The 56438-nt window shown below is 73.4% G+C and carries 54 protein-coding genes, 1 tRNA gene and 1 pseudogene (2 of these 56 running past the window's edge); 17 read left to right on the top strand and 39 right to left on the bottom strand.

Going from position 1 to position 56438, the window contains the following annotated elements; translation table 11 throughout:
- Positions 1-59, top strand: partial view of an ABC transporter ATP-binding protein gene (locus I4I81_RS01415; protein ID WP_218603937.1) — the final stretch only. 706 nt of this gene lie to the left of the window's left edge; only the last 59 of its 765 coding nucleotides appear in the window; its start codon lies beyond the left edge, outside the window; the stop codon is at positions 57-59.
- Here I4I81_RS01415 and I4I81_RS01410 read toward each other — a convergent pair.
- The 3 genes from I4I81_RS01410 to I4I81_RS01400 form a co-directional block, all read right to left on the bottom strand.
- Positions 56-388: a putative quinol monooxygenase gene (locus tag I4I81_RS01410; protein WP_218603936.1), complete on the bottom strand. Its 333-nt coding sequence runs from the start codon at positions 386-388 to the stop codon at positions 56-58. The two genes, I4I81_RS01415 and I4I81_RS01410, sit on opposite strands and share 4 nt — an antisense overlap.
- 80 nt (positions 389-468) lie before the next feature.
- On the bottom strand, positions 469-2004 hold the full coding sequence (locus I4I81_RS01405) for an alpha/beta hydrolase (protein WP_218603935.1): 1536 nt from the start codon (positions 2002-2004) through the stop codon (positions 469-471).
- Positions 2005-2050: 46 nt separating this feature from the next.
- Complete coding sequence (locus I4I81_RS01400) at positions 2051-2782, bottom strand: MerR family transcriptional regulator (RefSeq protein ID WP_218603934.1); 732 nt, start codon at positions 2780-2782, stop codon at positions 2051-2053.
- 42 nt (positions 2783-2824) lie between these two features.
- Between I4I81_RS01400 and I4I81_RS01395 the strand changes: the two genes are divergently transcribed.
- Positions 2825-4000, top strand: a complete 1176-nt coding sequence (locus tag I4I81_RS01395; RefSeq protein WP_226363678.1) for an erythromycin esterase family protein — start codon at positions 2825-2827, stop codon at positions 3998-4000.
- Here I4I81_RS01395 and I4I81_RS01390 read toward each other — a convergent pair.
- The 13 genes from I4I81_RS01390 to I4I81_RS01330 all read right to left on the bottom strand — a co-directional run bounded on the left by I4I81_RS01390 (position 3994) and on the right by I4I81_RS01330 (position 17187).
- Positions 3994-4797, bottom strand: coding sequence for a HalD/BesD family halogenase (locus I4I81_RS01390; RefSeq protein ID WP_218603933.1), 804 nt, complete (start codon positions 4795-4797; stop codon positions 3994-3996). The genes I4I81_RS01395 and I4I81_RS01390 overlap by 7 nt on opposite strands.
- Before the next feature lie 102 nt (positions 4798-4899).
- On the bottom strand, positions 4900-6228 hold the full coding sequence (locus I4I81_RS01385) for an ABC transporter substrate-binding protein (RefSeq protein ID WP_218603932.1): 1329 nt from the start codon (positions 6226-6228) through the stop codon (positions 4900-4902).
- 11 nt (positions 6229-6239) lie between these two features.
- Positions 6240-7070: a carbohydrate ABC transporter permease gene (locus I4I81_RS01380; RefSeq protein ID WP_218603931.1), complete on the bottom strand. Its 831-nt coding sequence runs from the start codon at positions 7068-7070 to the stop codon at positions 6240-6242.
- The gene (locus tag I4I81_RS01375; protein WP_225924454.1) at positions 7067-7942 is read right to left on the bottom strand and encodes a carbohydrate ABC transporter permease; all 876 of its coding nucleotides are present in this window, start codon (positions 7940-7942) and stop codon (positions 7067-7069) included. Before I4I81_RS01375 ends, I4I81_RS01380 begins: the two co-directional genes overlap by 4 nt.
- Before the next feature lie 98 nt (positions 7943-8040).
- Positions 8041-9711, bottom strand: a complete 1671-nt coding sequence (locus I4I81_RS01370) for a sigma-54-dependent Fis family transcriptional regulator (RefSeq protein ID WP_218615738.1) — start codon at positions 9709-9711, stop codon at positions 8041-8043.
- A gap of 68 nt (positions 9712-9779) precedes the next feature.
- Positions 9780-10943: an LLM class flavin-dependent oxidoreductase gene (locus I4I81_RS01365; RefSeq protein ID WP_218604173.1), complete on the bottom strand. Its 1164-nt coding sequence runs from the start codon at positions 10941-10943 to the stop codon at positions 9780-9782.
- Positions 10944-11060: 117 nt separating this feature from the next.
- Positions 11061-12026, bottom strand: a complete 966-nt coding sequence (locus I4I81_RS01360) for an aldo/keto reductase (RefSeq protein ID WP_226363677.1) — start codon at positions 12024-12026, stop codon at positions 11061-11063.
- 48 nt (positions 12027-12074) lie between these two features.
- Positions 12075-13580, bottom strand: coding sequence for a C1 family peptidase (locus I4I81_RS01355; RefSeq protein ID WP_218604171.1), 1506 nt, complete (start codon positions 13578-13580; stop codon positions 12075-12077).
- 124 nt (positions 13581-13704) lie between these two features.
- Positions 13705-14415, bottom strand: a complete 711-nt coding sequence (locus I4I81_RS01350) for an SDR family oxidoreductase (protein ID WP_218604170.1) — start codon at positions 14413-14415, stop codon at positions 13705-13707.
- Positions 14416-15036: 621 nt separating this feature from the next.
- Complete coding sequence (locus I4I81_RS01345) at positions 15037-15459, bottom strand: type II toxin-antitoxin system VapC family toxin (RefSeq protein WP_218604169.1); 423 nt, start codon at positions 15457-15459, stop codon at positions 15037-15039.
- Positions 15456-15668 carry a hypothetical protein gene (locus I4I81_RS01340; protein ID WP_218604168.1) on the bottom strand — a complete coding sequence of 71 codons (213 nt, stop codon included), beginning with the start codon at positions 15666-15668 and terminating at the stop codon, positions 15456-15458. The genes I4I81_RS01345 and I4I81_RS01340 overlap by 4 nt, the downstream gene beginning before the upstream one ends.
- 176 nt (positions 15669-15844) lie before the next feature.
- Positions 15845-15919: transfer RNA gene (locus tag I4I81_RS01335), tRNA-Ile, on the bottom strand.
- A 158-nt stretch (positions 15920-16077) separates the two neighbouring features.
- Positions 16078-17187: a patatin-like phospholipase family protein gene (locus I4I81_RS01330; protein ID WP_218604167.1), complete on the bottom strand. Its 1110-nt coding sequence runs from the start codon at positions 17185-17187 to the stop codon at positions 16078-16080.
- 132 nt (positions 17188-17319) lie between these two features.
- On the opposite strand from I4I81_RS01330, the gene I4I81_RS01325 reads away from it, so the two are divergent.
- Both I4I81_RS01325 and I4I81_RS01320 read left to right on the top strand, forming a co-directional pair.
- Complete coding sequence (locus tag I4I81_RS01325; protein ID WP_218604166.1) at positions 17320-17496, top strand: hypothetical protein; 177 nt, start codon at positions 17320-17322, stop codon at positions 17494-17496.
- Between the two features lie 22 nt (positions 17497-17518).
- On the top strand, positions 17519-19453 hold the full coding sequence (locus tag I4I81_RS01320; protein ID WP_218604165.1) for a M13 family metallopeptidase: 1935 nt from the start codon (positions 17519-17521) through the stop codon (positions 19451-19453).
- 4 nt (positions 19454-19457) lie between these two features.
- Here I4I81_RS01320 and I4I81_RS01315 read toward each other — a convergent pair whose 3' ends face one another.
- The 4 genes from I4I81_RS01315 to I4I81_RS01300 form a co-directional block, all read right to left on the bottom strand.
- Positions 19458-20831 (bottom strand): hypothetical protein, encoded by a 1374-nt coding sequence (locus tag I4I81_RS01315; RefSeq protein ID WP_218615737.1) that lies wholly within the window; start codon positions 20829-20831, stop codon positions 19458-19460.
- 9 nt (positions 20832-20840) lie between these two features.
- Positions 20841-21434: a DUF3558 domain-containing protein gene (locus tag I4I81_RS01310; protein WP_218615736.1), complete on the bottom strand. Its 594-nt coding sequence runs from the start codon at positions 21432-21434 to the stop codon at positions 20841-20843.
- The gene (locus I4I81_RS01305; RefSeq protein WP_218615735.1) at positions 21431-21829 is read right to left on the bottom strand and encodes a PE domain-containing protein; all 399 of its coding nucleotides are present in this window, start codon (positions 21827-21829) and stop codon (positions 21431-21433) included. Before I4I81_RS01305 ends, I4I81_RS01310 begins: the two co-directional genes overlap by 4 nt.
- 92 nt (positions 21830-21921) lie before the next feature.
- Entirely contained in the window at positions 21922-22935 is a 1014-nt protein-coding gene (locus I4I81_RS01300) for a DoxX family protein (protein ID WP_225924453.1), read from the bottom strand.
- Positions 22936-23019: 84 nt separating this feature from the next.
- Here I4I81_RS01300 and I4I81_RS01295 point away from each other — a divergent pair, with 84 nt between their 5' ends.
- Genes I4I81_RS01295 through I4I81_RS01285 form a run of 3 tightly spaced genes read left to right on the top strand, consistent with a single transcriptional unit; the run spans position 23020 to position 26127 of the window.
- On the top strand, positions 23020-23982 hold the full coding sequence (locus I4I81_RS01295) for an ROK family protein (RefSeq protein ID WP_218601879.1): 963 nt from the start codon (positions 23020-23022) through the stop codon (positions 23980-23982).
- 4 nt (positions 23983-23986) lie between these two features.
- The gene (locus I4I81_RS01290; RefSeq protein ID WP_218601880.1) at positions 23987-25621 is read left to right on the top strand and encodes an alkaline phosphatase D family protein; all 1635 of its coding nucleotides are present in this window, start codon (positions 23987-23989) and stop codon (positions 25619-25621) included.
- Positions 25622-25638: 17 nt separating this feature from the next.
- Positions 25639-26127, top strand: a complete 489-nt coding sequence (locus tag I4I81_RS01285; RefSeq protein ID WP_372453537.1) for a GNAT family N-acetyltransferase — start codon at positions 25639-25641, stop codon at positions 26125-26127.
- A gap of 11 nt (positions 26128-26138) precedes the next feature.
- Here I4I81_RS01285 and I4I81_RS01280 read toward each other — a convergent pair whose 3' ends face one another.
- Positions 26139-26873 carry a maleylpyruvate isomerase family mycothiol-dependent enzyme gene (locus I4I81_RS01280; protein WP_218601881.1) on the bottom strand — a complete coding sequence of 245 codons (735 nt, stop codon included), beginning with the start codon at positions 26871-26873 and terminating at the stop codon, positions 26139-26141.
- 68 nt (positions 26874-26941) lie between these two features.
- Between I4I81_RS01280 and I4I81_RS01275 the strand changes: the two genes are divergently transcribed.
- Both I4I81_RS01275 and icmF read left to right on the top strand, forming a co-directional pair.
- Positions 26942-27202: a hypothetical protein gene (locus I4I81_RS01275; protein WP_218601882.1), complete on the top strand. Its 261-nt coding sequence runs from the start codon at positions 26942-26944 to the stop codon at positions 27200-27202.
- Positions 27203-27323: 121 nt separating this feature from the next.
- The gene (icmF, locus tag I4I81_RS01270) at positions 27324-30527 is read left to right on the top strand and encodes a fused isobutyryl-CoA mutase/GTPase IcmF (RefSeq protein WP_218601883.1); all 3204 of its coding nucleotides are present in this window, start codon (positions 27324-27326) and stop codon (positions 30525-30527) included.
- 13 nt (positions 30528-30540) lie between these two features.
- On the opposite strand, the gene I4I81_RS01265 is transcribed toward icmF, so the two are convergent.
- From I4I81_RS01265 to I4I81_RS01255, 3 genes are read right to left on the bottom strand one after another with little or no spacing between them, the layout of a single operon-like run.
- Positions 30541-31758, bottom strand: a complete 1218-nt coding sequence (locus I4I81_RS01265) for an MFS transporter (RefSeq protein ID WP_218601884.1) — start codon at positions 31756-31758, stop codon at positions 30541-30543.
- 30 nt (positions 31759-31788) lie between these two features.
- Entirely contained in the window at positions 31789-32460 is a 672-nt protein-coding gene (locus I4I81_RS01260) for a GNAT family N-acetyltransferase (protein WP_218601885.1), read from the bottom strand.
- 21 nt (positions 32461-32481) lie between these two features.
- Complete coding sequence (locus I4I81_RS01255) at positions 32482-33114, bottom strand: FMN-dependent NADH-azoreductase (protein ID WP_218601886.1); 633 nt, start codon at positions 33112-33114, stop codon at positions 32482-32484.
- 99 nt (positions 33115-33213) lie between these two features.
- Between I4I81_RS01255 and I4I81_RS01250 the strand changes: the two genes are divergently transcribed.
- On the top strand, positions 33214-33786 hold the full coding sequence (locus I4I81_RS01250) for a MarR family winged helix-turn-helix transcriptional regulator (RefSeq protein WP_226363675.1): 573 nt from the start codon (positions 33214-33216) through the stop codon (positions 33784-33786).
- Here the strand turns inward: I4I81_RS01250 and I4I81_RS01245 are convergent.
- From I4I81_RS01245 to I4I81_RS01225, 5 genes are all read right to left on the bottom strand, one after another.
- Positions 33689-35512 carry a putative nucleotidyltransferase substrate binding domain-containing protein gene (locus tag I4I81_RS01245; RefSeq protein WP_218601887.1) on the bottom strand — a complete coding sequence of 608 codons (1824 nt, stop codon included), beginning with the start codon at positions 35510-35512 and terminating at the stop codon, positions 33689-33691. The two genes, I4I81_RS01250 and I4I81_RS01245, sit on opposite strands and share 98 nt — an antisense overlap.
- A gap of 31 nt (positions 35513-35543) precedes the next feature.
- Positions 35544-35981, bottom strand: a complete 438-nt coding sequence (locus I4I81_RS01240) for a DUF6992 family protein (protein WP_218601888.1) — start codon at positions 35979-35981, stop codon at positions 35544-35546.
- Positions 35974-37521, bottom strand: a complete 1548-nt coding sequence (locus I4I81_RS01235) for a GMC family oxidoreductase (RefSeq protein ID WP_218601889.1) — start codon at positions 37519-37521, stop codon at positions 35974-35976. The genes I4I81_RS01240 and I4I81_RS01235 overlap by 8 nt, the downstream gene beginning before the upstream one ends.
- A 61-nt stretch (positions 37522-37582) precedes the next feature.
- On the bottom strand, positions 37583-39094 hold the full coding sequence (locus tag I4I81_RS01230) for an APC family permease (protein ID WP_218601890.1): 1512 nt from the start codon (positions 39092-39094) through the stop codon (positions 37583-37585).
- Positions 39091-40572, bottom strand: a complete 1482-nt coding sequence (locus tag I4I81_RS01225; RefSeq protein ID WP_218601891.1) for an aldehyde dehydrogenase family protein — start codon at positions 40570-40572, stop codon at positions 39091-39093. Before I4I81_RS01225 ends, I4I81_RS01230 begins: the two co-directional genes overlap by 4 nt.
- A gap of 68 nt (positions 40573-40640) precedes the next feature.
- Between I4I81_RS01225 and I4I81_RS01220 the strand changes: the two genes are divergently transcribed.
- Positions 40641-41417: an IclR family transcriptional regulator gene (locus tag I4I81_RS01220; protein ID WP_218601892.1), complete on the top strand. Its 777-nt coding sequence runs from the start codon at positions 40641-40643 to the stop codon at positions 41415-41417.
- Between the two features lie 50 nt (positions 41418-41467).
- On the opposite strand, the gene I4I81_RS01215 is transcribed toward I4I81_RS01220, so the two are convergent.
- From I4I81_RS01215 to I4I81_RS01195, 5 genes are all read right to left on the bottom strand, one after another.
- On the bottom strand, positions 41468-42172 hold the full coding sequence (locus I4I81_RS01215; protein ID WP_218601893.1) for a type IV toxin-antitoxin system AbiEi family antitoxin: 705 nt from the start codon (positions 42170-42172) through the stop codon (positions 41468-41470).
- Positions 42173-42444: 272 nt separating this feature from the next.
- Complete coding sequence (locus I4I81_RS01210) at positions 42445-43545, bottom strand: aromatic ring-hydroxylating oxygenase subunit alpha (RefSeq protein WP_218601894.1); 1101 nt, start codon at positions 43543-43545, stop codon at positions 42445-42447.
- A complete protein-coding gene (solA, locus tag I4I81_RS01205) occupies positions 43542-44663 on the bottom strand; it encodes an N-methyl-L-tryptophan oxidase (RefSeq protein WP_218601895.1) in 1122 nt (373 codons plus the stop codon). Before solA ends, I4I81_RS01210 begins: the two co-directional genes overlap by 4 nt.
- Positions 44664-44700: 37 nt before the next feature.
- Positions 44701-47088, bottom strand: a complete 2388-nt coding sequence (locus I4I81_RS01200) for a GcvT family protein (RefSeq protein ID WP_218615734.1) — start codon at positions 47086-47088, stop codon at positions 44701-44703.
- Positions 47085-47414, bottom strand: a complete 330-nt coding sequence (locus tag I4I81_RS01195) for a bifunctional 3-phenylpropionate/cinnamic acid dioxygenase ferredoxin subunit (protein WP_218606388.1) — start codon at positions 47412-47414, stop codon at positions 47085-47087. The genes I4I81_RS01200 and I4I81_RS01195 overlap by 4 nt, the downstream gene beginning before the upstream one ends.
- A 191-nt stretch (positions 47415-47605) precedes the next feature.
- Between I4I81_RS01195 and I4I81_RS01190 the strand changes: the two genes are divergently transcribed.
- Both I4I81_RS01190 and I4I81_RS01185 read left to right on the top strand, forming a co-directional pair.
- Positions 47606-48301, top strand: a complete 696-nt coding sequence (locus tag I4I81_RS01190; RefSeq protein ID WP_372478335.1) for a helical backbone metal receptor — start codon at positions 47606-47608, stop codon at positions 48299-48301.
- 64 nt (positions 48302-48365) lie between these two features.
- Entirely contained in the window at positions 48366-48959 is a 594-nt protein-coding gene (locus tag I4I81_RS01185; protein ID WP_218615732.1) for a trimeric intracellular cation channel family protein, read from the top strand.
- 65 nt (positions 48960-49024) lie between these two features.
- Here I4I81_RS01185 and I4I81_RS01180 read toward each other — a convergent pair whose 3' ends face one another.
- Positions 49025-49639 carry a GOLPH3/VPS74 family protein gene (locus I4I81_RS01180; RefSeq protein ID WP_218615731.1) on the bottom strand — a complete coding sequence of 205 codons (615 nt, stop codon included), beginning with the start codon at positions 49637-49639 and terminating at the stop codon, positions 49025-49027.
- Between the two features lie 58 nt (positions 49640-49697).
- On the opposite strand from I4I81_RS01180, the gene I4I81_RS01175 reads away from it, so the two are divergent.
- Positions 49698-51143 carry a hypothetical protein gene (locus tag I4I81_RS01175; protein ID WP_218615730.1) on the top strand — a complete coding sequence of 482 codons (1446 nt, stop codon included), beginning with the start codon at positions 49698-49700 and terminating at the stop codon, positions 51141-51143.
- On the opposite strand, the gene I4I81_RS01170 is transcribed toward I4I81_RS01175, so the two are convergent.
- Entirely contained in the window at positions 51082-52290 is a 1209-nt protein-coding gene (locus I4I81_RS01170) for an MFS transporter (RefSeq protein ID WP_226363674.1), read from the bottom strand. The two genes, I4I81_RS01175 and I4I81_RS01170, sit on opposite strands and share 62 nt — an antisense overlap.
- A 62-nt stretch (positions 52291-52352) precedes the next feature.
- Here I4I81_RS01170 and I4I81_RS01165 point away from each other — a divergent pair, with 62 nt between their 5' ends.
- Together I4I81_RS01165 and I4I81_RS01160 are read left to right on the top strand one after the other, a co-directional pair.
- The gene (locus I4I81_RS01165; RefSeq protein WP_218606007.1) at positions 52353-52769 is read left to right on the top strand and encodes a hypothetical protein; all 417 of its coding nucleotides are present in this window, start codon (positions 52353-52355) and stop codon (positions 52767-52769) included.
- The gene (locus tag I4I81_RS01160) at positions 52766-53818 is read left to right on the top strand and encodes a LacI family DNA-binding transcriptional regulator (RefSeq protein ID WP_226363673.1); all 1053 of its coding nucleotides are present in this window, start codon (positions 52766-52768) and stop codon (positions 53816-53818) included. Before I4I81_RS01165 ends, I4I81_RS01160 begins: the two co-directional genes overlap by 4 nt.
- Before the next feature lie 111 nt (positions 53819-53929).
- On the opposite strand, the gene I4I81_RS01155 is transcribed toward I4I81_RS01160, so the two are convergent.
- Entirely contained in the window at positions 53930-54808 is an 879-nt protein-coding gene (locus I4I81_RS01155; protein ID WP_218604037.1) for an oxygenase MpaB family protein, read from the bottom strand.
- A gap of 68 nt (positions 54809-54876) precedes the next feature.
- On the opposite strand from I4I81_RS01155, the gene I4I81_RS01150 reads away from it, so the two are divergent.
- Positions 54877-55215 (top strand): UBP-type zinc finger domain-containing protein, encoded by a 339-nt coding sequence (locus I4I81_RS01150; protein WP_218604036.1) that lies wholly within the window; start codon positions 54877-54879, stop codon positions 55213-55215.
- Between the two features lie 53 nt (positions 55216-55268).
- Here I4I81_RS01150 and I4I81_RS01145 read toward each other — a convergent pair.
- Positions 55269-56075: pseudogene (locus I4I81_RS01145) on the bottom strand (LysR family transcriptional regulator); the annotation flags it as partial.
- Between the two features lie 10 nt (positions 56076-56085).
- Positions 56086-56438, bottom strand: the end of a protein-coding gene (locus I4I81_RS01140) for an ABC transporter ATP-binding protein (RefSeq protein WP_218604035.1). Its footprint extends 685 nt past the window's final position; only the last 353 of its 1038 coding nucleotides appear in the window; its start codon lies beyond the right edge, outside the window — the gene reads right to left on this strand; its stop codon occupies positions 56086-56088.

Below are 56438 nucleotides of genomic sequence, written 5' to 3'. Positions count from 1 at the left end.
CGTTCGACAGCGACGAGCTGCGCTTCGACCCGGGCGCCGGGACGTTCGTGATGCGCTAGCGGCCCTCCAGCACGACCTCGCCCATCTCCGACCAGCCCACCCCGTCCGGCAGCTCCTGGTAGACGATCTTCGGCACCGAGGCGACGACCGAGGGCAGCCAGCCGAAGAACCACTGCGCGTGCTCGGAGGACACGTGCGCCTCCCCCGCCGCCTGGTCGACGTAGTTGGCGATCACCGCGTACTCCTCCGGGCGCTCGACGCTCGCGAAGCAGGAGAAGACCAGGTTGCCGGGCTCCTCCCGGACCTGCGCGGAGTACCTCGTGATGCCCGCGAGGAAGTCCTCCTTCTTCTCCGGGCGGATGTCGATCCTGATCACGATGAAGATCATGACGCCTCCTTGCGTCCGGCGGAACACACTGCGGCCCCAGGCATACCGCACCCGGGGCCGCAGTGGTGTCTCATCCTTCGCTATCCGGCCATGGGCAGGGTGCTGGGCGCCGGCTCCTGGGCGCAGACCGTGCCGTCGGCGGGCGCGGTGCCGTCGACGAGGTAGCGGTCGACGGCCGTGTCGACGCACGGGCCGCTCGCCCGGTAGGACCCGTGGCCGTAGCCCTCGCGGGTGAGCAGGACGCCGGACTCCAGCCCGTCGGCCATCGCGACGGACCACGGGTACGGCGTCTGGGCGTCCTCGCGACCCCCGACGACCAGGATCGGCGGGGCCCCCGCACCCGTCAGCGGGCCGGTGAAGCGGTCGGGGTTCGGGACGGGCCATGCGGCGCAGGTCAGCATGAGGTAGCTGGTCAGCCCGCCGAAGCGGGGTGCGGCCGCGACGATCTCCGCGGCGTTCGCGTCGTGCACGGCCGGGTCGGTGGGCACGGCGCGGTCGAGACAGTTGACGGCCGTGTTGGCCTCGAGCAGGCCCCCCGGGGAGCCGTCGGGCTCGCGGGACAGGGCCGTCGACAGGCCCAGCAGGATCGATCCGTCCCCGCCCTCCGCCGCGAGCAGTCCGGTGGTCAGCACCGGCCACAGGCTGGGAGCGAACATCGCGATGCGGGCACCGAGCAGCACCGCGGCCCCGTCGAGGCGACCGGCCGGGAGACCGTTCGCGGCCGGGACCTCCAGCGGCTGCGCCTCCAGGCGGGTGACCAGCGCGTCGAGCGCGGCACCCGGGTCACCCGCGCCGAACGGGCAACCCTGCTCGACGCAAGCCGCGAGGTAGGCGTCGAGCATCCGCTCGCCGCCGAGCGCCTGCGCGGTCGTCGCGTCGATCGGGTCGTTCTGCCAGAGGGTGGGGTCGACGGCCGCGTCGAGCACCATGTGCCGGACGCGGTCCGGGAACAGGGTCGCGTAGGTCGCACCGAGCAGGGTGCCGTAGGACGCGCCGAGGTAGCTGATCCGGTCCTCGCCGAGCGCGGCCCGGACGAGGTCGATGTCTCGGGCGACGTCGTCGGTGGCCATGTTCGCCAGCAGCGCGGGGTCGACGCCCTGCTCGCAGCCCGCGATCAGCTCCCGCGCCTCGGCGTCGAGGTCGGCACGGGGCATGCCGCCGGGCAGCGTCGGGTCGAGGTCGAGGGCGAGGTTCTCCTCGCGGGTGGGGTCGTCGAGACAGCGGATGCCCTCGCTCTCCCCCACCCCGCGCGGGTCCATCCCCACGATGTCGAAGCGCGCAAGCAGCTCCGGTGACCACGGGCCGGTGCCCGCGGCCGCGTCGATCGTCCGGACGGCCTCGTTCGCCGAACCGCCCGGCCCGCCCGGGTTGTAGAGCAGGCTGCCGATCCGCTGCGCCGGGTCCGTCGCGCGGTGCCGGACCAGGGCCAGCCCGACGGTGTCGCCGTCCGGATCGGCGTGGTCGACGGGGACGTCGAGCGTGGCGCAGTCGAGGCTCGGGCCGCACTCCTGCCAGGCCACGGCGGGCGCGGCCGACCCCCCGGCCGCCACCCCCGTCGAACACCCGGCGGCGAGCACGCCCGCGGTGAGCAGCACGGTCAGTGTTCGTGATCGCATGGCTTGATGGTGGCCGGGTGGGCCCCGCGACCGGCAGTCCCGCCCGTCACCGGTCGGTGTGACGCTCGGGCTCCCCGTCGATGACAGGTGTCACCAGGTAGGTGTGCAGCGCCGCCGCCGCGCCGAGCATCGCCAGGCCGCGGCGGCGGAGCCGGGCGTGCCAGTCGTCGAGCGTCGCCTCGAGCGCGGCGACCCCGCCGGCGTCGCGGACCCGCGCGACGACGACGGCGATGCGCTCCAGCGGGTAGCCGCCGCGGCGCAGCTGGTGGGCGAGGTGGGCGTCGCGGACGTCGACGGCGGAGTAGACGCGGTAGCCGGTGCGGGGGTCGCGGCGCGGGGTGACGATCCCGGCCCGCTCCCAGGCCCGCACCGTCGCGGGGTGGACGCCGAGGCGCCGGGCCAGCGGTCCGATCGCCGACGCCGCGGCGGGCGCCGGGTCGTGCACGCCGGGATCCCGGACGGCCGCGTCCACGGCCGCCAGCGTCGCGCGGTCCGCGCTCAGCTCGGCGTGGCTCGCGTCGAGCAGCGCGAGCGCGGCGTCGACGTCGTCGCGGTGCACCGCCCGCAGCACGGCGGCGGCGGTCGCGTGCCCGTGGGCGGGGATCAGCGCGACGAACGCCCGCAGCGCCAGCGCGTGCCGCGGACCGTAGACGCGGTAGCCGTGCGCGGTGCGGTCGGCCGGAGGGAGGATGGAGGCTTCCTCGTAGTTGCGCACCGCCTGGGTCGACAGTCCGTGCTCGCGGGCCAGGTCGACGGGCCGCAGGCGGGGAGGGCTCATCGCCCCAGTCTCAACCGAGTGTTCAACGATACGGTGGAGGGGGTGACCACTCCCGCACCCCTGCCCTTCCACCCCGACGACGACGAGGGGATCGGCGCGCCGCTCGCGCGCTTCCTGGCCGCCCGCCCGACCCCGCCGCGGGTGCTCGCGCTCGGCGAGCCGACGCACGGCGTCGAGGCGTTCCCGCGGATGCGCAACGCGGCCCTGCGGTACCTGGTGGAGCACGCCGGGTTCCGGTCGGTCGCGCTCGAGAGCGACGCGCAGGCCGGGCTGGCCGTCGACGCGTGGGTCCGCGGTGGCCCCGGCGACCTCGACGACCTGCTGACCACCGGGTTCTCCCACGGCTTCGGTGCCTACGCGGCCAACCGGGAGCTGCTGGTCTGGCTGCGCGGGCACAACCGCGACCGCGCCGAGCCGGTGCGCTTCCACGGGTTCGACGCCCCGCTGGAGATGACCGAGGCCCAGAGCCCCCGCACCGCGCTGCTCGCCCTGCACGCCCACCTGTCGGCGGTGATCGAGCCGCCGTGCACCGCAGCGGGGATCGAGGAGCTGACCGGTCCCGACGCCCGGTGGACCGAGCCCGCGGCGGCGATGGACCCGTCCCGGTCGGTCGGGTCCGCCGCCGAGGTGGTCGCCCTGCGCCTGCTCGCCGACGACCTCCGCGCCCTGCTGTACGCCCACGCCCCCGCGCTGCTGGCCGCCACCTCGCCGGACGCCTGGTGGACCGCCCGCCTGCACGCGCGCACCGCCGCCGGGCTGCTGCGCTACCACGCCACGATGGCCGACCCCGGTCCCGCGCGGTTCGCCCGGATGATGCAGATGCGCGACGCGATGATGGCCGAGAACCTGCTCGCGGTCGTCGAGCGGGACGGCCCGACGCTGGCGTTCGCCCACAACGGGCACCTGCAGTACGACCAGGGCAGCTGGGCCGGCCTGCGCTGGTGGAGCGCCGGGGCGATCGCGGCGGCGGAGCTGGGCTCCGGCTACGCCTTCCTCGCCTCCGCTCTGGGCCGCGGCCCCGGCGTCGGCGACCCGCCCTCCGGTAGCCCGGAGGCCGTCCTCGCCGCACTCCCCGCGGGCCGGGTGATCGCGGACCCGGCGGTGCTGCGCGGGACCGTGAAGCGCTCCGACATCCCGCCGCGGCGGGGCTGCTTCCCGCTCGATCCCGCCCACCCCGAGGGGTGCGACGGGATCGTCTTCGTCCGCGACGCCTACTGAGCGCTGCGCCCGTAGAACAGCTCCTGGGTGAGGGTGTTCATCCGGTCGTCCGGGCGCGCGGAGTAGGCCAGCACGGCGTTGATGCGCGGGCGGTCCCCGGCCACCGGCGTGACGCGGTGCAGCGAGTACCGCCCCTGGAACAGGCTCAGCGTGCCGGGCTCGTTCGGCAGCGTGATCCGTCCGGGCCGCTCGTCGGCCAGCGCGGCCCGGACGCCGTCCGGGTTCTCGTCCTCGGCGGTGCGCAGGAGGTGGTGGTACTCGTAGGCCCCGCCCGCGGTGCCCGGCTGGAGCATGATCGTCACGGCGAACGGGGCGCGGTCGAAGTGCCACCCCAGCTCGTCCCCGGCGTCGAACACCATCAGCGACGCGGCGCCCAGCGGGTCGGCGAACCGGTGCAGCTCGGCCGGCCCGAGCACCCGTCCCAGGAACCCGGTCAGCTCCTCGGAGGTGTAGGCGACGCGCAGCGGGGAGTCGTCGTCGACGAGGTCCCAGGCGATCGCCGACTTGGACGAGTGCTGCAGCAGCGACCCCACCCCGTCGTCGGTGACCGGCTCGAAGTAGACGTTGTGGGTGCCGTCGGTGCGGTGCGCACTCCCCCGCTTCCCGAGCGCCTCGTCGACCAGCCGCGCCACGGCGTCGGGCCGCAGGAACCCGGGCAGCTGGCACGCCCCCTCGAACGCGAGCGCGGCCCGGCAGAACTCCACCAGCGCCCGGCCGCGGGGGCTGTCGGGCCGGTCGATCGGGTAGCGGTCGAGGTCGAGGACCTCGGAGAGGGCGAGGTGGGTGGGGGCGGTCATGGTGTGCTCCTTCGGTGTCGTCCGGGTGGCGGGCACCGCACAGACCCACGGTCACCGCGCAGACCGCCGGGGCCCTGCGCGGTGACCACCAGGTCTGCGCGGTCAGCGCAGTGCGGCGTTCGCGACGTCCTGGGCCTGCTGCAGCCCGTCGGCGAGGGGGATGCGGCCGGAGAAGACGTCGTTCAGGACGCCCTCGTTCGCCGTGGTGGCCGCGCCGTACTTCGGGCCGAAGGGGGCGTCGATGGTGGGGTCGCCACCGTCGGTGCCGAACGGGGCGGTGTCGACGCCGCGCGAGGACCAGTAGTCGTAGTAGCCCTGCTGGGCGTCGAGCACGGCGGGCAGGGCGGCGCCGCGGGCCCCGACCGCCACCGCCCCCTCCGGCGACCCGAGCCAGCGCAGCACGCGCAGGATCTGCTCGCGCTTCGGGCTGTCGGCGTTGCCCGCGGCGATGATGCTGTTGACCACGCTGACGCGCCCGGCCGGGCCCGCGGGCAGGGGCGCGATCCCCCACTCGAACTCCGCGCCGTCGTCGATGTTCTGCAGGTTGTAGGTGCCGGAGGAGAACAGCGCCATCCGGCCCTGCAGGAACTGGTCGCGGCTGAAGTCGGGGTTGGTGTTGGTGTCTGCGGCCGACGGGGCCACGCGGTGGCGGTTGATCAGGTCGACGAGGTAGCCGAACGCCTGTGCGGTGGCCGGCTCGGTGTAGACGAACGTGGCGTCCTCGGCCTGGATGCGGCCGCCGTTGGAGCCGACGAAGTTGTAGTAGACGCCCTGCAGGTCGCGCGCCGCGTTGTGGCCGTACTGGGCGATCGCACCCGCGTCGAAGGCGGGATCGGTGGCGTTGCGGCCGGACGTGTCGAGCGTCAGCCGCTGGGCGGCGGCGAGGAAGGTGTCGGCCGCCGGGTCGGTCGGGTTCCAGATCAGGTTCGCCGGGTCGACGCCGGCGGCCTCCACCATGGCCTTGTTGTAGTAGAGGACGATCCGCCCGTCGGTCAGGACCGGCACGCCGCACACGACGCCGTTGCGGGTGTACTGCTCCACCGCGGCCGGGGTCCAGCCGGGCACCTGGTCACCGAGCTCGGTGCCGACGTCGATCAGCTTGCCCGCGTCGGCCAGCGCGCCGTAGTTCAGGGCGTTGACCCAGTAGACGTCCGTCGCCGTCCCGCTCGCGACGTCGAGGGGCAGCGAGGTGAAGTAGTCGGCGAACGCGACGCGGGTGAACTCCACCCGGATGTCGGGGTTCTGCCGGGAGAACTCGTCGAACGACTCGCGGTAGGCCGTCTCCACGTCCTCGTCCCACAGCCGGAAGGTCACCGTCGTGACGCCGTCGGGTGCCGCACCCGAGCTCGGCGACGCGGGGGAGCACCCGGTCAGGGCGAGGGCCGCGACGGCCGAGAGCTTCAGCGCGGTGCGTCGGTCGAAGGTGGTCATGGTTCTCCCCCTCACCGGAACCCGGTGATCGTGATGGATCGGACGACGTTGCGCTGGACCGCGAGGAACAGCACCAGCAGCGGGACGATCGCGATCGTCGTGGCCGCCATGACGATCGTCCAGTTGCCGTTGTACTGGGTCTGCAGTGCCGAGGTGGCGACCGTCAGCACCTGCCAGGTGGGCCCGGAGGTGATCACCAGGGGCCACAGGAAGTTGTTCCAGTGCGTCACCACGGTGATCACGACGAGCGTCGCGATGATCGGCCGGCTCATCGGCAGCACGATGCTGAACAGGATCCGCAGCGTGCCCGCGCCGTCGAGCTTGGCCGCGTCGAGCAGGTCCGAGGGGATGCCGCGGAAGTACTCGCGCAGCAGGAAGATCGCGTACGGCGAGCCGAAGACCTGCGGCAGCACCAGCGCCCAGAACGTGTTGCGCAGACCGGCCTCGGTCATCATCAGGTAGAGCGGGATGATCGTGACGGCCTGCGGCACCATCAGCGTCGCGAGGTAGACCCAGAACAGGGTGTCGCGGCCCCGGAAGCGCAGCCGGGCGAACGCGTAGGCGGCGAACACCGAGAACAGCAGCTGCCCCACCAGGATCACGGCGACGACCTGCACCGTCACCGCGATCGGGGTCGTGAAGTCGTACTGCTCGCCGAACAGCGCGACGAAGTTGTCGGCCACCGGCGGCGCGGGCGGGGCCAGCACCGACTGCGCGGCGAACTGGCGCGGGGTCTTCAGCGCCGTCGACAGGCTGAGCACGAACGGCGCCAGCACCAGCACCGCGCCGACGACGAGCACCACGTAGGTGGCCCACGTCCCGGCAACACTGCGGCCCCTCACGTCGACAGGTCGTAGGTCGTGCGGCGGGAGAACCACCGCTGCTGCACCAGCGTCACCGTCACCAGGATCACGAACAGCACCAGCGCCATCACCGCGGCCTGCCCGACGGCCCGGTTCTCGAACGCCTCGTAGTAGATCCGCCCCGCCACCACGTCGGTGACGCCCTGCGGGCCGCCGTTCGGGGTGAGCGCGTAGACGGAGTCGAACACCTGGAAGCTGGAGATCACGCCGGTGACCAGCACGAAGAACGTGGTCGGGCGCAGCAGTGGCAGGGTCACCCGCCAGAACGTCTGCCGGCGGTTCGCGCCGTCGAGCAGCGCGGCCTCGAGCACCGTCGACGGGATCGCGCGCAGCCCGGCGACGAAGAACAGCGCGACGTAGCCCGCCTGGGTCCACACCGTGACCGCGGCGACCGACGGCAGCGCCAGCGCCGGGTCGGCCAGCCACTCGATCCGCGTGCCCAGTACGGCGTTGAGCGCGCCGTCGGTGGGCGCGAGCACCCAGCGCCACACCACCCCGAGCACCAGCGGCGCGCAGATCCACGGCAGCAGGTAGATCACCCGGAAGGCCGCCGAGCCCGGCAGGTCGCGGTGGAGCAGGAGCGCCGCGCCCAGCCCGAGCGCGGTCTGCAACGGGATCACGATGACGACGAACAGCGCCGTGACCAGCAGCGACCGCGCGAACCGGCCGTCGGCGGCGACGGTGGTGACGTTGTCGAGCCCGACGAACGTGCGCGGGCCGATCAGGTCCCAGCTCTGCATCCCCAGCCAGGCGACGACCAGCACCGGCACCACCAGGAACGCCACCACACCGAAGAGGCTGGGGGCCAGGAGCGCCCACGCGATCCGGGCCTCACCGCGCTGCCGTGCCATCCGCCCCCGCCGACGCCTGTCCGCCCGCCGCGCGGGAACTCCGTGGAATGCATCCCATGGTCAACCGCGGGCGTTGTCAAGCGGGCACCGGGGACCGCTCAGATCCGGTAGGTGCGGATCTTCGCGTAGAGGGCGGTGCGGGAGATCCCGAGCTCCCGGGCGGCGGTGGACTTGTTGCCGTCGTGCTCGCGCAGGACCGAGGCGATGACCGACGCCTCGGAGCGCTCGATCGGCGACAGGACCCGGCGTCCGACGGCGGCGCGGACCTCCGCGGGCAACGCGGCGAGGGCGATCGTCGGACCGTCGGCGTCGCGGGCGACGTCGCGCACGACCCGGGTGAGCTCGGCGAGGTTGCCGGGCCAGTGGTAACGGCGCAGCGCCGCGAACGCGTCGGCGGCGAAGGTCTGCCCACCCCCGTACCGGCCCAGCTCGGACCGGGCGATCGCCACGACCGCATCGGGCCTGCGCCGCAGCGGCGGCAGCCGCACGGAGCCCGCGGCCAGCCGGTCGATCAACCGCATCGTCTGCGGTGCGGCCGGATCGTCCTCCGCCGCGGTGGCGGTCAGGCCGACGGCCGGGCGCGGGCCGGCGGCGATGGTCGCGGTGACCGCCGCGGACGCGGTGGTGTCGAGCAGGTCGACGTGGAGCAGCACCACCGGCGCGTCACCGCTGAGCACGGTCCGCAACCGGTCGAACCACGCGGCGGGATCGGCGTGGTGGGTGGCCGCGTCGAGCACCTCCGGATCGTCGCCGAAGGCTCCCGCGAGCACGGAGCGCCTGCCCGAGCCGGGCTCGCCGAGCACGACCACCGGTCCGTCGGCGGCGAGTCGCCGGGCACGCACGGCCGCGGCCTCCCACTCGTCCCCGGCCGCCCCCGCGACCGGCCGGCGTGCCGGTTGCGGCCGCGCGGGCTGATCGGCCACGGTGATCACCGCCCCGGCCGGTGCGCCCGCGTCCCGCACGATCCGCACCTGCGCGGTCAGGTCGGCCGGGAGGCCGATGCTCGTGCCGTCCCCCGCCCCGCGCAGGGCGCGGATCTCGTCCCACAGGTCGAGACGATCCAGGCCCAGATCGGCCGCCTGCGGGTTGGCGATGATCAGCCCGTCACCGACGACGGCGACGGGGCCGCCCACCCGGCGCTGCTCGTCGAGGAACGCCGACAGGAGGTGCTGCTCCCGTGCCGTGGCCGAGTCGTAGAGGGCGACCTGGATCTCGTCGACGAGCTTGCGCACCACCACCGAGAGCAGCGAGTTGGTGTCGGCCGCGCGGCAGGTGACGTTGACGGCACCGACGACGCGCCGGGTCACCGGATGCCGCACCGGCGCCGCGACGCAGGTGACGTCGTGGAACCGGTGGACGAAGTGCTCGGACCCCCGCACGACCGTCAGCCCCCCGGTCTCGAGCGCGGTGCCGAGACCGTTGGCGCCGACGAACTCCTCGTTGAAGCAGAACCCCTCGATGACCGACAGGCCGTCGAGCGTGGTGCGGAGCATCGGTTCGGAGACCCACCTCCACACCACGCTGCCGGACGCGTCGGACAGCGCCAGGCACGAGCTGTCGCCGACCAGCAGGTCGGCCATCCCGGTCATGATCGGGACGGCGACGCGGGCGAAGTGGCTGTCGAGATCGGTCTCGAGGTACGGGACGTCGACGTACTCGGGATCCACGCCGCTGAACCGGGACCGTCGCCAGGACGTCAGCACCTCCGCGCGCACGCCCCGGGGCTCCTCCCCCGCCTGGAAGCGCTCCCAGGTGTCCACCGTCCCCATCGACGCCCCCTCGCTCCGCACCCCCATCCTGACCTGCCGCGCCCGGCGGATCCAGGGTCGGGCCCGCGTCAGCCCTGCGCCGCCTTCTCCTGCTCGTACTTCTTCGTCATGTGGTCGACGGCGTCGAGCTGGGTCTGCGAGTGGGCCGTCCGGGTCGCGGAGGCCCGGTCCTTCGCCGCGACCGTGCTGGCCGCCTGGCCCTGGAACTGCGGGAAGACGTTCTGGGCGATGAGCTCGTAGGAACGCTTGGTGGCCTCGGGGTTGGCCCACTCGTGCCCGAGCAGCAGGAACGCGCCGAAGCCGCCGGACTGGTCGGCGAGCTTCTGCACCTGGGCCTTCGCGTCCTCGACGGTGCCGATCGCGCCGATGCCGGCCTCGTTGATGAAGTCGATCATCTCCTTGATGTTGCCGCCCGCGACCGCCATCTGCGGGAACGCCGCGACCTTCTGGAAGTAGTCGAACCAGTGCTCGATGCCGTACTCCACCTCGCGGTAGGCCTGCTCCCGGGTCTCGGCGATGTGCATCAGCCCGACGAGGCGCCAGCCGGAGCGGTCCGGCGTCGGACGTCCGTAGTGCTGGGCCCGCTCCTCCACGACGCTCCAGTGGTGCGCCAGCGCGTCGAACCCGTCCTGGGTCAGGGTGGCGCCGATGGACAGGAGCCCGGTGCCGAACCGGCCGGCGAGCCGGGGGCCCGTGGGGGACGCGACCGCGGCCACGGTGACGTCGAAGTCGCTGTAGGGGCGCAGCTGCAGCTGGGCGTCGACGAGGTTGTGGGTCTTCGTCTGCTTGGTGACGCTCTCCCCCGCGAGCAGCCGCGTGATGATGTCGAGGTTGTCCTCCATCAGCTCGCGGGTGTCGGTCGGGTTCAGCCCGATCATCGCCGAGTCGGTCGGCAGGGAGCCCGGCCCGCACCCGAGCATCGTGCGCCCGCGCGTGAGGTGGTCGAGCAGCACCATGCGGTCCGCCACCCACAGCGGGTTGTGGTAGGCGACGGAGGTGACCCCCGTACCCAGCTTGATGTGCCGGGTCCGCTCCGCCGCCGCGGCGATGAAGATCTCGGGCGAGGCGATGATCTCGCTGCCCGCCGAGTGGTGCTCCCCGATCCAGGCCTCGTCGTAGCCGAGCTGGTCGAGGTGCTCGACCAGCTGCAGGTCGCGCTGCAGCGCCAGGGTCGGGTTCTGGCCGGGCTTGTGGAAGGGCGCCAGGAAGGTGCCGAAACGCAGACGACTCACGGTGACTCCTGCAACTCGATCGGCGGCCGCGGTCCCGACCGCCCTGTCGTGACCGCCAGCATGACCCGCGTCACGCCCGCCGGACTGTGCGGAATGTGGACACCGGCCCGCCGGGGCTCAGGCCCACCGCCGTCGCGACCGCGCACCCCAGTACTCCTGCGCCGTCCCGCTCACCCCGGCGATCTCCTCGACCACCCCGTCCGGGACCACCACGTCGCCGGCCGCGAGGCTGCTGGCCAGGTGCGCGGGGTCGACGGCGCCGGAGAGCACCCGGCCCGCCCACGGCTGCGCCAGCACGGCGGCGACGGCGAGCCGGTCGATCGGGACGCCGAGCCGCTCGGCCAGCGCCTCCGCCCGGCGCACCCCCGGCGAGCCGTCACCGCCGCCGGGGGCGAGCCGCCCGTTCGCCACCGCCTCCTTGACGATCACATGCACACCGGCCTGCGCGGCCTCGGCGAGCGCCGGGCCCACCGAAGGCTCCAGCAGGTTCCACGTCGACTGGACGGAGCTGAACAGCGGCTCGCCGTCGACCAGCACCTCCAGCGCCCGGCGCACGGCGTCCGCCTGGGCCGGGCCGGACGTCGAGACGCCCACCCGCACGCCGCGGTCCCGCAGCGCGGCCATCGCCCGGTGCACCACGACGTCGTCGAGGACGCCGGTCTCGAGCGTCGCCGAGTGCACGTGATAGATCCGGAGCCGGTCGCCCAGCAGCTGCAGGGTCTGCGCCGACTGCTCCGCGAACGCCCCCGCCGAGTGGTCCTTCACCTCGTGCACGTCGGCGTCGACCCGCCACTCCCCGACGTAGCGGTAGCCCCACTTCGACCCGATCTGCACGTCCCCGGTGCCGGGCCGCGCGGTCAGCCACCCGGCGACGAACTCCTCCGCCCGCCCGTAGGAGCGCGCGACGTCGACGTAGCGGATCCCGGCGGCGTGGGCGGCGTCGAGGAGGGCCCAGGTCCGGGTGCGGAGGTCGTCGACCCCGCGGTCGGCACCGAGGTCGCGGTCACGGCCGGAGGTGATGTAGGCGGGGCGGGCCACGGCGGCGAGACCGATACCGAGGCGCAGGTGCGTCGAGTCGTCCACCGCACCAGCCTGCATCAGGGACGTCCCGACGCCGTGGCCGCCGAGTGGCTACCGCTCCCGCTCGTCGTCTTCCTCGTCGTCTTCCTCGTCGTCCGCTTCTTCCTCGTACTCCTCGTCGGGGTCGTCCTCGTCCTCTTCGTCGTCGGACTCCTCGTCCTCGGAATGCTCCTCCTCGTACTCCTCGGTGTCCTCTTCCTCGGTGTCCTCTTCCTCGGTGTCCTCTTCCTCGGTGTCCTCTTCCTCCTCCTCGACGGCCTCGCCGTCCGCACCGCCGCCCGCGACGAGCTCCTCGACCTGCCACGCCGCCACGATGGCGTCGAGCACCTCGGTCTCGTCCTCGTCCTCCCCGTCACCGGCCTCCACGACCTGGCGCAGCTGGCCCGACAGGCTGCCCAGGACGTCGGTCGGGATGTGCTCGGCGAACAGGACGATGGTCTCGCCGACGAGGTCCTCACCGTCGTCCCCGTCGTAGAGGCTCTGCGCCTTGCGCAGCAGCTTCTCCGGCGACATCGACGACTCCAGCGAGTCCAGCACCGGCTGCAGGAGCAGGGCGGCCTCGGCCAGCTCGGCGTCCTCGACCTCCCCGTCCGCCGACGCGATCGCCACGAACAGCAGCGCCATCCGCCGCTCGAACGCGACCTCGCCCATGGCGTCGACGAGCTCGCCGTAGGTCTCGTCGTCCATCTCGGCGAGGAAGGTGCCGGGCTCGGTGAGCACCGACTCCTCGTCACCCCAGCCGGCCCCCTCGTCGAGGACCTCGACCTGGCGGATGATCCAGGAGTCACCGCCGTTCTGCGCCGGGTCCATCAGGTAGGCGTACGGCATGTAGCAGTAGCCCTGGTCGCCCCACTCCGCTCCCCAGGAGTTGCGGACGATGAACACGTCGTCTGCGTCGGAGTAGCCGACGCAGAGCATCGCGTGCCCGCCGTGCTGCGCGAGCTGCGACTCCCGCTGCGTCGGCATCGGCACCAACCCGGGCCTGCGGTGCTGGTAGAAGGAGTCGTAGAGGCTGATCCCGAAGATGATCGGGTAACCCTCGGCCAGCGCCGACCTCCAGGCGTCGAGGTCCGTCGGCACCAGCTGGACGTCCTCGACGAGGAACGACTCGGCCTCGGTGTAGGCGTCGGCGTCGGGTTCGCCGTTGACGACGTCGGTGTCGAACGGCCACGAGGTCTCGGCGCAGGCACCGTGCCGGCGCAGGCCGTCGATGACGTCGACGAGGACCGCGCCCTCGTCCACGACGTCCTCCCCGGACCCGGCCCGGGCGTTGTAGTAGATGAACAGGCGGCTCACGTCGTAGGCGTCCTCACCCAGGTGCCGCTTCATCAGGTACTCGTAGGCCCCCGCGGTGGCGTTCGCCGTGCAGGTGTTGGTCTGGCCCTGGTCCTCGACCTCGGTCATCCACTCCCGCAGGTCGACCTTGGGGGGCAGACCGCTCGCGGACCTGCGGCCGGCGAAGCGCTTCGCGTCGGCGGGCGGCTCCTGCTGGCGGTAGCCACTCAGGACCCGCAGGGCCCCTTCCGCGTTCTCCAGCACGTACTGGGCGATCGACATCGGTGGTGCCCTGTTCTGCTCGGTGACGTCTCAGGTCACCGGATCCGCTCCTGGACGGGAGACGGCGCCGACGACAAGAACGAGGACGCGCGGCGGACACCTGGGGCCAGTATCGTGATCGGGATCACCTACTGTCGGGTACCGGCGACACCGGTACCCGACCGGCCACCACCGACCCCACCTGGGCGATGACCGCTGCCCGCCACTGCGGCGGGACGACTGCGAAGACCCCCGCGTCGACGGCGTCGAGCGCCTCCTCCGCCACCGTCGACGCCGCGACGCCCTCGGCCGAGAGGCCGGTCGCCACGAGCGCCGGGCAGATCATCCCGATCGTCACCGGCGTGCCGGCCAGCGCCATCGCGGCGTGCTGCACGACCGCGGAGACCGCGTGCTTGGACGGGCCGTACGCCCCTCCCCCGCCGAACACGGCCATCCCCGCAAGCGACGCCGTGACCAGCACGTGCGCCGGCTCGTCCGTCGCGAGGAGCCGTGGGACGAAGGCCCGCAGCCCGTTGACCACCCCGCCGACGTTGACGGCGAACACCCGGTCCCAGTCCTCCGGCGGCACCTCCCACGGTGCCCCGACCGCTGTACCGACGATGCCGGCGTTGAGGCAGACCAGCCGGGCCCCCACGGAGTGCTCGGCGAGCGCGTCCATCGCGGCCGGGTCGGCGACGTCCGTCGGCACAGCCGTCCCCCCGGTCCGCACGGCCGTCTCGGCGAGGCCTCCGAGGTCGACATCCGCGAGGACGAGCCGGGTGCCGCGGGCGGCGAGGACATCGGCGAGCGCGGCCCCGATCCCGCTCGCGGCTCCGGTGATCACGGCGAGGGACATGGGAGACCTCCGGCTGTCGTGTCGGCCGCCCGCGACGGAACCAGGCCGGACGGCACCGCAGTGTCGTCGATCTGGCGTCGTCCGCCTCACCGACGCCCGGCTGCACGGTCGGCCCGGCCGCGTCCCGCCCCTGGGCTCCCGCGGCCACGAGCTGCGCGACCCGTGGCCGGATCGGGCACGTGGCCGAATCGAGAGCATGCTGGCCACCAACCGAGTCGACCATCAACGGAGTTCGGCGCTCAGCCACGGTTCGACGGGGTAAGCGTGGGGATTCTCGTGGGGCTGATCATGACCGCAACGCGGCCACTACCTCACGCACGGCCGCTCGCGCGGCACCCACCATCCGCGACTGATGCCTCTGCCCCCGCGGTGGAACACTCATCGCGTGACCAACAGGGAAGACCTGCATCGACTTCTCGACGCGGTCCCCGAGACGCGGCTTCCGCGCTGAAGGAGATCCTCCTCGCCGACCTCGCCGAGCCAGAGCCTCCGACGCCGCGACAGTTCACCAGCACAGGCACTCTCTCGGCGGAGCACGATCTGGCCGAGCGATCCGGAGACATCCTGCGCCGCGACTCCGCCGGAGGGTGAGCGACATCGGTCGGACCGAGCCGACCCCGATCACGCCGGAAGCAGCCTGAACGCCTCGACATGGCTCGGCCGCACGACACCGACGTGACGGCGATCCAGAGTCGCCACCTCGTGCACATCCAGACGCTCCGCGACGGCGATCACCGTCGCGTCCGTCGTGCCCAACGGCATGTCGGCGTACGTCCGCACCAACTGGGCAGCGCGGCGCAGGTCCGCCGTAGTGAGGTCGACCAGTTCGAAGTCCCCATCGGCCACCGCCGTCAAGAACAGCGCCTCCACCTCCGCACCGGACTCGCGGGCGAGCATGTACCCGACCTCCGCGACGACGGTCCCCGGGACCAGCAGCGTATGGCCGGCGAGATGAAGCCCGGTGAACAGCTCGACGCACTCGTGGTAGCGATCGTCACTCTGAAGTGCCGCGGCAACGATCGAACCGGTACCGCAGACGATCACGCCGGGCGGCCGAAGCCCTCGCGCAGGATCTCGTCCGTCCGGTCAGCCACGTCGCTGCGCTCCGCGCGACCCGCGCCGAAGAACGCCGGCGGCCACCGCCGCTCCCCCATAGAGCGCCCGCGCCGACGGACATCAGCCAGCGCGGCCGGCACGTCCTCCTCCGACGGCTGCTCGACCAGCTCCCGCAGCTCGTCCCGCTCAGCGCTCATGGAATCAGGGTAACGACACCAGCCCGACGACGAGCTCCGAGACGACCACACCCGATCCCCATCGGCTCCAGCAACACACGCGAGACGCCTGCCGCAGCCCGATGAACAGAGTTTCCCCGAACCGGGGTTGAGTTATGGCTCTGGACCCAGGCAGCAACGCGCTGACCTGCAGGAAGTGGGGCGGGTCGGGTTCGAACCGACGACCTGACGGGTTATGAGTCCGCTGCTCTGACCAGCTGAGCTACCGCCCCTTCGGGGCGCGAGGCTAGCGGATCCCCCGCGGCGGGCTCCGCGTCGACCGGTGGCGACACATCCCCGCACGCGGCGGTGTCCGACAGGAGTCCCGCCCGTGCACGGTCCCGGCCAGAGACCCGGCGACCACCCCGAGGGCCAGCTGTCCGTTCCCTGCTCAGACCACCCAGCCTGCGTCGAGTGCACGGGCCGCGTCCCGCCGCCCCCGCTCCGCCAACCCCTCGGCGTACGCCTCGCGGAACAGCACGAGGCTCAGCAGTTCGTCGCGGCCGCTGCCCGCACCCAGGGAGTCGAGCAGGCGGCCGATGGCCCAGTACGGGTCCCACGGGCCGGTCGGGGCGAACGACTCCGCCGCGATCGCGGCCAGCTCGCCGTCCTCCGGCGCCACGACCAGGTGCGGCACGACCCGGTGCTCGGGCCTGCGGTTCTTGCTGCGCAGCGTGGCCACGTCGTCGGCGAGTCCGTCGGCGAGGATCGCCCGGACCGACATCGCCGCCGTCGACGCCAGGTCCGGCGCGTGGTACGGCGGCGTCAGCGGGGGCACCGGGGGCGGGTCGACGGAGTGGCCGGAGATCACCACGAGCCGGTCGACGCCCAGGTCGACGGCCGGGCGCAGCGGCGCGTTGAGCCGCACACCGCCGTCGACGTACCAGCCAGCGCCGACCGTCGACTCGTCGATCAGGACGGGCGGGAACATGCCGGGGATCGCGGCGGAGGCGAGCAGGTGGTCCAGGCGCAGCGCGACCGGGACGACGTCGACGGCGTGGGCCGGTGACGGCCGCGCACCCTGGACGAACAGCCGTGACCGGGCCGCCGACCGCGCGGGTGGGCACACCGTCGCCGCGACGGCCACCGACTCGACGGCCCCGCTCGCGATGTTGGCCGCGACGCGGTCGGGCCGGAACAGCTCGCCCGCGCGGCTGCGCAGCGGCGTGACGTCGAGCAGGGCGTCCGGCGCCCCGATCATCCCCAACCCGGCCAGCCGCGCCGCGACGGCCGCGGCCGGGCCGGGCGTGCACAGCGGGTTGCGGAAGACGTCGCCGAACCCGATCCAGGTCTCCTCGACGAGCCGCCCCGCGTCGCCGGGTGGAAGGTCCGCGCACTGCGCGACGAGCGCCGCGGTGATCCCGCCCGAACTGGTGCCGAGCAGGACGCCCGGGCGCCTGCCCTGCTCCGCAAGCGCCGGGAGGAGCACGGCCAGCGCCCCGGCCTGGTAGGGCCCGCGCGCCGCGGCCCCCGACAACACCAGGCCCACACGTTCGGACATCAGGGTCCTCTCCGACTCCAACCGGTGGAACGCTCTTGCCACCGGACACCGATCAGGCGATCATTCTTGAGCACCGTCCGAAGTACATCGGTCACGGAGCGTCAGTACGCCTCGACGTTCAAGGAGACGACCATGCCGGTCAACGATGATGCCAGCGGTGATTACGGGTACGACCTCGCCCATGAGATGAAGGCGGTCCTCAACCTCCCCGTCAGCCGGCGTCGCGCCCCCGTCTCCGGCCGGATGGCAGGGCGTGAGCTCGACCTCGACGGCGGCGACTTCGGCTACGACCAGGCCCACGAGTACTGACTCCGCCTGGCACCATGGGTGGATGACTTCGACCTCGACCCGTAGCGGTCTGGACCTGCAGTGGGTCGACGCGGGCACCCGCCCGCAGGACGACCTGTTCTCGCACGTCAACGGCCGCTGGGTAGCCACGCACGAGATCCCCGACGACCGCGCGCAGGACGGCGCCTTCCGCGTGCTGCGCGACAACGCGGAGGACGACGTCCGCGCGATCGTCGAGGAGGCGGGGTCCGGCCCCGTCGCCGACCTGTACGCGTCGTTCATGGACGTCGAGCGGATCGAGAAGGCGGGCATCGCCCCGCTCGCCCCCCTGCTCGACGAGGTGAGCGCCGCAACCGACCGCGCCGCGCTCGCCGCCGTGCTCGGCCGTCGTCAGCGGGAGGGGCGGGCCGCGCTGTTCGGCGCGTTCGTCTCCACCGACGCGAAGGACTCCACGCGCTACCTGGTGCACCTGTCGCAGTCCGGCCTCGGGCTGCCCGACGAGTCGTACTACCGCGAGGAGGCCTCGGCCGAGATCCGCACGGAGTACGTCGCACACCTGCGGCGGCTCTGCGCACTCGTCGGGCTGCCCGACCACGCCGACACCGTGATGGACCTGGAGACGGCGCTCGCCGCCGAGTCGTGGGACCGCGTCACCAACCGCGACGCCGAGAAGACCTACACGCTGATGACGCTGGCGCAGCTGCGCGAGTCCGCGCCCGAGTTCGACTGGGAGCCGTTCCTCGCCGCCATGGGTGCCCCGGACGGCGCGTTCGACGAGGTGGTCGTGCGCCAGCCGAGCTTCGTCACCGCCGCCGCGGCCCTCTGGGCCTCGCGTCCGCTGGAGCAGTGGCAGGCCTGGCTCGCCGTGCACACCGCGTCGGCCTGCGCGGAGTTCCTGAACGAGGACGTCGTGCAGGAGGACTTCGCGTTCCACGGCCGCACGCTGTCGGGCACGCCCACGCTGCGGGAGCGGTGGAAGCGCGGTGTCTCGCTGGTGGAGGGGGCACTGGGTGAGGAGGTCGGGAAGCTCTACGTCGAGCGGCACTTCCCGGCGGCGTCGAAGGAGCGGATGGTCGAGCTCGTCGCCAACCTCGTCGAGGCGTACCGGCAGTCGATCTCCGCACTGGACTGGATGAGCCCGGAGACGCGGCAGCGCGCGCTCGACAAGCTGGAGCGCTTCACGCCCAAGATCGGCTACCCGGACGTGTGGAAGGACTACTCGTCCCTCGTCGTGCGGCCCGACGACCTGTTGGGCAACGTCGCGCGCGCCGGTGAGTGGATGACCGACTTCCAGCTCGCGAAGATCGGCCAGCCGGTCGACCACGACGAGTGGCTGATGACGCCGCAGACCGTCAATGCCTACTACCACCCGCGAATGAACGAGATCGTCTTCCCGGCCGCGATCCTGCAGCCCCCGTTCTTCGACCCCGAGGCCGACGACGCCGCCAACTACGGCGGGATCGGCGCCGTCATCGGCCACGAGATCGGCCACGGCTTCGACGACCAGGGCTCCAAGTACGACGGTGACGGCAACATGACCGACTGGTGGACCGCGGAGGATCGGGCGGAGTTCGACCGCCGCGCGTCCGCGCTGATCGCCCAGTACGACGCGCTGTCGCCGGCCGGGCTGCCGGAGCACAAGGTCAACGGGTCGCTCACCGTCGGGGAGAACATCGGCGATCTCGGCGGGCTGACGATCGCGCTCAAGGCGTACGGCATCGCCACCGCCGACGGGGAGCCGCCGGTCCTCGACGACCTCACCGGCGTGCAGCGCGTGCTGTTCGGCTGGGCCCAGGTGTGGCGGGCCGTCACACGCGACGCGGAGGCCATCCGCCGCCTCGCCCTGGACCCGCACTCCCCGCCCGACCTGCGGTGCAACGCCGTCGTCACCAACCTCGACGCGTTCCACGAGGCGTTCGACGTGCGGGAGGACGAGGCCCTGTACACCCCGCCCGGCGAGCGGGTGCGCATCTGGTGACCGGTCAGTGGTCCGAGTCGCCCTCGCCGCCGATGACGCCGGCCGTGTGGTCGGGGAGCCCGGAGAACCAGTAGGCCTGCGGGTCGTCCTCGACGAGCCACGACGGGCGGGTGTGCTCGGAACCTTCCCCGCGGCCGGCGCCGGCCGCGGGGAAGAAGGGCGTCCCTCCGGTCGCGGACCGGCTCCCGGTGCCGGGGCCCTGGGCGCCCGACGACGAGCTCGCGGCGGCACCGGGGCGGGCCGGAGCGGCCGGCTCGGCCGGTCCGGCGCGGAGTCCCGAGGTGCCACCCTCGGCAGGGGTGCGACCCGACCACGGTGTGCCCGGGATCCATCCGGTGCCCGGGCCCACCGGCTCCCGGGCCCCGGATCCGGGCGGTGGCAGTGGCGACGACCGGGAGCCGCCGGACGCGCCGGGACCCGGGAGCGTCGCGGAGCTGCCGGGGACGGACGCGGCCGCCGTGCGCGGCACTCCCGTCCCTCCGTCCCTCGGCCGCTCCCCCGCGGCACGCGGACCGGTGGCGACCGGACCCGCCGGGACCACCCCACCGCTCCCCATCCCGCCGTTCCCCACCCGGCCGTTCCCCACCCGGCCGTTCCCCGCCCCGCCGACCGGGCCTGGTGCGCCGGAGCCCACAGACCCGCCGTTCCCCGAGCTACCGGCGCCGGCACCAGCCGCACCGGGACCGAGGGAGCCCGCCCCGGAACCGACGCCCACCGCACCCTGGCCCCCTGCGCTGCCCACGGGGAGGGCTCCCGTCTGCGCTCCACCCGCGCCGGGCACTCCGGGGCCGGACCCCGACACGGCGCCCGCTCCTCCACCCGCCGACGCACCGCCGACCGGCACCCCGTCGCCGGTGCCCGGGGCGGCGATCACCGGTGGGTCGAACGGCTGGAACGTGCGCCCGAGCGACCAGTTCGTGTTCGACTCGTACCGCTGCGCCGCCTCCACCGCGAGCACCCGGAGGTCCTCCACCTGCTGCTCCCGCGCCGCGCCCTGAGCCACGCTCCTCGGCGCGGGCCCGTCGGCGAGGTGGAGGGCGCGCATGTCGTCGGCGACGCGGCTGTAGTACGCGGCACCGTCGTCGAGTGCGCCGATCGCGATCCGCGCCTGCCCCGCCCCGAGCTCCCCCACCGCGGCGACCCGCTCGACGTACTGCCGCGACACCTCCGCGGCCTCCCCCTCGTGCGCGCCCTGGGCCGCGGTCATCGCGACGCGCAGGTCCTCGGCGGCCCGCTGGAGCGTCTCGGCCAGCTGCCGGTAGCGGTCGGCGGCCACCCCCATCCCGTCGATGCCTGGACCGGCGAGCACCGGGTCGCGCAGCGCGGCGAGCGGGAGCTGCTCGAACGGGACGGCGGTCTGCGTGTACGGCTCGGCCATCGGTGGTCCTCAGGTCAGCGGTGGGAGGTTGGAGAGGATGAACTCCCCCATGCGGCGGGGGATGTCGCAGGGGTCGGGGAGGGGCCGGTTGGCTCCATTTGATCCGATGCTTACCCCTTGGTGGTCTGCAATCGCGATCACCAAGGTGCAGCTGTTGTCGGCGACGGCGTCCGTACGGATCGCAGGGTGGCCGGCGACTTCCGTCGGCTCATAGCGCTCGAAGTTTCCACGGAGATTCTCCACGACATCGAGAACCGCGAGATTGGTGTCGCTGTTGATCTCGAGCCCAACCGGGTTGGTGTCGTCGGTCGCCGAACTCCATCCGCACCGTTCAGTGACCGGGTCCTTCAGCTCCTGAGCCGTCCCCGGCAGCAGATCGAGATCCCGAAGCTGCTCATCAGTGAGCACGTCACATGGCGGGATGGCCCGGATGTCCTTCGGGTCGCGGACCGACGGTCCAGCCATCGGTGGCGTTCCCTGAGCCGGTACGGCCGTCGATTGCGGGTCCGCGATCGGTCGCCCAGCTCCGACGACCTGCTCTGGCGCGCATCCGGCGAGGCTGACCAGCATGGGCGCCAGCAGGAGCAGTGTTCGCCAGGTCATGCCAAGGCCTGCGCATTCGCATCCTCAATGCCGCGATAGCCATCGAGCTGCCGCTGGAGTGCATCCCTGGTGAGCTCGATCTGCCCGGCCCATGTCCTGACGAAGTTCACGGCTCGCTGGGACATCTCGAATCCGTTGTCGGCCATGTTCAAGCTGACCTCGTCGGATCCTGGCGGATCGAACCTCAGCGAACCAGCGGACATCGCTTGAATACGAAGCTCATTGGCGATCCTCGTCAGCTCCGCGATGCACGCCTCCGCCCGCTCCGGATCCACGACGAACCCACCACCGGCCCCACCACCCCCGACCGGGGCCGCCAACCTCGACTCGGCCCAGGTCAGGGCGGCGTACCCGCGCTCCGCCTCGTCGGTACCGCCCCCACCGTCGTCCGCCACGCCAGCAGGATGCCAGTCGGTCGCGCTCCCCGGGCCCGAACAGGAAAAGAGCCGGGCATCCCGTTCGGGGTGCCCGGCTCGGAGCGGGTGGGTCAGGCGGTGAGGGCGTGGACGCGCTTGCGGGCGTCCTTGGCCGCACCCTCGGCCTGGTGGGCGATCTCGGAGCCGACGGCGGTGGCGCGGGCGGCGAGCTCGTGGCCGAACGAGGCGGCCTGCGAGGTGACCTGGTCGAGGACGACGGGGCCCCGCTTCTCCAGCTCCTTGCGCTTCTTCGCAGCCTGCTTGGCGAGCTGCTTGCGCTGCTTCGCGGTGCGCTTGAGCAGCTCGGCCCGACGCTTCTCGCCGGCCTTCTGCAGCTCGGCGCTGCGCTGCTCGGCCACCCTCTGCAGCTCGGCCCCGCGCTGCTCGGCCTTCTTGGCGGCGCGGGCGGCGCGGACGGAGAGGTCCTGCCCGACCTCCGACGCGCGGGCGGAGGCCTCGGTGCCGGCGGCGGAGAGCTGGGTGCCTGCCTTCTGCGCGAACGAGGAGACCGCGGCACCGGCGCCGGGCGCGGCACCGACGATGCCGGCGGCGACCCCGCCGAGCGCGCCGGTGGCGTCCTGCGCGACCGAGCTGACACGCTCGCCGATGCCCGGACCGGAGGTCTGGGTGAGGTCGAGGACCGCGGCCTGGGCGCGGCGGGCGGCCCGCTTGCCCCGGTAGGCGACGGACGGCTTGCCGTGGGTGTCGGCGGCGGCGATCAGCAGGCCACCCAGCAGGCCGACGTTCTTGAAGAAGTGGATCTGCTGCTCCGCCTTCTTCGCCTCGTCGGTCTCCTCCCAGAACCGGTGACCGGCCAGGGTGGTGGGGATCAGGGACGCGGCGAGCGCGGTGGAGGCCAGGCGCGGGAACTTGCCCAGTGCCAGCATCGACCCGGCGACGATCTTGACGCCGGCGTCGATCTGGATGAGCAGCTCGTCGTCGGGGCGCTGGTCGATCGGCGCCACCTCGACGGCCTTGTCCACGGCCGGGGCGACCGCGTCGAGAACGGGCCGGGCCGCCTCGACGTGGCCCTGGGGCGCCTTGAGCGCATTGATGCCGCCCTGGATGAACAGAGCAGCGAGCATGGGTCGGGCGACTCGTCGAAGGAGCATGTCGGGCAGTTCCCCATCCTGGGTCGGGCGAAACACCGGCGGTGCCATCATTCCGGTGTGAGCAGACAGCGGGCGATCGGGTTGGACGTCGGCGGCACCAAGATCGCGGGCGGTGTCGTGGACGCCGACGGCACGGTACTGACCGAGCTGGTCGAGCCCACGCCGGAGGATTCCGACGCCGAGGCGGTGTCCGCGGTGCTGCTCGACATCGTCGAGCGGCTGCGCGCGAAGCACGACGACGTGTCCGCGATCGGGGTCGGTGCGGCGGGGATCGTCGAGTGGCCGCAGGGTCGGATGCTGTGGGCCCCGAACAACGCCTACCGCGACTGGCCGGTGCGCGAGCAACTGGAGGCCGCCACCGGGCTGCCCGCCGTCATCGACAACGACGCCAACGTCGCCGCGCTCGCCGAGGCCCGGCTGGGAGCGCGGCAGTACCGCGACCTCGTGCTGGTCACCGTCGGCACCGGGATCGGTGGCGGACTGGTGCTGGGCGGGCAGATCTACCGGGGTCCGACCGGACGCGGCGCGGAGCTGGGGCACATCGTGCTCAACCCCGACGGCCCCGTCTGCGGCTGCGGCAACCACGGCTGCTTCGAGGCCTACGCCTCCGGCACCGCGCTCACCCGGATGGGCCGCGAGGCCGCCGCCGACGATCCCGACGGCCTGATCGCACGGCTCGGTGCCGAGCAGGGCGAGGTCACCGGCCAGACGGTGACGGCCGCGGCCGGGCAGGGCGACCCGACCGCCCTGGACCTGTTCGGGCGGCTGGGCCGCTGGCTCGGCGTCGGTATCGCGTCGCTGGCCAACATCTTCGAGCTGGAGGCGGTGATCGTCGGCGGTGGGCTGGTCAGCACCGGCGACCTCCTGCTGGAACCGGCCCGTCGCGCCGCCCGCGAGTTCGCCTACGCCCGCGAGGCCCGGTCGACGGCCCCGATCGTGGCTGCGACCTTCGGCGGCGACGCCGGCCTGGTCGGCGCCGCGCTGCTCGCCCTCGAGGACGGCCGTACCTCGGTAGGGTGACGGCATGCTCGTTCTCGGACCCGTCCTGCGGCACGTCGGCGAGACCACAGCGCAGGTGTGGGTGCAGACCGACGGCCCCGCCACCGTCCGCGTCCTCGGCTGCGAGACTCGCACGTTCGAGGTGCAGGGCCACCACTTCGCGCTGGTCGGGGTCACCGGTCTGACGCCCGACAGCCGTACCCCCTACGAGGTGCACCTCGACGGCGAGCAGGTGTGGCCGCTGACGAACACGCCGTTCCCGGCCAGTCTGATCCGCACGCGCGGCCCGGAGTCCGACGGGTCGAACCGGATCATCTTCGGGTCGTGCCGCTACGCGAAGGTGGCCGACCCGAAACTGTCGGCCAAGCTCGGGATCGACGCGCTCGACGCGTACGCCTCCCGGATGGTGCGCCGCGATCCCGAGGAGTGGCCCGACGCGCTGCTCCTGCTCGGCGACCAGGTCTACGCCGACGAGCTGACGCCGCAGATCCGCCGCCGCATCGCCGGGCGCCGCGACAGCCACCCCGACTGGCCCGACGACGAGATCGTCGACTTCGGGGAGTACGTCGGCCTCTACCGCGACGCCTGGTCCGACCCGGAGATCCGCTGGCTGCTCTCCACCGTGCCCACCGCGATGATCTTCGACGACCACGACGTGCGCGACGACTGGAACACCTCGAAGGCCTGGCGCGACGAGATGCGCGCGACGACCTGGTGGGAGCACCGGATCCGCGCGGGCCTGGCCTCGTACTGGGTGTTCCAGCACATCGGCAACCTCCCGCCCGAGGAGCTGGCCGCCGACGCCGACGCCGCGCGCATCCTCGGCGCACAGGGCGACGCCTGGCCGCAGCTCGCCGAGCTGGCGGACCGCGCCGACGCCGAGACCGACGGCGCGAAGGGGGTGCGGTTCAGTTTCCGCTGGGACCTGGGCCGCAGCCGGTTCGTCATGATCGACTCCCGGAACGGGCGGATCCTCGAGGACGGGCAGCACCTGATGCTGGGCGACCCGGAGTTCGACTGGGTCGAGGCCGCCGTGCACGCGCCCGGCACCGTCGACCACCTGGTGCTCGGCACGTCGCTGCCGTGGCTGCTGCCGCACGCGATCGGCGAGCTGCAGACGGTCAACGAGATCGCGGCGTCGAAGCCGGGGTGGCGGGGGCGGCTCGGGGAGTCGATCCGCCAGGGCGCCGACCTGGAGCACTGGGCCGCCTTCCGCGAGTCGTTCGACCGGCTGACCCGCATGATCGAGCGCGCCGCGCAGAGCGGGGTCGCGTCGGTGAACGTGCTCTCCGGCGACGTCCACCACAGCTACGCCGCCCGCGCCGACCTCGAGTCCGCACCACCCGCCGCCGTCCACCAACTGACGTGCTCGCCGGTGCACAACCATGTCGAGTGGTTCGTGAAGCCGGGATTCCGCCTGGGCTGGTCGCGGTTCACCCGGCGGCTCACCGAGCGGTGGTCGGAGAAGGCGGGCGCACCGGCGAAGACCGTCGACTGGGAGCGCCTCGCCGGCCCCCTGTTCGGCAACACCATCGCCACGCTCGACATCACCGACCGCCGTGCCGAGGTGTTCTTCGAGCAGCCGACGTCGGCCGCCGCGCTCGCCGAGCGCGCCCGCCTGGAGCTCACCGCGCCCGCACCCGTGGAGGTCGTCACGTGACACCGTCCCCCTCGGCCATCGCCGGCCAGACCGTCGTCCTGCGGCCGACCACGGCCGCGCACGTCCCCCGGTTCCTGGAGGTGCTCTCGCACCCCGAGGTGGCGAAGTGGTGGGGCGGCTACGACCTGGAGCGCGTGCGCCGCGAGCTGCTGGGCCCGCAGGGCTACGCCGTGGAGCTGCACGGCGAGGTCGTCGGGCTGATCATCTACTACGAGGAGGACGACGCCGACCACCGCCACGCCGGCCTCGACCTCGCCCTGCACCCCGACGCCCACGGCCAGGGGCTGGGCGCCGACGCGATGCGCACGATGGCCCGGTTCCTGTTCGAGGTCCGCGGCCACCACCGCATCGTCATCGACCCGGCCGCCCACAACGAGCGCGCGATCCGCAGTTACACCCGCGTCGGATTCCGGCCGATCGGGATCATGCGCGACTACGAGCGCCGCCTCGACGGCAGCTGGCACGACGGCCTGCTGATGGATCTGCTCCCCGCCGACCTGGACTGAGCCGGGCGCGCTCAGAACGCCGTGCGCTCGAGCCAGGTGTCGAGCACAGCGGCGTCGCCGAGGACCTCCACCGCGGACGGCGGGATCCGCCGGGTGAGGGCGAGCAGGAGGTCGGCCGCAGTACCCCGTACGGCGACCGCACCCTTGGCGTGGCCGTGCTCCCAGGCGAGGGTGCCGTCCTCGCCCGCGGTCACCATCCACTCCCCCGCCTCACCCAGCCCGTCGTCGGTGGCGTGCAGGTGCATCGACGTGCCCGGCTCCAACGGGCCGGGGAGCTCGGACGCCGGACGGGCGGCCACCAGCGCGATCCACTCCGACAGCCCGTCTGCGGCCAACGCCGGCTCGATCACGAAGGGCAGGCCGAGCGCGAGAGCGGCGTCGGCCCGGTGCACGGTCGACTCGTGCAGCCGCCGCCGGATCCACCACACGGCCGGGCGCGGGCCGAGGAACGTCCAGACGGGGACGTCCGGACCCACGTCGGCCACGGCGTCGAGCAGGGTGCGCGGGCTCTCGTGCAGCCAGCCGGTGACGTCGTCGCCGGGCTTGCCGCCCGCCACCTCCCGCGGATCGACGAACGCGCCGGTCCGGACGATGGTGGCGGCCCACCGGTCGCCGCGGCCGACGTGCCGGACGAGCTGCTGCAGCGTCCACCCCGGGCACGTGGGGACGGGCGTGTCCGACGGGGCGTCCCGGACGGTCTCGGCGAGCGACCGGTTCTGCTCGACCAGTGCGGCGGCGTGATCCATCCCTCCACGCTACGAGACGACCCGCCCGGACGCGCATGGATCCCGGACGGAGGGGGTAAGGGCAGGACATGGCGCCGGATTCACCCGACTGGACGGTCCCTGCTTCGCTGCGCGCACTCTTCTGGTGGCCCGGTGTCGCCTTCGCGCTCGCGCTGATCGCACCGGAGGCGGCGGTGGGGTCCATCGCCGTCGCCGGGCTGGTGCTCGTGGCGCTCGGAGCGCTGGCGGAGGCGGTCGGCCGGCGCACGCGCACCGCCGCACCGGAGGTCCTGGACGCGAGTACGTTCCAGGCGAGCGAGTTCGAACCGGCCGGCCGCGCCGTCGCCTGATCGGCCGGGTCGACGTCACTCGCCCGGCCACTTGTACGTCCAATAGTCGGATGCCAAACTAAATCCGTCGGCCGGGGTTCGCGCGAACACCGGAAGGCTCCCCGACGAGAGGACTTCGGCGATGACCGACCTGCACGTGCCCGCGAACCCCGTCCGGTTCGTCACGGCCGCCAGCCTGTTCGACGGCCACGACGCCGCGATCAACATCATGCGGCGGATCCTGCAGCGCCAGGGCGCCGAGGTGATCCACCTGGGGCACAACCGGTCCGTCGACGAGGTCGTGGCGGCCGTCATCCAGGAGGACGCGCAGGGCGTCGCCATCAGCTCGTACCAGGGCGGGCACGTCGAGTACTTCTCCTACCTCGTCGAGTTGCTGCGCGAGCGCGGCGCCGGGCACGTCAAGGTCTACGGCGGCGGTGGTGGCGTCATCGTCCCGGCCGAGATCGAGCTGCTGCACAGCCGCGGCGTCGCCCGCATCTTCTCCCCCGAGGACGGCCAGAAGCTCGGCCTGCCCGGGATGATCAACCTGATGATCCGCGAGTGCGACACGGATCTGACGGCCACTCCCCCGGCCTCGTTCGACGGTCTGCGCACCGGCGACCACACCACGCTCGCCCGCGTGCTCACCCTCGCCGAGTCCGGGAAGCTCCCCGCCGGCCTCGACCTGGAGCCGCGGCGCCCGGTCCCGGTGCTGGGCATCACGGGCACCGGCGGGTCGGGCAAGTCGAGCCTGACCGACGAGATCGTGCGCCGCTTCCGCCTCGACCAGGAGGACAAGCTCCGCATCGCCGTACTCGCCGTCGACCCGACGCGGCGCAAGGGCGGCGGTGCGCTGCTCGGCGACCGGATCCGGATGAACTCCCTCGGCGGCGAGCAGGTCTTCTTCCGCTCGATGGCCACCCGCGGCGCCGACGCGAGCCTGCCCGAGCACCTCGCCTCCGCGATCTCGGTGCTGCGCGCGGCGGAGTTCGACCTCGTGATCGTCGAGACCCCCGGCATCGGCCAGGGCGACGCCGGCATCGCCGGGCTCGTCGACCGCTCGCTGTACGTGATGACGCCCGAGTTCGGCGCCGCGTCGCAGCTGGAGAAGATCGACATGCTCGACTTCGCCGACGTCGTCGCGATCAACAAGTTCGAGCGCCGCGGCGCCGAGGACGCCCGCCGCGACGTGGGGCGCCAGCTCGTGCGCAACCGCGAGGAGTTCGGGAGGACGTGGGAGGACATGCCGGTCTACGGCACGTCCGCCGCCACCTTCAACGACCTCGGCGTCACCGCGCTCTACCAGCACCTGCGCGAGCTGCTCGTCGACAACGGCCTGGTCGCGGGCGAGGGACGGCTGCCGCACACCGACCGCAAGACCTCCGCCGAGCACGCGGCGGTGATCCCCCCGCAGCGCACCCGGTACCTCTCGGAGATCGCCGAGACCGTCCGCGGCTACCACGCCGACACCGAGAAGGCCGTCGACGCCGCGCGCGTGCGCCAGCACCTGCGCACCGCACGCGAACTGGTGGGCGAGGCCGTCGACGACGAGCTGGCGAAGGCGGAGAAGGCCCTGCCCGCCGCCGCCGCGGAGCTGCTCGACACCTGGCCGCAGGTCGTCGAGGACTACTCGGGCGACGAGCTGGTCGTGAAGATCCGTGACAAGGAGCTCCGCACCCAGCTGACGCGCGAGACGCTGTCGGGCAACAAGGTGCGCCGGGTGGCGCTGCCGAGCGTCACCGAGGACGCCGACCTGCTGCGCTTCCTGCGCCGCGAGAACCTGCCGGGGAGGTTCCCGTTCACCGCGGGGGTGTTCCCGTTCAAGCGCGAGGGCGAGGACCCCGCGCGCATGTTCGCCGGCGAGGGCGACCCGTTCCGCACCAACCGGCGGTTCAAGATCCTCTCCGACGACTCCGACGCCAAACGGCTGTCCACCGCGTTCGACTCCGTCACCCTCTACGGCCGCGACCCCGACACCCGCCCCGACGTCTACGGCAAGGTCGGCACATCGGGCGTCTCCATCGCGACGCTGGAGGACATGAAGGTCCTCTACGGCGGGTTCGACCTCACCTCGCCGACGACCTCGGTGTCGATGACGATCAACGGCCCGGCACCGTCGATCCTGGCGTTCTACCTCAACACCGCGATCGACCAGACGCTCTCCCGGTTCGTCGACGAGGAGGGCCGCGAGCCCGACGACGCGGAGCGCGAGGAGCTCACCGCGTTCACGCTCGCGAACGTCCGCGGCACGGTGCAGGCCGACATCCTCAAGGAGGACCAGGGCCAGAACACCTGCATCTTCTCCACGGAGTTCTCGCTGCGGATGATGGCCGACATCCAGGCCTGGTTCATCGAGCACAAGGTCCGCAACTTCTACTCGGTCTCGATCTCCGGCTACCACATCGCCGAGGCCGGGGCGAACCCGATCAGCCAGCTCGCGTTCACGCTGTCGAACGGGTTCACCTTCGTCGAGAGCTACCTCGCTCGGGGCATGTCGATCGACGACTTCGCCCACAACCTGTCGTTCTTCTTCTCCAACGGGATGGACGCGGAGTACACCGTCATCGGGCGGGTCGCGCGCCGGATCTGGGCCGTCGCGATGCGGGAGAAGTACGGGGCGAGCGAGCGCAGCCAGAAGCTCAAGTACCACGTGCAGACCTCCGGGCGGTCGCTGCACGCGCAGGAGATGAACTTCAACGACATCCGCACCACGCTGCAGGCGCTGTGCGCGCTCTACGACAACGCGAACTCGCTGCACACCAACGCCTACGACGAGGCGGTCACCACCCCGACCGAGGAGTCGGTGCGGCGCGCGATGGCGATCCAGCTGATCATCAACCGCGAGTGGGGCCTGTCGATGAACGAGAACCCGCTGCAGGGTTCGCACGTCGTCGACGAGCTGACCGACCTCGTGGAGGAGGCCGTCCTGGCCGAGTTCGACCGGATCTCCGAGCGCGGCGGCGTGCTCGGCGCGATGGAGACCGGCTACCAGCGCGGCCGCATCCAGGACGAGTCGATGCTCTACGAGCACCGCAAGCACGACGGCACGCTGCCGCTCGTCGGCGTCAACACGTTCCTCAAGCCCGACGACCCCGACGCCGGCCCGGTCGAGATCGAGCTCATGCGCGCCACGGAGGCGGAGAAGGAGAGCCAGCTCGAACGGCTCGCCGACTTCCAGAGCCGCCACGGCAGCGAGGCGCAGGAGGCGATCCGGCGGCTGCAGGACGTCGCCACCGGGGAGGGCAACGTGTTCGCCGAGCTGATGGCCGCCTCCCGCGTGTGCTCGTTGGGCCAGCTCACCGAGGCGTTCTTCGAGGTCGGCGGGCAGTACCGGCGCAACATGTGACCCGTGCGCGGGTCTACGGGGTTGGGACGTGACGCAGGTGCACCGCCAGCACGAGCGCCGTGCCGAGCAGCACCGTCACGTAGCCGACCAGGCCGATCCACCCGGCGAGGTCGAACGCGACGCCGCCGAGCAGGCCGCCGACGCTGGAGCCCCCGTAGTAGGCGAGCAGGTACAGCGACGAGGCCTGGCTCGGGTCCCCGCCGGGCAGCAGCACCGACCGGCGCCCGACCCAGCTGCTGGCCACGGAGTGCGCACCGAAGAAGCCGATCGTCAGCAGCAGGACGCCGACGAGCACCAGCGGCAGGACGTCGGGGACGGTGATCCAGGCCCCGGCCAGCGCCACCAGCACCGTTCCCCACAACACCTTGCGGCGGCCGAAGCGGTCGCCGAGGCGCCCCGCCGTCGTCGACGTGACGGTGCCGGCGAGGTAGCCGAGGAACACCAGGCCGACCAGCGCGCCCGGAAGCAGGAACGGCGCGGCGAGCAGGCGGAAGGACAGGAAGTTGTAGACCGTGACGAACGTGCCCATCAGCGCGAACGAGATGCCGAACAGGCTGCGCAGCCCGGGGTCGCGCAGGTGCACGCGCAGCGGGGCTCCGAGGTCGCGCAGCCGGACCGGGGCGGCCTGCACCCCGACCGAGGGCGGCAGCAGCGCCCGGAACGCCACCGTGGCGGCCAGCGACACGACCCCGACGGCCGCCATCCCGGCCCGCCACCCGCCGAACTCCGCGACGAACCCGGCGACCAGCCGCCCGGACAGCCCGCCGATCGTGTTGCCCGCGATGAGCAGGCCGACCGCGCCGCCGAGCCAACGCGGCGCGACCTCCCGCGTCACGTGCGTCATCAGCAGCGCGGGCAGGGCGGCGAGCGCGAGGCCCTGCAGCGCCCGGATCCCGATGAGCACGCCGAACGTCGGCGCCAGCGGCGCGAGCAGGGCCAGGACCGCCGACACCGCGAGCGCCCACGTCATCACGCGCGCGCGGCCCCAGGACTCGGCGACCGACGCCAGCGGGACGATCGCCAGCGCGAGCGTGCCGGTGGTGGCCGAGAGCACGAGGCTCGACGTCGAGGACGACACCCCGAACTCCGTCGCGAGGGTCGGCAGCAGCCCCTGCACCGAGTAGACCAGCACGAACGTCGCGATACCGCCGAACCACAGCGCCGCCCCGAGGCGCCGGTACTCCGGCGTCCCGCGCTCGTGGCCGGTGGTGGCGGCAAGGGTCGTTGTCATCGCTATCGACCTTACGTCGCCCGGCCGGGGTCAGCGGTGTGAGACGGGACCCAGGTACTCGTACGCGGCGAACTCGAGGGTGCGCCGCAGCGTGAAGCCGAGGTGGTCGTAGAGCCGCAGCGCAGCGGTGTTCTCGGCGGCGGCGTGCAGGAACGGGACGTCGCCGCGGTCGCGGATCGCCGCGCCGACCGCCCGCACGAGCCGCGAGCCCAGCCCGCGCCCGCGCGCCTCGGGCGCCGTGCAGACCGCGCTGATCTCCGACCAGCCCGCCGGGCGCATCCGCTCCCCCGCCATCGCGACGAGCACGCCGCCGTCGCGGATGCCGAGGTAGGTGCCCATCTCGATCGTGCGCTTCGCGAACGGGCCGGGCCGGGTGCGCTCGACCAGGTCGAGCATCTCGGGGACGTCGTCGGGGCCGAGGACGAGCGCCTCCGGGTCGGGCACCACGGCCATCCCCGACCCGTCGTACTGGACGCCCGGGATCAGCATCGTGCGTTCCCAGCCCGCCGGCGCCGTCCGCGGGTCGCCCGCGGTGGTGACGGCGCCGAACGCCTCGGCGTCGCGCCATCCGTCGGCGTCGTCCGGGAACGCGGCCCAGATCGACATCTCCGGCGGATAGCGCAGCGCCGATCCCCGGCACTGGGCGAACGGGGCGTGCGTGCCGGTCAGTGCGGAGTGCACCGGGGCGTCGAGCGGATGCATGGCCCGATCAGATCACAGAGCTCAGGCGGCGTGGGCCTTGCCGACCGCCGCCGCCTGCTCGAGCGCCTGGGCGCGCGAGGCCTCGGCGAGCGGGATCAGCTCCGCCATCGCCGGGGTGACCGGGGCGAGCGTCAGCTCGGCCTCGACGACGGTGAGGTCGGCCCCCCAGACGTCGGCCAGGATGCGCACCAGGTACGGAGTGGCGTGGTCCCAGCCCTCGCGCGGGGTGCCGGCGCCGTAGCCGCCGCCACGGGCGATCACCAGCGTGACCGGGCGTCCGGCCAGCGGCGAGGTGCCGGGCCCGAAGCGCGCGTCGGTGATCAGCAGGTCGATCCAGGCCTTGAGGTGCGCGGGGACGCCGAAGTTGTAGAGGGGCGTGGCGACGACGACCGCGTCGGCGCGGAGCACCTCGTCGGCGAGACCCGCGGCGACGGCGAGGGCCGCACGCTGCTCGTCGGTGCGCTGCTCCGCGGGCGTGAAGCCGGCGAACGCGGCGACCGGCCAGACGTTCGGCAGCGGGTCGGCGACCAGGTCGCGACGCGTGACGGTGGCGTTCGGGTGCTGCTCGACGTACGCGTTCTCCAGGGCGTCGGCGACCTCCCGGCTCACCGAACCGTCGACGCGGATGCTGCTGTCCAGGCGGAACAGGCTCATCGGATCCTCCTCAGAAGTGTGGTGCAGACGATGTTCTGTCTAGCAGATGATCGCTCCAACAGACAACATCCGGATCTGCTTCCTGCGTAGACTGCGACCGTGACCACACCGCCGCGCCTGGAGTCCGATCTGGGCTGGGCGCTGGGCACGGTCATGCGCAGCTACCTGCGCGCGGTCGACGAGGTCGTCGCCGGGGTCCCCGGTGGCCCGCGCGGCTACCAGGTCCTCGCCGCCGCGGGCCGCGGCGAGGCCGGCAGCCAGCTCGCTCTCGCCCAGCACCTGGGCGTCGACCGCACGGTGATGACCTACCTGATCGACGACCTGGAGGGCGCCGGTCTCGTCGAGCGCCGCCCCGACCCGGCCGACCGCCGCGCCCGGCTCCTCTCCCTCACCGACGACGGCAGCGCCCGGCTCTGCGCGGTGGAGCGGGCCCTGCGCAGCGCGGAGGACGCCGTGCTCGCCCCGCTGGCGGCCGACGAGCGCACCGTGCTCCGCGATCTCCTGGCCCGCATCGCGCTGGGCTCGGCCCCGGTCAACCCCTGCCAGGTGGCGGAGGAACTGCGGGCGGAGCAGGTCAGCGCACCCCGAGGTCGAGGTCCGCGACGATCCGCCGCTGCACCGACGCCACCGCCCGGAACGCCTCCCGCAGCGACGCCCGCGTCACGGCACTGAGGTCGACCGGGCGCACGAGGTCGTCCGGCTCCTCCCCGGCCCGCAGCTGCTCCACCTGGTGGGCCAACCGCAGGTCGAGCACCAGGTGGAACGCCTCCTCCAGCGTCGCCGCCGCGGCGGGCGGCAGCGTGCCCGCGGCCGCCGCGGCGCGCAGCCGGGCCGGGGTCGACGCGCTCGTCACCCCGGCGGCCATGCCCGCCCAGCGCGCGAGGTCGACGACGGGGACGAGCCCGCCGCGCTTGAGGTCGAGCCGCCCGCGGTGCCGGCCCGAGAACTCGACGACGAAATCGCGCAGGAACCCGGTCGGCGGGCGGTGCGCGAGGGCGTAGCGACCGAGGAGGCGCAGCAGGTCGGGATGGCGGCGGGCATCACGGAAGACGTCCGGGACCGCCGGGCTCGACCGCGCCCCCCACACCGGCCGCGCGTCGACCACCAGCGACACCAGGATCGGGGCCTTGACCTGCGTCGGGTCGTGCAGCCAGCTCCGCGCCGCGGCGGCCCACGCCTCGTAGGAGCGGGCGAACAGGGGGTTCGTCGCGACCGCGCCGTTCGCGTCGGCGCGGAACCCGGCGTCGGCGAGCCCGGCCAGCACCCGCCCGGCGAGCGCCCGGGAGTGCGCGGCGGCCTCGGCGTCGTGCTCCGGGCCGACCCAGACCAGCGCGCTGTCGACGTCGGAGGAGGGCACGGCCTCGCGGCGGGCAAGGCTGCCGAGCGCCAGCCAGGTCAGTGGGCGCGGGGGCGCGCCCAGGTCGGCGACCGCGAGGTCGACGAGGCGGCGCGTCAGGGCGTCGACGACGACCGCGGTGATGCCCGCGATGTCCCCGGCGGCGACGCGGGCGTCGTGCAGGCCGATGATCGTGGGCGTCAGTTCCTTGGCCGCCGCCACGACCTCGGGGACCGACCCGGCCCGCGCGATCCGCGCGCGCAGCCCGAAGCTGCTGCGGGTCGACGCCGCGACGACGTCGACGTCCTCCAGCACGCCGAGCACGGTCCCCGTCGGGGACAGGACCGGGACGTGCCGGACGCCGCGGTCGAGCATGTCGAGCAGCACCTCGCCGCCGAGCCGGTCGGCCGCGGCCGTCCAGGCCGGGGCGGTCATCGCCGACGTCACCGTGGCGGCGGTGTCGGTGCCGTCGGCGACCACCGCGCGCAGGTCCCGGTCGGTCAGGATGCCGACGCGCCCGTCGACGAGCGGCACCACCACGGCGGACGCGCCGCAGTCGGTCATCCGGCGCGCCGCGTCCCGGATCGACGTCGAGGGCGCGGCCGTGCACAGCGGCGCGCGGACCAGCTCGCCGACCGGACGCTGCGCGGGATCGGGCCCCTGGTCACCGCCGAGCAGCGTCGGCGCGAGCAGCGAGCGGGCGATGTAGCGCAGCCCGCTCGGCCGCCCGAGCAGCACCCGGACCGACTCCGCGGGCAGCCGCAGGCACGTGGTGGCCCCGCGGGCCACGGCGGAGAAGCCCAGCGGCAGGCCCGACAGCATCGCGGCGTGCCCGAACAGCTCCCCCGGGCCGAGGAGGTCCAGCGCGCGGCCGCCGTGCACGATCTCCACCGCTCCGGACTGCACCACGCGGACGTGCGCGGGCGGGCCGAGTCCCTCGGCCAGGATCGTGGTGCCCGAGCGGTGCTCCTCGGGCTCCGCGACGGCGGCCAGCGCGGAGAGCTCGTCCTCGTCGAGGGCGTCGAAGGGTGGGTGGGCGCCGAGGAACGCCCCGACGGTCACCGGCCGGTCCCGACCACGATCGCCGTGCGTGTCACCGGCGACCCGACCAGTAGGCGTGGTGGGCGTCGTGCAGCAGCAGGAACGCGCCCTGGACGACGATCCCGGCGCTCGCCCCCGCCGGGCCGGGTCGCCCGCGCCGCCACCGCCACAGCGCCGCGCCACCCGCGACGTACCCGGCATCGAGCGCGACGTTGAGCAGGAGCACCCGGCGCAGCTTCCGGGACTCGGCGGCCAGTGCCGTCGGTGCGTGCGGATCGGGGACGCGCGCCATCCGGCGGGCCTTGAGCCGTCCGGCGACCACGACGACCGCCAGGTCCACCGCCCCCCACCCGGCGTTCTGCAACCCGAATGCGGTGGCCCAGGGCCCGCGCCGGGCCGCGGCGAGACCCAGCCCGGCCGCGACGCTCGCCGCACCCCACGCGGTGGTGGAGCGGGCGAGCGCGTCCTGTCGCGCCCAGGGGTCAGGCACGGAGCAGGTCCGCGGCCTTCTCCCCGACCATCATGCAGGTGATGTTGGGGTTGATCGCCGGCAGGAACGGCAGGATCGACGCGTCGGCGATCCGCAGCCCCTCCACCCCGCGCACCCGCAGTTGGGGGTCCACGACCGCGAGGGGATCGGAGTCCGGCCCCATCTTCGCCGTGCACGCCGGGTGGTAGACGGTGTTGTGGGTCTTGGTGATGTAGTCGGCCAGGTCGGCGTCGGTGACGGCCTCGGGCCCCGGCGTCAGCTCCCGGGTGATCCACTCCTCGAGCGCGGGCTGCTCGGCGATCCGCCGCGCGAGCTTCACGCCGTGCAGCATCACGGCCATGTCGTGGCCCTCGGGGTCGGTGAAGTACCGCGGATCGACCCGCGCGCGGTCCCGGAAGTCGCGGCTGCGCAGCCGCACGGTGCCCCGTGACCGGCCGCGGGTGACGTTCGGCGTCAGGCAGAAGCCGTTGTCGGTCGTCGGGTAGCCCCAGCGCACCGTGTTCAGGTCGAACGGCACCGAGCCGTAGTGCATCATCAGGTCCGGCCGGTCCAGGCCGTCCCGCGTGCGGGCGAACAGCCCGATCTCCCACCACTGCGTGGAGCGCGTGACCATCGGCCGCGCGGCCTCCCACATGACCAGCCCCTCGACGTGGTCGTCGAGGTTGGCACCGACGCCCGGGGCGTCGACGAGCACGTCGATCCCGAACTCGCGCAGGTGCTCCCCCGGCCCGATGCCCGAGAGCATGAGCAGCTTCGGGGTGTCGACCGCACCGGTCGAGAGGATCACCTCGCGGCGCGCGGTCACGGTGCGCCGGCCGGGTCCGATGTCCTGCTGGTACTCGACGCCGGTGGCCCGCCTGCCGTCGAACAGCACACGCGACGCCCACGCCCCGGTGATCACCGAGAGGTTGGTCCGGGTCCCCAGGATCGGGTGCAGGTAGCTCACCGACGCCGACGCGCGCGTGCCGTCGGGGAACTGGTTGATCTGGAAGAACCCCGCACCGTCGGTGACGGTGTGCCCCTCGTTGAACCGCACCGTCGGCAGCCCGACGCCCGCCGCCGCCTCCAGCACGGCGACGCCGCACGGGTCGTCGGGCGGGATCTGCATGAGGTTGACGGGCCCGGAGCGCCCGTGCCCCTGCCACGGCCCGTCGTTGGTCTCCAGGCGTTGCAGCAGCGGCCAGCACTCGTCGGCCGACCAGCCCTCGCAGCCGGAGGCCGCCCACTCGTCGAGGTCCTCGCGAGGGGTCCAGAACGCGATGCACGAGTTGTGCGACGAGCACCCGCCCAGCACCTTCGCGCGCGCGTGGCGCAGGAAGGAGTTGCCGTGCTCCTGCGGCTCGACGAGGTAGTCCCAGTCGTAGCCGGAGTCGAGCAGGCCCATCCAGTCGGTGAGCCGCAGGATCGCCGGGTCGTCGACGTCGGACGGCCCGGCCTCCAGCAGCGCGACGGTGACGGCCGGGTCCTCGGACAGCCGCGCCGCGAGCGCACAGCCCGACGACCCGCCCCCGACGACGACGTAGTCGAACGTGTCGGTCATCTGCCCCTCCGGGGGTCCTGCGCGGACACGGTTGCCCTGGCGACGATATCCGCGCACGGGGTCATGGGGCCTGCTCCAGGTTCTTCGCCATGTGCTCGGGCAGCGTGCCGATGTGGTGACGGCCGCGGATCAGGTACCAGGCCAGCCCGATCACGATGACCGAGCCGATGAAGATGAACGCGATGTAGGCCAGCGCCCCTTCCCCGTAGACCTCCTCGCGCGGCCACGCCAGGTTCAGCGCCATCACCCCGCCCCACAGCACGGCGACGATGTTGACCGGGAGACCGAACCGGCCGAGCGAGAAGTAGCCCGTGCCCCCTCCCGCGTCCGGCCACTCGCCCCGCAGCCGCTTCATCAGCATCGGTCCGGTGACCAGCAGGTACGCGATGTAGATCATGATGATCGCGACGCTCGTGACCGCGGTGAAGATCTTCGGCGTGCCGATGTTGACCACCAGGATCAGCACCGACGCGACGCCGATCAGCACCGCCGGGACGACGGGCGTCTTGCGCTTGGGGTCGATCTTCGCGAGCGTCGCGCCCGCCGGGAGGGCGTTGTCGCGGGCCATCGCGAACATCAGCCGGATGCCGGCGGTGTGCACGGCGAGCGCGCAGACGGTGACCGCGATGACGATGGTGACGAGGAAGACCTTGCCCAGCGTGCTGCCCAGCGCCTGCAGGACGATCAGCTGGAGGCCGCCGGCGGAGGTGCCCAGGGCCGGGTCGGCCAGGTCGGGCGCAGCGAGGATGGCGAACAGCAGGATCAGTCCGCCGATCACGAACGAGGCGATGACGGCCCGCAGGATCGCGGTGGGCGCGGTGCGGCGCGGGTCGACCGTCTCCTCCCCCAACGAGCTGGCGGTGTCGAAGCCGTACATGACGTACGCGCTGGCCAGCGCGGCCACCAGGAACGCGCCCAGGTAACCGAGCCCGCTGTCCTCGCCGAGGCCCTGGGTGTCGAACAGGACCGTCGGCGGGTTCACGATGTTCACGGCGAGCAGCACGATGAGCAGCACGGCGGCGACCAGCTCGATGAACACCCCGGCGCTGTTGATCCGGGCCATCAGCTTCACACCGAACGCGTTGACCGCGGTGGTGAACGCGATGAGGATCGCTCCCCAGATCACGGCGCTGATGGCGAAGTCGGTCTCGCCGGTGCCGTCGCCCACGAGCTGGAAGCCGCTCCAGATCTGCGGCAGCGTGATCTGGTAGGCCAGCACCACCGCGGTGAGCGTCACGACCGACGCCGTGAACATCATCCAGCCGGCGAGCCAGCCCGTGACCGGCCGCCCGAGCCGCTTGGACCAGTTGTAGACCGACCCCGCCACCGGGTAGCGCCCCGCGAGCTCCGCGAAGCACAGCGCGATGGTGATCTGGCCCGCGAACACCATCGGCCAGCTCCACCAGTACGCCGGCCCGCCGAACGCGTAGCCGAAGTAGAAGAGCTGGAAGGTGCCCGTGAGGATCGAGATGTAGCTGACACCCGCCGCGAAGCTGGCGAACTTGCCGATGCTGCGGTCGAGCGACTGGGAGTAGCCGAACTCGGCCATCCCGTCGTCCTGGCTCGTGCTCATGATGATGATTCCTCTCCTCGGAACCACCGCATCGGAGCCGGCGCGGTGTTGTGCCAGATGTGCTTGTGCTCCTGGTACTCGGCCAGCCCGGTCGGCCCGAGCTCCCTCCCGTTGCCGGAGGACCCCATCCCGCCCCACTCCGCAGCGGGGACGTAGGGGTGGTAGTCGTTGATCCACACCGTGCCGTGGCGCAGGGCCCCGGCGACGCGGTGCGCACGCGCCATGTCCTGGGTCCAGACCGCTCCGGCGAGGCCGTACTCGGTGTCGTTGCCGAGCGCGATCGCCTCCGCCTCGGTGCGGAACGTCTCGACGGTGAGGATCGGCCCGAACGTCTCCTCCCGGATCACCCGGGAGTCCCGGCTGACGTCGGCGAGCACGGTGGGCCGGTAGAAGAACCCGTCCTGCAGCTCGGGCTCGTCGGGCCGCTTCCCGCCCGCGACGAGCCGCGCCCCGTCGGCCAGGGCGTCGGCGACGAACCGCTCGATCTTCTCGCGCTGTGCCGCGGACACCATCGGCCCGGACTCGGTGCCCTCGACGAGCCCGCCGCCGAGCCGGATCAGCTCCGCGCGCCGCCCGATCTCGGCGACCAGCTCGTCGTGCATCGACTCCTCGACGATCAGCCGCGCCCCCGCCGAGCACACCTGCCCGGCGTGCAGGAAGACCGCCGTCAGGGCCCAGTCGGCGGCGAGGTCGATCGGGGTGTCGGCGAAGACGATGTTGGGGTTCTTCCCGCCCAGCTCCACCGCGACCCGCTTCACGGTGGCGGCGCTCGCGCGGATGATCGCCTGCCCGGTCGTCAGCCCGCCGGTGAAGCTGACCATGTCGACTCCCGCGTGCTCGGTCAGCGGCGCGCCCACGTCGCGGCCGTTGCCCAGCACGATGTTGACCACGCCCGGCGGCACCCCGGCCTCCTCGCACAGGCGCACCAGGATCACGCTGGTCAGCGGCGTGACCTCGCTGGGCTTGATCACGCACGTGTTGCCGGCGGCCAGCGCGGGCGCGAGCTTCCAGGACAGCTGCAGCAGCGGGTAGTTCCAGGGCGTGATCAGCACGCAGACGCCCACCGGCTCGTGCACGACGCGGGACAGCACGTTCGCCTGCCCGACGTCGACGATCCGGCCGGGGTCCTTGTCGGCGAGGTCGGCGTAGTAGCGGAACACCGCGGTGACGTCGTCGACGTCGATGCGGGACTCGACGATCGTCTTGCCCGTGTCGAGGGTCTCGGTGCGGGCGATGGACTCCTTGTCGCGCACCAGCAGGTCGGCGATCCGCCGCAGCAGCGCGCCCCGCTCGGGGGCCGGGGTCGTCCGCCACGGTCCGGTGTCGAAGGCGGCGCGCGCGGCGGCGACCGCGCGCGCCACGTCGTCGGGGCCCGCCTGGTCGACCGTCTCGACCACGCTCCCGTCGAACGGGTTGATCACGTCGTCGGTACCGCCGGTGCCGGCGGTCCACTTTCCGTCGATGAAGAGGCTGGGCACGCGTTGATCGTCCTCACCCGCGCCGCCACGTCAAGCACTCGGTTCGGATTGGTGCTTATAGTTTCGCCATGGGCAACACTGCTGCTCGGGATGGGGGCGTCCAGTCCGTCGATCGGGCCATCAGCGTGTTGGAGATCCTCGCGAGACGCGGTGAGGCGGGCGTCAGCGAGGTGGCCGCGGAGATCGACGTGCACAAGTCCACCGCGTTCCGCCTCCTCGGTGCGCTGGAGGGGCGCGGGCTCGTCGAGCAGGCGGAGGACCGGGGCAAGTACCGCCTCGGGTTCGGCCTGATCCCGCTCGCCGGTGCCGTCTCCGACCGCCTCGACGTCACCCGGCAGGGCCGCGCCGTCTGCTCCCGGCTGGCGTCGGAGATGGGCGAGACGATCAACCTCGCGGTGCTCCAGGGGCACTGGGCGGTCAACGTCGACCAGGCGCTCGGCCCGTCGACGGTCTCCACGCACAACTGGATCGGCCGCCTCACCCCGCTGTACTGCACGTCCAGCGGCAAGATCCTGCTCGCCCACCTGCCCGCCGAGCACCGGACCGCGCTGCTCACCGCGTCCGGCATGGAGCGGTTGACCCCCCGCACCGCCACCATCGACGCCCTGGAGAGCGAGCTCGCGAAGGTCCGTGCCTCCGGGTACGCCGTCGCGCTGGAGGAGTACGAGACGGGCCTCAACGCCGTCGCCGCCCCGGTGCACGACCGCAGCGGCAACGTGATCGCGGCCCTGAGCGTGAGCGGCCCGGCCTACCGCCTCGACGAGGACCGCCTCGCCACGCTGACGGCCCCCCTGGTCCGGGGGGCGGACGAGATCTCCAAGCGGATGGGCTGGTACGCCGCGTGAGGGTCCACTGAGCGCTGTTCGGCCCGCGTGCAGCAGCGCTGGATGTCATCTCACGCGCCGAGCGCCCGCTCGATCTTCGCGACGACCTCGTCGGGCTCGCCGTACACCTCGTACTTCGTGAAGCGGTACAGGCGCCGGCCGTGGTCGACCAGGTCCGTGCCGCGGCCGACGTCGCGCAGCACGCGCTCGGGTCTCGTGTGCTCGGCCCCCTCGTACTCGATGCCGATGCGCCGCTCCGGGTACGCGAGGTCGAGCCGGACGGCCCGGCGGCGGCGCTCGTCCTGCACCACCCACTGGACCTCGGGCCCCGGCAGCCCGCGCAGCACCAGCAGGAGCCGCAGGCGCGTCTCCATCGGCGATCCCGCCCGCGGGTCGGCGAGGTCCACCACGCGCGGGAGGCGGCGTCTCCCCCGGGCCCGCGGGTAGCGCTCCGCCCACCGCAGCACCTCCTGGGGGGCGAATCTCCCCACCCGGCTCAGCGCGTCGACCGCGGCGACGGCGTCGACGAGATCCGCGCGGGTGCGCGCGAGGTCGTACGCGGTGCGCAGCGGCGTCGTCACCGGGACGTCGGCCACCCGCACGACCTCGCTGCGGAGCAGCCGGTCGCGCCGCACGACCAGGCCGGGGCACGGGTGGACGCCGCCACCGGGCACCGTGATCTCGACCGGCGCGCCGACGGGGCCGCAGGACGCGTCGAGCAGCTCCGCGGCGGAGTACCCCGCCACCACACCGCGCCCCCACGAACAGGTACGCACCGGTCGACCGCAGGGCCAGGTCCGGCGGACCGTCACCGGCGGGGGCGTAGACGTCCGGGAAGAGCCGCACGAACCCCGGCCCCCGCAACCGCCCCGGCGTGACGAGACCGGCCGAGACCGCACCCGACCCCCGGAACACGGCGGGCCACCCCGGCACGGACACCCGAAGAGCATCACGAACCACCCCCACACCCCGTGGCGATTCGCGACAACTCGTCGTGAGATGGCGGTCAGCGCTGTTCGATCACGGCCGGACGACGCTGACCGTCATCTCACGCGAGGCGGTCGCTGACCCAGCGGTGGAACTCGCCGATGTGGTGCTCGCTGGGCACCAGCACTCCCCCGTTGCGGTACGCGCGGCTTCCCATGCCGGGCTGGGTGCGCTCGCACGCGGCGAAGTCCTGCTGGTTGACGCGGTGGAACAGCTCCACGCTCGCGTCGATCTCGGTGACCCCCGGGGCGAAGAGCCAGTCGCACTCGACGACCGTGCGGTCGGCGGCCAGCGGCGTCATCCGGTGCACGATCACGTGGTCGGGCACCAGGTTGACGAACACCTGCGGCTTGATCGTGATCGCGTAGTAGCGGCGGTCCTGGTCCTCCGCGATCCCCGGGAGCCGGTCGGCCCCCGCCCGACCGTCGACCGTGAAGCCCTGTGCGTCGGGTGCGAACGCCGCGCCGTGGCCCACGAAGTACTGCGCGGCGAAGCCGTCGGCGAACTCCGGGAGCACCTCGGTCAGCTCCGGGTGGATCGTGGCGCAGTGGTAGCACTCCATGAAGTTCTCGACGATGAGCTTCCAGTTCGACGCCACGTCGTAGCGGATGCGGCGGCCGAGCACGAGTGCACCGACGTCGTAGCGGTCGATCGAGTCGACGTCGCCCAGGCGCGTCACCACCTCGCCGATCACGTCGTCGTCGAACGACGGGGGGTCGGCCGCGAGGCAGACCCACACGTACCCGAGCCACTCCCGCAGGTGCACGACGTGCAGGCCGTACTCGGCGCGGTCGACGTCGGGCATCGTGGTGAGGTTCGGGGCGGCGATCAGCTCGCCGGACAGCGAATAGGTCCAGGCGTGGTACGGGCACTGCAGGTTGCGGCGCAGCTGCCCGGACTCCTCGGTGCACAGCGCCGCGCCGCGGTGGCGGCAGACGTTGAGGAACCCGCGGACCGCCCCGTCGCGGCCGCGGACGAGCACCACCGACTCGCGGCCGACGGTGACGGTCCGGAACGCGCCGGGCCCGGTGAGGTCGGCGGCGAGCGCGACGCAGGTCCAGGTCTGCTCGAAGATCCGCTCCTGCTCCAGCGAGAACAGCGTCGCGTCGGTGTACGCGGAGCCGGGGAGCGTCGTGATCAGCGACGGTTGGACGGCGGTCACGTGAGGCGCTCCGGGTCGAAGAGTCCGATCGGGTGGGCGGTGGAGCCGGTCGTCGCGAGGTCGGCGCAGATCTCCCCGATCACCGGCACGAACTTGAAGCCGTGCCCGGAGAACCCGCACGCGATCGTGACGCGGTCGCGGCGGCGGATCACGAAGTGCTCGTCGGGCGTGGTCGTGTACATGCACGGCACGGCCTGCACCAGCGGCCCGACCAGGCTCGGGAGCGTGTCGGCGACGCGCGCGCGCATCTCGTCGACCTCGGCGTCGGTGACGACGCGGTCGAGCGCGTCGGGGTCGGCGTCGGTGCCGCGGCGGAAGAACGCGACCTTCACCCCGCCGCGCGGCCCGTCGATCGCGGGGAAGCCGTAGATCTGCGCTCCCCCGGCCTGCTCGGAGACGTACACCGGGTTGTCGACGAACGGCTCCACCCCGCCCGGCGGCGCGAACCAGTACTGCACCTGGCGCTCGACGCGCAGCGGCAGGCCGAGGTCGCGCAGCAGCGACGGCGCCCACGCCCCCGGGCTGACGACGACGTGCCCGGCGGTGAACGTGCCGTCCGACGTGCGGACGGTGACCCCGTCGCCCGCCTCGGTGACGTCGAGGACCTGCTGCCCGAAGCGCAGGTCGGCGCCGTCGCGGGCGGCGAGGTCGAGGTGCGCGGCGACCGTCGCCTCCGGGCGGACGAAGCCGGCGCGCTGCTCGTAGACGGCCACCTCGTCCGGGGCCGGGGTGATCGTCGGGAAGCGGGTGCGGACCGCGTCGGCGTCGAGCACCTCGTGCGGGAGGTCCCACTCCTGTGCCGCACGCAGACTCCCGGCGAAGGTCGTGCTCTGCTCCGGGCCGAGGTAGAGACCGCCGGTCAGTGTCAGGAGGTCGACCGACGCGTCCTTCTCCGCCTCCTCCCACAGCTCGTAGGCGCGCAGCAGCAGCGGGACGTAGGCCGGGTCCTCGAAGTAGGACTGGCGGATGACCCGCGAGCCGCCGTGGCTGGAACCGCGGTCGTGCGCCGGGGTGAACTGCTCGAGCCCCAGCACCCGCACCCCGCGCGCGGCGAGGTGGCGGACGGTGGCCGACCCCATCCCGCCGAGGCCGACCACGATGACGTCGACGGTGTTCATTTCGCCTCCGCGGGAAGGAGTTCGTCGGCGGCGGCGCTCACGACCGGATCCGCTTCATCTCGGGGTCGAACAGGGGCTCGGCGGCCACCACCGCTGCGAGGCGCTCGCCGAAGTACTCGATCTGCACCGGAGTGCCCGGCGACGCCGCCGCTGCGGGCAGCCAGGCGTAGGCGATGGAGGCGTCGATCGTGTAGCCGTAGGCCGCGCTGGTGACGTACCCGGCGCAGGCCCCGGCGTGGAACACCGGCTCCTTGCCCATGACGACGTGCGCCGGGTCCTCCAGCAGCAGCGGCACGAGCCGGCGGGCCGGTTGCACCTCCGCGCGGGGCTTCACCGCGAACGCGATGCCGGCCTCGTACGGATCGTGCTCGGTGGTCATGTCGGTGCCCGCGGAGCGGTAGCCCTTCTCCAGCCGCAGCGAGTTGAACGCGCTGCGCCCGGCCGCGATGACGCCGTGCTCCTGCCCGGCCGCCCACAGCAGGTCCCACAGCCGCAGCCCCAACTCGGCGCTGCAGTACAGCTCCCAGCCCAGCTCGCCGACGTAGGACAGCCGCATCGCGGTGACCGGCACCTCGCCGACGTGGATGCGCCGCGCCCGGAAGTAGCCGAAACCGGTGTGCGAGACGTCGTCGGTGGTGAGCGAGGCGAGCACGTCGCGCGCCCTCGGACCCCACAGCCCGATGCAGCAGGTGGCGCCGGTGATGTCGCGGACCTGCACGTCGTCCCCGGCCGCGCGCGCGAGCACGTCGAGGTCGAGGTTGGAGTTGCAGCCCACCTGGAAGCGGTCCTCGGCCAGCCGGGCGACGGTGAGGTCGCTGCGGACGCCGCCGTTCCCGTCGAGCAGCAGGGTGTAGGTGACGGCACCCGGCTTCTTGCGCAGGTCGTTCGTCGTGAGGCCGTCGAGGAGGTCGAGGGCACCGGGGCCGGAGACCTCGAGGCGCTTGAGCGGCGTCATGTCGTACATCGCGACGCGCTCGCGCGTGACCAGCGCCTCGGCACCGGCGATCGGCGACCAGAACCGCGACGCCCACTCCCCGCGCCCGGGGATCCGGCCGACCTCGGACAGGTCGGCGTTCGCCTCGAACCACAGCGGCCGCTCCCAGCCCGCGCCCTCGGTGAACACCGCGCCGAGCTCGACCTGACGGGCGTGGAACGGGCTCACGCGCAGCGGCCGCGGCCGCACCGGGGGCTCGAGCGGGTGGATGATGTCGTAGACCTCGACGAAGCTCTGCTCGCTCCGCGTCTGCACGTAGGAGGGGGCGAGCTGCGGCTCCTCGAAGCGGGCGAGGTCGGCCTCGTGCAGGTCGACGCCCGGCTCCCCCTCGACGATCCAGCGCGCGACGGCCCGCGCGACGCCGCACGAGTGCGTCACCCAGACGGCCTCGGCCACCCAGAAGCCCTGAACCGCAGGATGTTCGCCGATCAGCGGCATCCCGTCGGCGGTGAAGGAGAAGATGCCGTTGAAGCCGTGCTCGACCTCGGTCAGCGACGGCAGCAGAGCGCGCGCGTCGCCCCAGGAGGGGGCGAAGTCCTCGACGGTGAAGTCGAGCTTGCTGGGCATCGGGTGGGCGGGCGATGTCTCGGTCGGCAGGTCGCCCAGGTCGACGGGCATCGGGCGGTGGGCGTAGGAGCCGATGCCGATGCGGTCGGTGTGCTCGCGGAAGTAGAGGTCGCGGTCCTGGTGGCGCAGGATCACCGCGCTCGCCTCGCGGGTGGCGCCGGCCAGCTCGGGCAGCGGCGTCGTGGTGGCGTACTGGTGCGCCATCGGCAGCAGTGGGATAGCCAGGTCGACGAGCGCACCGGTCTGCGGGCCCCAGAAGCCGGTGCAGGACACGACGCGGTCGGCCGGGACGTCGCCGTGGTCGGTACGGACGCCGGTCACGCGGCCGTGCTCGGTGAGGATCTCCAGGACGCGGTGCCCGCCGAGGACACGCGCTCCGCGGTCGGTGGCGCGGGCGAGCTGCGCGGCGACGGCGCCGGGGGCGTTCGCCAGGCCGTCGGTGGGGGTGTGGAAGCCGCCGAGCACGCTGTGTCCGTCGTCGTGGCGCGCGGGCAGCAGGGGGTGCAGCGCGGCGCACTTGTCGGCGTCGACGAGTCGGGAGTCGATCCCCCAGCTCTGCGCGAGTCCGTGGCGGCGGCGCAGGTCGAGCAGTCGCTCCGGGGTGATGGCGACCTCCAGGCCGCCGACCGGGTTGAACGCGCCCAGCTCCGTCATCTTCTCGACGGTGTACTGCGCGAGGCCTGCCATCGTCTTGGACGGGTTGGTCTGGAACACCAGGCCGGGGGCGTGCGACGACGAGCCGCCCGGGAGCGGGAGCTCGCCGCGGTCGAGGACGGTGACGTCGGTCCAGCCCAGTGCGGTCAGCTCGTCGGCGACGGCGGCGCCCACGACACCGGCGCCGATGACGACGACGCGCGGGGTCACGACGCCACGTCGAGCGTGATGTCGGCCGCGACCAGCACGTAGACGGCGTCGGCGTCGATCACGACCTGGTGGGTGCGCACCGGGCGGCGCGCGAGCAGGCCGTCCGGTTCGCCGGTGCGCAGGTCGAAGATCGCCGCGTGCAGCGGGCACTCGACCTCGCACCCCTCCAGCCAGCCGTCGGCGAGCGAGGCGTCCTGGTGGGTGCAGGTGTCGTCGATGGCGTAGAGCTCGCCGTCGGTCGTGTGGAAGACCGAGACGGGCGGGGTGAGGGGCAGGCGGCGGGCCGTGCCGGGCTGGAGGTCGGCGAGGGCGCAGACGTAGATCATGAGGGCTCCGGAAGCGCAGTACGGAACGGGGTGCACCTGGCGCAACAACGGTCGCTGCGCACCCGGCCCGCTGTCAAGAGGTTGCGGCGACCGGAAACGCGGTCGTCACGCGCCATCCCCGTAGGGTCACCCGGGTGGCTGTGGATGACCTCGGGACCGACGTGGACGTATCGGACACCGTGGGACGAGTGGTGTCGATCGTCCCCTCGCTGACGGAGGCCGTCGCGGCCACCGCGCCCGGCCTGCTCGTCGGCGTCACCGACTGGTGCACCCACCCCGGGGACCTCGACGCCGCCCGGATCCGGGGCACGAAGAACCCGGACGTCGACGCGATCGTCGCCCTGCGACCGGACCTCGTCGTGGCGAACCAGGAGGAGAACCGGGTCCCGGACCTCGACGCGCTGCGCGCCGCCGGGGTGGCCGTCTACGTCACCGACATCCGCACGCTCGATGACGCGTTCGGCTCGCTCGCCCGCATGCTCGCGGCGTGCCGACTCGGCCGGCCGGCCTGGCTCGACGAGGCCGAGGCGGCGTGGGCGGCGGTCCCCGTCCCGTCGCGGCGGCGGCGGGCGGTGATCCCGATCTGGCGCAAGCCGTGGATGGCCGTCGGGTCCGACACGTTCACCGGGGCGCTGCTGGCCCGGCTCGGCGTCGACAACGTGCTGGGCGACGACCCGGAGCGGTACCCGAAGTTCGACCCCGCCGCACTCCCCGCGCACGACCTCGCCGTGCTCCCCGACGAGCCGTACCTGTTCACCGCCGACGACGGACCCGAAGCGTTCCCCGGGGTCCCGTCCGCGCTGGTCAGCGGCAGGCTGCTGACCTGGTACGGCCCGAGCCTGACCGAGGCCGCCCGCACCCTCCCCGCCGCCCTGCACACCCCCTGACCCCGCACCCCATCCCGCGAGTCGCTGTTCTCACGCCCGCGAGTCGCGGATCTAGGCTCGCCCCGTGCTCGTCGTCCTCGACCTACTCGGTGTCGCCGTCTTCGCCGCCTCCGGCGCACTGGCCGCGGTCCACGCCCGGCTGGACGTGTTCGGGGTCGTCGTCCTCGCCGCCGTCACCGCGCTCGGCGGCGGGATCGTGCGCGACCTCCTCCTCGGCATCACCCCGCCCTCGACGCTGCGCCAGTGGCCCTACCTGCTCGTGCCGGCGGTCGTCGCGCTGCTGGTGTTCCGCTGGCACCCGGCGGTCGCGCGGTTGCGCCGCGGGGTGCAGCTCGCCGACGCACTCGGGCTTGCGCTGTTCGTCACCACCGGCACCGCGGTGGCACTGGGCACGGGCGCGCCGGCGATCACCTCGGCACTGGTCGGGGTGATCACCGGCGTCGGCGGCGGTGTGCTGCGCGACCTGCTGCTCAACGAGATCCCGACGGTCCTGCGCCGCGAGATCTACGCGCTGGCCGCGGCAGCGGGCGCTGCCGTCGTCGTCGTCGGTGACCGCCTCGGGCTTCCCCAGCTCCCGGTCACACTGGCCGCCGCGGTGCTGGTGGCGGGGCTGCGGGTCCTCGCCCTGTGGCGTCGGTGGAACGTCCCCGTCCCCTAGGAGCCACCACCCCCGTCGGCCCCGGCGCCGGAGACCGACGCCGCCACCACCCCGATCATCACCGCCTACTGCGCGGCGGCCACCACCTCGGCGACCTCCCCGCCCAGCGGGGTCTCCTCGGTGAACGCCGTGGCCCGCTTCCGCGCGTCCCGCCGTTCCGACCGCTCGACGAGCTTCTTCACCAGATCGGCCGGCCCGAGCAGACCCGCGAGCAGCCGGGTGCGCGGGTCGGGGTCGGGCTCACGACCGGTCAGCGCTGCCGCCACCAGCCCCTCCAGCGAGGAGCGCGGCTCGGGTCCGACGTCCGGGAAGCGCCTGACGGTGACGCCGAGGAAGCTCACCCGCTCGTCGCGCACGATGCCTCGCTCCGCCAGCCCGACGCCGATCGTCTCCTGGAGGGAGAGCTTGCGCGGCAACCGGTTCAGCCAGTGGCTCGGCTTGCGCGGCCGGTCCGACTCGGCCAGCAGCGCCAGCGCGTCCTGCAGGTGCGCCCGCGGCAGCGACGCGTACTTGTGCGGCACCACCCGCCCGTCCTGCAGCGTGATCGCGGCGGCCACGGCGAGCGAGATCAGCACCGCTCCGGCGAGCGGCACGTCGATGCCGACGGTGCTGCGGTCGCGGCCCGACTCGGGGTCCCGCGAGATCAGGAACAGCTCCTCGTCCAGTGTCAGATCCCCCATGGCGCGACGGTATCGGCCGTCCGGCCGGGGCGCCGGACATCACCTAGTGTGGCGTCAGGTGGGGGAACGCAGCACGCCGACGGGTGGCCGGGCACGACACGGATGGGTGGCCGCACTGGTCGTGCTGCTCGCCGGGTGCACGGTGAGTCCGCCGCCACCGGCCCTGGCGCCGCAGGTCAGCGAGCCCGCCTACGCCGTGACGGTGCTCGACGGCGACCCCGCCGCCCTCGCGACGGACACCAGCACCACGCTGTTCGCGTCGTCACCGCTCGCCGTGCTCGCCGCCGCCGACGACCCGGCGGCGCAGGCCGAGGCGGGCGAACGGGCCACCGGTCTCGGGGTGCCGCTGCTGCTCACCGGTGACCCGTCGGCCGAGCTCGACCGGCTCGGCGCCACGACGGTCCTGCCGGTCGGGACGGGCGCCGAGGCGTGGGTGGCCGCGTCCGGGCGCGTCGTCACCGCGGACGACCCCGACGTGACGGCCCCGCCGGCCCGCGACGTCCTGGTCCTGACCGTCGACCCCACCTCCCCCGCCGCAGCCACCGCACGGGCGTCCGGTGCGCGCGTCGAGGCCGTCACCGATCCCGACCCCCGCATCGCGCCGCCGCCCGGTCTGGACCCGCGCCCGGCCCACGTCGTCGCGCTCGGCGAAGGGTTCGGACCGGCGGAGCGGCTCTCGGCCCGGCTCGACGTCGCGGCAGGCGGGTCGGCACTGCCCGGCGGCGGGCAGGTGCTGTTCCCGGGGCACCGGATGGTCGCGCTCTACGGCCACCCCGGCGTGCCCGCGCTCGGCGTCCTCGGGGAGCAGGGCATCCCGGAGTCGATCGCGCGGGCGCAGGCGTTGGCCGCGGAGTACCAGCCGGTGTCCGACCAGCCCGTCGTGCCGGCGTTCGAGCTGATCAGCACCGTCGCCGACGCCGGACCCGGCCCCGACGGCGACTTCAGCTCCGAGGCGACCGTGGAGTTCCTGCGGCCGTGGGTCGACGCGGCGCGCGAGGCGGGCGTGTACGTCGTCCTCGACCTGCAGCCCGGCCGCGCCGACTTCCTCACCCAGGCCCGGCGCTACGCCGACCTGCTCACGCAGCCGCACGTCGGGCTCGCACTGGACCCGGAGTGGCGCCTGGGGCCGGACGAGCGGCCGTCGCAGCAGATCGGGGCAGTCGGCGTCGAGGAGATCAACGCCGTGAGCACCTGGCTGGCCGACCTGACCCGCGACGACGCGCTGCCCCAGAAGCTGCTGATGGTGCACCAGTTCCGGCTCTCGATGATCCAGGGCCGCGAACGCCTCGACACCTCGCGCGACGAGCTCGCGGTGCTCCTGCACGCCGACGGCTTCGGCGTGCCCGGGGAGAAGCTCGGCACCTGGGCGGCGCTGCACGACGGCGAACCGGCCGGCGTCGACTGGGGCTGGAAGAACTTCTACGACGAGGACACGCCGATGTTCAGCCCGCAGCAGACCCTCGGGGTCGGGCCGGTTCCGCCGGTGTTCGTGTCGTTCCAGTAGGCCGCGCGGCCCCGGTGGCCAGCAGGCCGATCATCAGCGCACCGAGCACGACGAACAAGGCCCTGAGGATGCCGGCGTCCTGCGCGAGCAGGCCGATCAGCGGCGGCCCGGCCAGGAACGCCGTGTACCCCACCGAGCTGACGACGGACACCCGCGCCGCGGCCATCGCGGGATCGTCGGCGGCCGCGCTCATCCCGACGGGGAAGCCCAGTGACGCACCGAGACCCCAGAGCAGCGCACCGGCCAGTGCCACCGGCACCGACCCCCCGACGAGCACGAGCAGCAGCCCGACCAGCGCGAGCCCGGCCGCGGCGCGCAGCACCACGACCCGCCCGAAGCGCTCCAGGGCCGAGCCGCCGAACGTGCGCCCGATCGTCATCGCGGTGACGAACATGCCGAACGCGATCGCGCCGACGGTCTCGCTCGACCCGTAGCCGTCGACCAGCGCGTAGGCGATCCAGTCGTTGGCCGACCCCTCGGTGAACGCGAAGCCCAGGACGAGCACGCCGATCAGCAGCGTGCGCGGCTCGCGCCAGGCCGCGAGCACCCCGCTGCCGCCCTCGGCCTTCGTCGGGGCGGGGGTCGACGGGAGGAACCCGCGCACGGCCACCGTCATGACGATCGGGATCAACACGACGACGCCGACGATCTGGGCGGCCAGCGGGACGCCGGTGGCCGCGGTGGCCGCGCCGATCCCGGCCCCGGTGACGGTGCCGACACTGAACGCGGCGTGCAGCCGCGGCATCAGGGTGCGGCCGCGGCGCTGCTCGACCTCGGCCCCGGCGACGTTCATCGCGACGTCCCACACGCCCGTGCCGAGACCGGTGATCACGAGGCCAACCGCGGCGGGCAGCACCGTCCCGGTGAGCAGCCCGGTGGCCAGGCTCGCGAGGCCGGCGGTCTCGGTCAGCGCCGCGGCGAGCACCGATCGACCCGGGCCCAGCCGCGCGACGAGCGGGCCGGCCAGCGGCAGTCCGGCGACCGACCCCACCGAGAGGCACAGCAGCATCAGCGCGAGCTGCGCGGTCGTGAGGCCCAGCCCGTCCGCGATCGCCGGGGTGCGGCTGATGAACGACGCGAACGCCAGCCCGTTCACGGCGAAGGCCACCACCACCGCGTTGCGCGCCCGGCGCAGTTCGGTCGTCACCACATGCTCCCGTCGAATCGATTCGATGCGCGGACGAGAGTACGCCACGGATAGGGTCGGGCGTGACCTGGTTACAGCTGCACCTCGTCTCCACAGCGGTGCTCGCGGGCGTCGGCTGGGTGGTGCAGGTGGTCGTCTACCCGGCGTTCGCGCTGGTCGGACCGGCGGAGTGGCCCGCGTACCACCGCCAGCACCTGCGGCGGATCGGCTGGGTCGTCGGGCCGCCGTGGCTCGTGCAGGGGGTGTCCGTCGGGGCACTGCTGCTGGCGTCGCCGTGGGAGTTCGCTCCGCTCGCGGTGCTCGCCGCGGCCGGTGTCGTGCTCACGGTGGCCGGGGCCGTACCCGCCCACGACCGGCTCGAGACCGGCCGCGACCTGCGCCGTCTCCTGCGCGCCAACCTCCTGCGCACGCTCGTCTGGAGCGCGGCGACCGTGGTGGCGGCGGTGCAACTCGCCGTCGGACTACCGTTCCCCCCGTGAGCGCCCGCCCGACCCTGGCCACCGTGGCCGCGCGCGCCGGGGTGTCGCCGTCGACGGCGTCACTCGCGTTCTCCGGCAGCCCGCGGGTCGCCCCACCGACCCGCGAGCGCGTGCTGACGGCCGCCGCCGAGCTGGGCTACGCCGGCCCCGACCCGATCGCGGCCTCCCTACGCCGCGGCCGCAGCGGCGTCATCGGGGCGTTCGTCGGCGAGCGCCTGCTCTACGCGTTCCGCGACCCGGTCGCCGTCCAACTGCTCGACGGCATCACCGAGGTCCTCGGCGCACACGACGTCGGACTGCTGCTCCTCGCCGGCGACACCGGCCGCCCGTCGACCGCGCAGATCGCCCGGATCCCGCTCGACGCCGCGATCTTCGCGACCTGCGGTCTCGAGGACGACCCCGCGCTCGACCTGCTGCTCACCCGCGGCGTGCCCGTCGTCGCCGTCGAGGGGCCGGCGGTGGCCGGGGTGGTCCTCGTCGACATCGACGACCGCTCCGGCACCGCCGACCTCGCCCGCCACCTGCACGGGCTCGGGCACCACCGCGTCGAGGTCGTCGCGATGCCGCTGCGGCTCGACGGGCGGCGCGGGCCCGTCGACGGCGCCCGCCGCGGCCGCGCCCACTACCGCGACGTGCGGCACCGACTGGAGGGCGTCGAGGACGTCTTCGGAGCGGTGCCGGCGTTCGAGACGGCCAGCAACGCCGTCGACGAGGGCGTGCACGCCGGGCGCGTCCTGCTCGACGTCCCCGCGGCCCGACGGCCCACCGCGGTGATCGCGCAGAGCGACATCCTCGCCGCCGGGGTGCTGCAGGCGGCCGCGGAGCTGGGGCTGGAGGTGCCGGGCGACGTCAGCGTGGCCGGGTTCGACGGCGCCGACCTCCCCTGGTTGGGCGCCACCCGCCTGACGACGGTGGTGCAACCGACCGACGAGAAGGGTCGGCGCGCGGCGCAGGCGGCGATGGACCTGGCCGACGGCCTGCACCCGGAGGACACCCTCCTCCCGGTGGCGCTGCGCATCGGCACCACGACCGGCCCCCCACCCCCCTGACCGCGATTCCTCCGATCCACCCCGGCGGGTGTGCCGAAGCGGTACCGGCGGCCGCCCGCGTACCGGGCGGCAACCGCACACTCGCCGGGCGGCGGCACACTCGCGGAGTGGTCAGGACGGGCCGTGCGGGACCGGGCAGCCTCGGGGGAAGGTGCCCAGGGTCGAGACGTCGTAGCCGTCGGGGTAGCTGCGGACGTTGGGGAGCTCGCGAGCGAACCTCGGCTCCTCCCGCGGCCGCATCCGCCGCACCACGGCGCTGCGGGCCCGGACCGCGGCCCGGGCCGCGCGCTGCTCCCAGGCCGGGATGCGGGGGTAGCGGAAGGCGTCGCGCAGCGCGTCGTCCATCAGGCCGTAGGAGAAGCGGGTGACGACCTTCTCCGGGGCGAGGTGGTTGGGCGGGAACGTCGCGAACAGCCCGAGCGTGGCGTCGGCGACGGCGCGGGCGCCCGGGTCGTAGCCGAAGTGCTCGCGCTCGTAGTCGTCCATGTAGGTCGCGAACTCCCGGTGGGTCTCCGGGATGTCCTTCATCCCCATGAGCTTCCCGAGCTCGCGGTAGTTGTGCGCGGCAGCGATCCGCTCGTGCTCCGAGAGGCGCCGCCACCCCATGTCGTCGATCCACCGGATGGGCACGACGACGAACGTGGCCAGGACGTAGAGGAAGTCGGCGTTGGAGATGTCGTACGCGCCGTGCATCTGGTTCATCCGCCGGATCGCCGAACGGCCCTGCGGGCTGGCGTGCCCGTGCTCCAGCACGGCGTCGAGGATCAGCGTGGTGTCGTCGTAGCGTTTCTGCACGCGCTCGGTGAACTCGCCGGTCTCCGCGAGCAGGCGCCCGATGCTCGGCACCGCGTAGGTGCGGAACAGCGCGAACGACAGCGACTGGTTGTAGTCCCACGGGAACTCGTGGGTCGCGCTGATCCCGTAGATCTCGACGGCGTCGGCGACGGGGTCGAGCTCTTCGATGCGACGCAGCCAGTGGTGTCGGTCCATGTGCGCAGGTTAGGGCGGGTACAGCATAACGGTCAACACTGACCGTCCCGGAGGTCCATGATGGCCCGGTGACGACCATCGACCCGAGCATCCCGCCCAGCGGCCCCGGCTGCCTCGACTGCGACGCGGCCGGCGGCTGGTGGGTGCACCTGCGCCGCTGCGCGCAGTGCGGCCACGTCGGCTGCTGCGACTCCTCCCCCGCCCAGCACGCCACCGCACACTGGAACGCCACCGGGCACCCGGTCGTCCGCAGCTACGAGCCGGGCGAGGACTGGTTCTGGGACTACGCGACGGGCACCGCGGCCGACGGACCCGAGCTCGCTCCCCCGCTGCACCACCCCGCGGACCAGACCGCGCCCGGCCCCGCCGGACGGGTGCCCGCCGACTGGCGCTCGCACATCCACTGATCCAGGCAGCGGAGGAACGCCGACGGCCCGGCGTCGCGGCGCCAGGCCGCGTGCAGCGCGACGACCGGCTCGGGCTCCACCAGCGGCACCGCACACAGCCCGCGGGCCGCGACCTCCACCGCCCGGTCCCGGGACGCGAACCCGACCAGCGGACGCCCGGCCAGCACGATCCCGGTGGCCCCGGTGTCGTCGACCTCCACCGCCACCGGCAGCACCACGCCCGCCCGTGCCGCCGCCCCGGTGACGGCGTCGTGCAGGGCCGGGCTCACCGCGCGGGCGAACAGCGCGCAGTCGTGCCCGGACAGCTCGGCCACGGCCACGGCGGGCCGCCCGGCGAGCACGTGGCCGGGCGCGACGACCGCCACCACGGGCACGTCGTCGAGCACCCGGGAGCACAGCACCGGGTCGGTGGGCGGGCCGAACGCGAGCGCGACGTCGAGCTTCCCCGCCGCGACGGCCGTGAACTGCTCCGCACTGCGCCGCTCGGACAGCCGCGCGGTGACCCGGGGGTGCGCGACGGCCAGCCGCGCCAACACCCCGGGCAGGATCCGCACCCCCGCCGGGTGGTTGAACCCGACCGCGACCTCACCCGCCTGCCCCGACGCCACCTCCCGGGCCGTCCGCACCGCCGTCTCGGCCTGCTCCAGCACCCGCCGGGCCTGGTCGCGGAACGCCGCGCCCGCGTCGGTCAGCCGCACGCGGTGCGAGCTGCGCTCGACCAGCCGCACCCCGACCCGGCGCTCCAGCCGCTGCAGGTGCTGCGTCAGCGACGGCTGGGCGAGGTGCAGCCGGGCCGCGGCCCGGCCGAAGTGCAGCTCGTCGGCCAGTACGAGGAACGACTCGAGGTATCGGAACTCCACCCGCCGGACGCTACGACGGCGATCCGACGTCCCGGTGGCGCGGACGTGAACGGGCGCCGGTCGTCGCGTCGAACCGGTGCAGTGCCGCGGCCGGCACGTGCACCCGGACGCGTTCGCCCACCACCGGGTCGGGGCCCGGACCGGCGACGGCCCACCGGCCGTCCGGTCCGGTGCAGTGCACGATCCGTCCGTCGCCGGTGAACTCGACGACGTCGACCGTCCCGTCGAACCCCTCGTCACCGTCCACACACACCGATCCGGTCGCGACCAGCCGCCCCTCCGCCGGACGCCAGGCGAGCCGGAGCCCGTCGCGGTCGTGCAGGTTCAGACCGCCCAGGAACTCCCCGACGAACAGCTCCGCCG

Origin of the sequence: Pseudonocardia abyssalis (genome assembly GCF_019263705.2) — a bacterium.
Taxonomy (GTDB): domain Bacteria; phylum Actinomycetota; class Actinomycetes; order Mycobacteriales; family Pseudonocardiaceae; genus Pseudonocardia; species Pseudonocardia abyssalis.
The sequence above is the reverse complement of the archived record's forward strand: the minus strand, read 5'-3'. Positions and strand labels throughout refer to the sequence as shown.

What these genes read in the sequence shown, in the direction of transcription:
- I4I81_RS01400 (WP_218603934.1), bottom strand. Translation starts at nt 2,782, where the DNA reads ATGAGCCCTCCCCGCCTGCGGCCCGTCGACCTGGCCCGCGAGCACGGA.
- I4I81_RS01405 (WP_218603935.1), bottom strand. Translation starts at nt 2,004, where the DNA reads ATGCGATCACGAACACTGACCGTGCTGCTCACCGCGGGCGTGCTCGCC.
- I4I81_RS01280 (WP_218601881.1), bottom strand. Translation starts at nt 26,873, where the DNA reads ATGGATCACGCCGCCGCACTGGTCGAGCAGAACCGGTCGCTCGCCGAG.
- I4I81_RS01330 (WP_218604167.1), bottom strand. Translation starts at nt 17,187, where the DNA reads ATGTCCGAACGTGTGGGCCTGGTGTTGTCGGGGGCCGCGGCGCGCGGG.
- I4I81_RS01370 (WP_218615738.1), bottom strand. Translation starts at nt 9,711, where the DNA reads ATGGGGACGGTGGACACCTGGGAGCGCTTCCAGGCGGGGGAGGAGCCC.
- I4I81_RS01385 (WP_218603932.1), bottom strand. Translation starts at nt 6,228, where the DNA reads ATGACCACCTTCGACCGACGCACCGCGCTGAAGCTCTCGGCCGTCGCG.
- I4I81_RS01340 (WP_218604168.1), bottom strand. Translation starts at nt 15,668, where the DNA reads ATGAGCGCTGAGCGGGACGAGCTGCGGGAGCTGGTCGAGCAGCCGTCG.
- I4I81_RS01195 (WP_218606388.1), bottom strand. Translation starts at nt 47,414, where the DNA reads ATGATCTACGTCTGCGCCCTCGCCGACCTCCAGCCCGGCACGGCCCGC.
- I4I81_RS01375 (WP_225924454.1), bottom strand. Translation starts at nt 7,942, where the DNA reads ATGGCACGGCAGCGCGGTGAGGCCCGGATCGCGTGGGCGCTCCTGGCC.
- I4I81_RS01350 (WP_218604170.1), bottom strand. Translation starts at nt 14,415, where the DNA reads ATGTCCCTCGCCGTGATCACCGGAGCCGCGAGCGGGATCGGGGCCGCG.
- I4I81_RS01325 (WP_218604166.1), top strand. Translation starts at nt 17,320, where the DNA reads ATGCCGGTCAACGATGATGCCAGCGGTGATTACGGGTACGACCTCGCC.
- I4I81_RS01310 (WP_218615736.1), bottom strand. Translation starts at nt 21,434, where the DNA reads ATGACCTGGCGAACACTGCTCCTGCTGGCGCCCATGCTGGTCAGCCTC.
- I4I81_RS01265 (WP_218601884.1), bottom strand. Translation starts at nt 31,758, where the DNA reads ATGACAACGACCCTTGCCGCCACCACCGGCCACGAGCGCGGGACGCCG.
- I4I81_RS01255 (WP_218601886.1), bottom strand. Translation starts at nt 33,114, where the DNA reads ATGAGCCTGTTCCGCCTGGACAGCAGCATCCGCGTCGACGGTTCGGTG.
- I4I81_RS01235 (WP_218601889.1), bottom strand. Translation starts at nt 37,521, where the DNA reads ATGACCGACACGTTCGACTACGTCGTCGTCGGGGGCGGGTCGTCGGGC.
- icmF (WP_218601883.1), top strand. Translation starts at nt 27,324, where the DNA reads ATGACCGACCTGCACGTGCCCGCGAACCCCGTCCGGTTCGTCACGGCC.
- solA (WP_218601895.1), bottom strand. Translation starts at nt 44,663, where the DNA reads ATGAACACCGTCGACGTCATCGTGGTCGGCCTCGGCGGGATGGGGTCG.
- I4I81_RS01315 (WP_218615737.1), bottom strand. Translation starts at nt 20,831, where the DNA reads ATGGCCGAGCCGTACACGCAGACCGCCGTCCCGTTCGAGCAGCTCCCG.
- I4I81_RS01230 (WP_218601890.1), bottom strand. Translation starts at nt 39,094, where the DNA reads ATGAGCACGAGCCAGGACGACGGGATGGCCGAGTTCGGCTACTCCCAG.
- I4I81_RS01300 (WP_225924453.1), bottom strand. Translation starts at nt 22,935, where the DNA reads ATGCTCGCTGCTCTGTTCATCCAGGGCGGCATCAATGCGCTCAAGGCG.
- I4I81_RS01410 (WP_218603936.1), bottom strand. Translation starts at nt 388, where the DNA reads ATGATCTTCATCGTGATCAGGATCGACATCCGCCCGGAGAAGAAGGAG.
- I4I81_RS01390 (WP_218603933.1), bottom strand. Translation starts at nt 4,797, where the DNA reads ATGACCGCCCCCACCCACCTCGCCCTCTCCGAGGTCCTCGACCTCGAC.
- I4I81_RS01355 (WP_218604171.1), bottom strand. Translation starts at nt 13,580, where the DNA reads ATGTCGATCGCCCAGTACGTGCTGGAGAACGCGGAAGGGGCCCTGCGG.
- I4I81_RS01320 (WP_218604165.1), top strand. Translation starts at nt 17,519, where the DNA reads ATGACTTCGACCTCGACCCGTAGCGGTCTGGACCTGCAGTGGGTCGAC.
- I4I81_RS01275 (WP_218601882.1), top strand. Translation starts at nt 26,942, where the DNA reads ATGGCGCCGGATTCACCCGACTGGACGGTCCCTGCTTCGCTGCGCGCA.
- I4I81_RS01155 (WP_218604037.1), bottom strand. Translation starts at nt 54,808, where the DNA reads ATGGACCGACACCACTGGCTGCGTCGCATCGAAGAGCTCGACCCCGTC.
- I4I81_RS01220 (WP_218601892.1), top strand. Translation starts at nt 40,641, where the DNA reads ATGGGCAACACTGCTGCTCGGGATGGGGGCGTCCAGTCCGTCGATCGG.
- I4I81_RS01180 (WP_218615731.1), bottom strand. Translation starts at nt 49,639, where the DNA reads ATGGGGGATCTGACACTGGACGAGGAGCTGTTCCTGATCTCGCGGGAC.
- I4I81_RS01290 (WP_218601880.1), top strand. Translation starts at nt 23,987, where the DNA reads ATGCTCGTTCTCGGACCCGTCCTGCGGCACGTCGGCGAGACCACAGCG.
- I4I81_RS01260 (WP_218601885.1), bottom strand. Translation starts at nt 32,460, where the DNA reads ATGCATCCGCTCGACGCCCCGGTGCACTCCGCACTGACCGGCACGCAC.